Genomic DNA, 57671 nt, shown 5'->3' on the forward strand with positions numbered 1-57671 from the left:
AGAAGATCGATACGGGATATCAGTGGCTCGACAAAGACACGATCGATCTGGAGACAAATCAGAAGTATCTTTATAACTGAAAATTATTTTCGGGTCTTGCTATAAGATAAAAAATGAACCCGGCAGACAAGGGAATGTTCCTTTGCCTGCCGGGTTTTCTGCGCTGCAGTGCGGATTACGAGTTCTGATCGTCTTCGTAAATTTTCTGTACCTCTTCGGAAATCTGCTGCCGGATCGCGGAGAGATCGACATCCGGGATGCCGTCTTCGGTGATCTGCGGTTTGGAAGGAGAGGTATACGGCTTCGTATCGCCCATGGAAGCTTTTGGGGATGTTTCTTCTTCGTCAAACTCCTCCGGAGCGGCCGGTTTTGCGGATGGCCGGCGGCGGATGATTTTTGGAAGATCTTCCTCATCGTCGTCATCGTCAGGTTCTTCCGGAACAAAACGGAAATCGTACATGGTGTTCTGCGAAACACGGGTACGGTTCGACGGTTTCTGATAGCTGCGGTACGGGTCTCTTGCGCTGCCGGAAGAAGAGGAAGAGGAGCCGCGGCGTTTCTTTTTCTTCTTTCTGGATGGAAGAGGATCGAAACCGGATCTGCGCTTCCGTCTGGCGCGCGCCTTTGCACGGTGTTCGCGTTCTTCTTCGTCGTCATCCTCCCAGTAGTCGGCTTCTTTCCACGGTTTAAACTGGAAGAGCATGCCGGCTGAGGCGAGAATGGAAGAGACAATCCAGAACATCATGTTCAGGTCCAGGTCTTTGAAGAAATATGCCATGCGGATCGTCGTGAGGGCGCCGCAGATGGAGGTGACCAGGATGACAGAGATGCGCTCAAACGGAACGCAGATCAGGCCGATCACAAAAGCGACAAGGGCGACGAGCCCATAGCCGGTGATGTCGTTTGGATTGACGAGATGCCAGAGGCAAAAGCCGACGAGTCCGCAGATCAGAAGAAAGAGTCCGATCCGGTAGAGGACGAAGGCAATGATTGCGGTCAGAAGACCGGTGCCGACGGCAAGCGCCAGGGTGATCGTCGTGGTCTGATTCGTGTAGGTACCCGCTGCATAACCGGCGGCCGCGCCGAGAAAAAATCCGGGAATGACGCTCCAGAGCTTGCGGAGCGCATAGCCGAAGAAACAGTTCAGCAGGGCAAAAACAATCACAATCAGAAGAAGCTGCTGCTGGTAAACACCCATGACGTCCCGGACTTTATCGAGACCGCCAAGCAGCGTGTTGATGTTGAAAGCTTGCATATTCAGATTCATGATATTCACTCCTATATGATGTATCGGAAAAATAGATACAGGTTGTATTTTAGTACGGAACGGCGGTTTTGGCAAGTGAAATTGTGTTTGAGATCTGGGAAACGGCAGAATGGCGGCGGTGTGCATATGGTATAAGGAAGAGCAAAAAGGAAATAAAACAGGCATGAATCAGGATAGAGTATATGAAAATAGAAGAAATTCCTATCAGGGAAATCCGATGGAGCGGGCGGAGCCGTTTTTTGCGGCACAGCCCTTATGGGGAAGAAGTATGGAGGAGCAGCAGGAAGCGCGGGAACGGCAGCGGATGCAGTCGTGTTATTCCCGGACGGCATCTGATCTGCAGCGGCTGGTGGAGGCAGAGTGTGACCGCATGGATTACCGCGGCAGCATGATGTACGACGAGTTCCCGGACCGGCTCATGATGGAGCACACCTGCCGGAATATCGCACGTCAGTACGGCAGGGAAAACGGTGGGAAGGATGAGAAAACGGCAGAAGAGGAACTGCTCGATCTGATCGGCGTTCTTTTTTATAATGAAATGTTCCGGAGGCGGAGCAGGAGGAAACATTATTACAATCTGTGGCTTTAACCGCGCCATAAAGTAATAAGAGGGTAACACATTTTTAATAATTTTTCTGTTGTGGTTTTGCGGAAAACAGATTACAATATTAGCGGGGTTGTAAGGGGCTTTATTACACATGTTTACAAACGATTCAGAAAGTTTGGAGAGTATAAATGGAATTACAGAAATTATTACAGGATGAAATCCGGGAAGGGCTGTATCGTATCACGATCAGCGGCCCAAGAGGGGACAGTGAAGTGTCCAAAGTGAGAATACGCCCGGTTGAAATAAAAGGAAAACTGCTCTTTCAGTGCCAGGAGACCGTCGGTACGAAGGAGTTTCATAAAAATATGACAAAAGACGACGTGATCACCCGGATCAGAGACTGGATGAACGGAACCTTCAAGCAGATGCAGCTCGAATCCGACACCTGCACCGCCTCCGTTCTGGTCAGCAAAAAGGGAACGATGACGATCAAAAAGAAACCGCATATGAAAGGAACCGGCAAACCCGTCAATCTGGCGCATAACCGGAAGAAACGGTATATTCTGGAAGAAGGAATCCCGGTTCCTTTTTTACAGGATCTCGGTGTTATGACAAAAGAAGGCAAAATCGTGCGGACCCGCTACGACAAGTTCCGCCAGATCAACCGCTTTCTGGAGTTCATCGAAGATATCCTGCCGCAGCTCCCATCGGACCGCGAGATCACGATTCTCGATTTCGGCTGCGGAAAATCGTATCTGACGTTTGCGATGTATTATTACTTCCGCGAACTGAAAAAACTGGATGTCAACATCATCGGACTCGATCTGAAAGAGGATGTCATCGCGATCTGCAACGGACTGTCGGAGAAATACGGCTATGAAAAGCTGCATTTCTATCAGGGCGACATCGCTTCTTATACCGGCCGCGACGAGGTCGATATGGTGGTGACGCTGCACGCGTGCGATACGGCGACCGACTATGCACTGGAAAAGGCCGTCAAATGGAATGCAAAAGTTATTCTTTCCGTTCCGTGCTGCCAGCATGAGCTGAACCGCCAGATTGCAAACAAAGAACTGTATCCGATCATGGATTACGGTATCTTAAAAGAGCGCATGGCAGCGCTTCTGACCGACGGAATCCGGGCAAAGCTTCTGGAAAATGCAGGGTATGAGACACAGATTCTTGAGTTCATCGACATGGAACACACGCCGAAGAACCTTCTGATCCGCGCGGTAAAACGCCAGGAAGGCTCGAAAAAACTGCCGGAAGAACTGAAAGCGTGCATGGAAGCGTACCATGTGAAGCCGACACTGGCAGAACTCCTGACAGAAAAGGAGGAGCCGTGATGAACAAAAGAGCAGCAAGGATTCTGATCCTTTTTCTTGTTTTTGCCGCATCGGTCGGTGTGTTCACACACCTGATGAGCCACGAGACAACGGAGAATGCGACCGATCTGGACGCAGCGAGTCTTCCGGTGCTGTACATGAAAAACGCGGACACGACAGTGAACCGCATGTACGGATACCGCCAGGAGATGAACGGCGTAACGACAAGAGAAAACCTGACACCGCTGCCGATGGACCGTTCGCTTACGCTGGAAATTGATGCGAAGGGACAGAAAATTAAAAACGTGACCTATACGGTGGAAAGCACAGACGGCGGAGCGCTGATTGAAAACTCGGTGCTGAAATCGTTTGACGAGGATGGAAGCTATCTGAAAGCAGACTTCCAGTTAGAGACCGCGATTCTGATGAATCAGGAATATACGCTGAAGCTCGAGGTTGCCTACGGGGACGGACAGTCTGCCTGGTATTACACCCGCATTGTACAGCGCAACGGCGTGGAGGTCGGCGATTATCTGGCCTACACTCAGATGTTTGCGCAGACATGCCTGGATAAAACGCAGGCGGAAGCGCTCGTTCCGCAGCTTGAGCCGGATGAGACGGGGGATAATTCTTCGTTCCTCAATGTCAACATTCATTCCAGCCTCGACCAGATTTCCTGGGGAAGCCTTGCACCGACGATCGTACAGCAGCCGGTGCAGCAGATCAAGGAAGCGAATGAGACGACGACCAGCATCACACAGGAGTACATGATCAGTGCGCAGGATGAGAACGGACAGACGGAGTATTATACCGTAAGCGAGTTCTACCGGATGCGAGAGTCCGACGGAGAGATTATTCTGCTGGACTTCGAGCGGAGCGCACAGCAGATCTTTGATCCGGAGCTTGGTGTTCTGACGAAATCCGGCATCAACCTCGGTGTGACCGGCGAGGATACCGAGTATGTGACGAATACGGCAGGTGATATTGTCGCGTTTGTGGTAAACGGCGATCTCTGGTGCTACAACCGCAGTGCCAACAAGACGATCCGCGTGTTCAGCTTCCGCGAGAACGGCAGTCTGGATGACAGGGAGCAGCATGGAGAGCACGATGTTAACATTGTGCGTGTGGATGATGCGGGCGATGTGACGTTTGTTGTTTATGGCTATATGAACCGCGGAAACCATGAGGGTGAAGTGGGAGCGGCCGTTTACTATTACCGCGCCGAGCGGAATGTGGCGACCGAGGAGATTTTCGTTCCGGCGGATATTTCCTACGAGATGCTGAAAAAACAGCTCGACCGCCTCTCCTATGTCAATCAGCAGAAAGAGATGTATCTCTATCTGAACGAGGACCTGTGCAAGGTGGATATTGAAACCGGCACGACGACAGTGGTCCGGGAAAGTATCCCGGAGGACTGCTTTGTAGTATCGGAAAGCCAGGAGAGCATCGCATGGATGGATGCGGACAACGCAAGCAGCGCGACGAACATCACCGTGATGAATCTGGAGAGCGGGGAAACGCAGCGCTTTGCGGCGGATGACGGACAGAAGATCCGGGTACTTGGCTTTATCAATGAAGACTTTGTCTATGGTATGGCAAACGACAGCGATATTTTAAAAGATATTTCCGGCAATGAAGTTTTTGCCATGCATACGGTGCGGATTGTCAGCATCGACGGAACCGTGAAAAAAGAGTATCACCAGGACGGCTATTATGTGACAGGCGTGTCGATTTCGGACGGCCTTCTGGAGCTGGACCGCGTAATACGCCAGGAAAACGGCTATGCGGATGCGCCGGAGGATCACATCATGAACGGCGAGCAGCAGAGCCAGGAGCTGGTGACGGGCCGCCTGGCGACGGTGGATGACAGAAGAGAGCAGCAGTTCCTCCTGGAATTCTCGACGAGCGGCAAAACACAGTCGCTTCTGACACTGACACCGAAATATATTTATTCGACACTGCGGACCGATCTTGCGATGTCGTATGATACGGGCAGCGCAGATCTTTACTATGTATATGGAAAAGGAAAACTGATCGCCATTTTAAGCTCCCCGGCGGAGGCTGTACAGCTTGCCGATGAGAATGTCGGCGTTGTGCTGAACAGCAGCCAGTCCTACGTATGGGAGCGCGGAAACCGCCAGCAGGGCATGCGCCTCGATGAGACAACGATGCCGTCCGGATTCCAGAGTGCATCGCTTGACGAAAACGTGCTGAAGGAGTCGCTCGGCGATGATTACGAGCTGCTGAACCTGACGGGATGTACAAGAGAAGAAATTCTCTACATGATCAGCAGCGGCTGCGGCGTTGTTGTGAAGACCGGCGCGAATGAGAGTCTGCTTCTGACTGGATACGATATTTTCGGAAATTCCTGGCTGTACAACCCGGCAACGGGCGAGACAACCGCACTTTCTGACGATGACAGCGATGCATTGTTTGCACAGAACGGCAATGTCTTCATCAGTTATATTAAAAAAGTAAAGATCGAGTGATTTGCGGGGTTTTCTAATGACGCAAAAAGTGCTAGAATAAAGAAAGCACTATGAATATTAGGGAGAAAAAGACAATGAAACTTACAACCATCCGAGAGATTTATAAAAACCGGGAAGCATACCTGGACAAAGAAGTAACCGTAGGCGGCTGGGTGCGCAGCGTACGTGATTCCAAAACCTTTGGTTTCATCGTTCTGCACGACGGAAGCTATTTCGAAACCCTGCAGACCGTATACCACGATGAGATGGAAAACTTCACTGAGATTTCCAAAATGAACGTCGGCGCAGCCATCATCGTAAAAGGTACCCTCGTTGCTACCCCGCAGGCAAAACAGCCGTTTGAGATTCAGGCGACAGAAGTTACCGTAGAGGGCGCTTCCGCACCGGATTACCCGCTGCAGAAAAAACGCCACTCCATGGAGTACCTTCGTACCATTTCCCATCTGCGTCCGAGAACCAACACCTTCCAGGCAGTATTCCGTGTTCGTTCCCTCTGCGCCTATGCGATCCATCAGTTCTTCCAGGAGAGAGACTTCGTTTACGTCAACACTCCGCTGATCACAGGAAGCGACTGCGAGGGAGCCGGCGAGATGTTCCAGGTAACCACCATGGATCTTGACAATATTCCGAAAACCGAGGACGGCGCTGTTGATTTCACACAGGACTTCTTCGGCAAGAAGACAAGCCTTACCGTAAGCGGCCAGTTAAACGGCGAGACCTTTGCACAGGCCTTCCGCAATATCTACACCTTCGGACCGACCTTCCGTGCAGAGAATTCCAACACCACCCGCCATGCAGCAGAGTTCTGGATGATCGAGCCGGAAATCGCCTTCGCTGATCTGGAGGACGATATGGAGCTTGCTGAGGCAATGCTGAAATATGTCATCCGCTACGTTATGGAGCATGCACCGGAAGAAATGCAGTTCTTCAACAGTTTCGTGGATAAGGGACTGATCGAGCGTCTGAACCATGTCGTAAATTCTGAGTTCGGCCGTGTAACCTACACCGAGGCTATCGAGCTTCTGGAGAAAAACAACGACAAATTCGATTACAAAGTATACTGGGGATGCGATCTGCAGACCGAGCATGAGCGTTATCTGACCGAGCAGATCTTCAAGAGACCGGTTTTCGTTACCGATTATCCGAAGGAGATCAAGGCGTTCTACATGAAGCTGAACGATGACAACAAGACCGTTGCCGCTATGGACTGTCTGGTTCCTGGCATCGGAGAGATCATCGGCGGAAGCCAGCGTGAGGACGATTACGAGAAACTGCTTGGTCGTATGAAAGAGCTGGGACTTGCTGAGGAAGATTACGGATTCTATCTGGACCTCAGAAAATATGGTTCTACCCACCATGCAGGATTCGGACTGGGATTTGAAAGATGCGTCATGTATCTGACCGGAATGGGCAATATCCGCGACGTCATCCCGTTCCCGAGAACAGTAAACAACTGCGAGCTGTAATTACGAAAAGTGATATAGAAACTTAAAAAATACGGATGCCGGGTGCAGTGGAATCCAATGTGGATTTGGTGCACCTGACGTCCGTATTGTAGTAATAGAGAAAATGAATCCAGAAAGGGGTATGCGCCTATGCGGTTTATTCATATTGCGGATGTGCATCTCGGCATGCAGCCGGATGCGGGATTTCCCTGGAGCGAGGAGCGCGGGGAGGCCATCTGGGAGAGCTTCCGGCGGATCATCCGCCTGGCCGGTCGGGAAAAGACGGACTTTCTGCTGATCGCGGGAGATCTGTTCCAGCGTCAGCCGCTGCTTCGGGAACTGAAAGAGGTTAATGATCTCTTTGCTTCCATCCCGGAGACGATTGTCGTGCTGATTGCCGGAAACCACGATTATGTGAAGCGGGAGAGCTTTTACCGCGGTTTCGACTGGGCAGACAATGTGGTAATGCTCCTGTCGCCGGAGCCGGACTGTGTTGAAGTTCCGGAGAAGAAGACGGCGGTGTACGGATGCAGTTACGACAAAAAAGAGATCCTGGAAAACCGGCTGGACGGCGTGCGGCCGGAGGGCAAAATGAAATATCATCTGCTGCTCGCGCACGGCGGCGATGCCCGCCACATGCCGTGGAATCCGGGCCGCATGGCGCAGGCTGGGCTTGATTATATTGCGTGCGGACACATTCATAAGCCGGGGATTCTTATTCCCGACAAAATGGCATACGCAGGCGCACTCGAACCGACGGATGAGACGCAGTTGGGGCCGCACGGCTACATCCGCGGAACGGTGGACGAGCACGGAACGCGGATTCAGTTTGTGCCGTTTGCCAGATATGAGTACGAAGATCTGGTGCTGAACGTGACGGAGGATCTGACGCAGTATGCGCTGGAGACGAAGCTGAAACAGGAGTTGGCGCTGCGGGAGGATGGGAAGATCCGGAAAATTATCCGCCTGAAACTTGTGGGACACCGTGCCGCCGAGCTGGAATTTTCTCCGAAGCGGCTGATGGACTGCGGAAGAATTATCTCGGTGGAGGATGAAACACGCCCGGCGTATGATCTGGAACAGTTGAAGAAAACGTATGGCGCGGGTCTGATCAGTGCCTACATTGAAGCATTTGAAACGAAGACAGATGTGCAGTCGCAGAAAGCACTCGACTATGGACTTGAGGCGCTGCTGGCGGCGCGCAGGAACGGCTGAAAAAAAGATTGCGGGAGGCGTAGAAGATGAAAATAGAAAAACTGGAAATCCGCAATTTTGGAAAAATGCAGAACCGCACACTGGAATTTTCCGATGGGATTCAGCTCATCAGCGGGGAAAATGAGAGCGGAAAATCGACCGTCCATACCTTCATCCGCAGCATGCTGTTCGGCATGACACGCGGTCGGGGGCGGGCGGCAAAAAATGATGTCTACAGTCGTTATGAGCCATGGGAAAATCCGGCATACTATGAGGGAGAGATGGTGTTTGAAAGCGGCGGCAAACGGTTCCGCCTGACACGGAATTTCGGGCGGCAGAACGCCGATGCAAAGCTGGTGTGCCTGACGGACGGCGAGGTGCTCTCCGTGGAGGACGGCGATCTTTCCATGCTGCTCGGCGGTGTCAGCGAAATTGTGTATGATAATACGGCTTCCATCGGGCAGTTAAAAGGCAGAACCGAGGAAGGGCTTGCAGACGAGCTGCGGAACTATATGGCAAATTACCAGGGGAGCAGCGATGGTGAGCTTGATGTGGCGGCGGCGCTGGATCTGCTGAAGCAGAAGAGAAGACGATTAGAGCAGGAGCAGAAAAAGACGCTGGCAGGACTGGAAAAACGAAAGGAAGAACTCGAGACAAAAATTTCTGTCTTTGAGGAAGAGTGCCGCCAGAGCGGGGAGAATCTGCAGCAGGCGAAAGAGCAGATGAAGCGGGATATTTATCAGAAGGATGTGCCGATCGAACGGGTGCGGAAGATGAAAAAAGAATCTCGGAAGAGCCGCAAATGGGGTGCCGCGTGCGTGGCGCTGGCTGGATTTCTCTTGTTCTTATGCATTCTGCAGTTCTTCCATATTGATTCGCTGCTGACGAGAACGGGACTCGGGCTTGCGATTGCGGCGCTCTTGTATCTGGCGTACAGTCTGTTCCGCCACCGGAAAACGGAGGTCGAGCAGGTCGTGACGGAGCCGGAGGAGCAGGCGATCCGCCGCCAGCAGTGGAATGTGGACCGCCTGAAGCAGGAGCTGGGGCAGAAACAGACGGTGCTGTCGAACTTGCAGAGTGAATACGAGGAACTCTGCATTTCCATGACGGAAAAAGATCACCTGCAGGAGGAACTCGATGCGATTGCGCTTGCGGGAGAGACAATTCAACGCCTTTCCGTGCAGATGCAGAGCCGGATCGGCGATCGCTTAAAACAGCAGATGTCAAAAACGCTGTCGTCGCTGACGAACGGCCGCTATCTGCAGGTGAATATGGATGAGAATCTGCGGATCGGGCTTCATACGGAAGACGAGTATGTGCCGCTGGAGCAGGTCAGCCGCGGTACGATCGAGCAGGCGTACTTTGCACTCCGCATGGCGGCGATGGATGTGCTCTGCGGTGAGGAGGAGCTGCCGGTGATCCTCGATGAATCGTTTGCGTTTTACGATGAAAACCGGCTGAAAGAAACTTTGAAATGGCTGGCGGAAAACCGGACGCAGGTGCTGCTTTTTACGTGTCAGAAGCGGGAGGAGGAAGCACTCTCGGAGATGGGAATTCCGTACCGGAAAATTATGCTTTAAGTAATGCGGCTCGCAGAGAATCGGTGAGTTGTGGTTTGGAAATAAAGGAGAATAGAAGTTATGCTGACAATAGGATGTCATTTATCATCGTCCAAAGGATATCTTGCCATGGGAAAAGAGGCAGTGTCCATCGGGGCGAATACCTTTCAGTTTTTTACAAGAAACCCGAGAGGAAGCAAAGCGAAAGCCATCGACGAGGCGGATGTCGCAGCGTTTCTTTCCTACAGTAAGGAGCATGGAATCGAACGGATTCTGGCGCATGCGCCGTACACGCTGAATCCGTGCTCGAAGGATGCGCACACGAGAGAGTTCGCGTGGATGACGATGGCGGATGATCTGAAGCGGATGGAATACACGCCGGGAAACTGCTACAATTTCCACCCGGGCAGCCACACCGGACAGGGTGCGGAAGAGGGAATCTGTCTGATTTCGGAGATGCTGAACGAAATTTTAAAACCGGAGCAGACGACCACTGTGCTGCTCGAGACGATGGCAGGAAAAGGAACCGAGGTCGGAAGATCGTTTGAGGAGCTGGCGGCGATTCTGGATCGCGTGGAATTAAAAGACCACATGGGCGTCTGCCTGGATACGTGCCATGTGTACGATGCAGGATACGATATTGTGGATCATCTCGATGAGGTGCGTGAAGAGTTCGACCGCGTGGTGGGACTTTCGAAGCTGAAAGCAATTCATCTGAACGACAGCAAGAATCCGTTTGAGAGCCATAAGGACCGCCATGAGAAGATCGGCGAGGGATCGCTGGGGCTTGCGGCATTTGAGCGGATCGTGACACATCCGGCGCTTGTGGGACTGCCGTTCTATCTGGAAACACCGAATGAGCTGGAAGGATATGCGAAAGAGATCGCGCTGCTGCGCGGGTTTGCGAAATAGAGGAAGAAGGTAAGAGAAAGTGGAAAACCAAAGAGAGAAGAACAGAAAAGCATTTTCTGGCGACAGAAGTGAGAGAGTGACCGGAAAGAAAAAGGAAGATTTTCGGGAGAACAGAAAGAAAACCGGTGATGGGAAAGTTGAAAAATTCCATATAAACCAGGAGAAAAACAAAACCGGAAAACGGGGAACGTTTGGACAGGACAAAGGAAAGAAAAACGGGAACAATGCGGAGCCGGTGAAGAAATTCAGAAAAGAAGAGAAAGCAGCACCGGCAAAGGCAGAGCAGAAAAAGGGCGCATCCTCGTCGAAATCGAAATGTCCATACCAGAAAAAATGCGGCGGATGCACGTATCTGAAACTTTCCTATGAGGAGCAGCTTGCGAAAAAAGAGCAGTTCATTAAGAAAACACTGAAAGGCATTGTCCCGGTCAAAGGCATGGTCGGCATGGAAAATCCCTACCATTATCGGAATAAAGTCAACTCCGCCTTTGCACGCAAAAAAGACGGAACGATCGTATCCGGAATCTACGAAAAAGGAACGCACAAAGTAGTCCCGGTCGAAGAGTGTCTGCTTGAGGATCAGCGCGCCGATGCCATCATCCGCGATATCCGCAGTCTGCTGAAGAGCTTCAAAATCATGATCTACAACGAAGACAGCGGCTACGGCCTCCTGCGCCACGTCATGGTGCGCACCGGTTTTGCCTCCGGAGAAATCATGGTCGTCCTCGTCTGCGTATCGCCGGTCTTCCCGTCGAAGAACAATTTCGTGAAAGCCCTGCGCAAGCTCCACCCGGAGATCACGACCATCGTACTGAACGTCAACGACCGCACCGACAGCATGGTGCTTGGAAAACGCGACATCGTCCTCTTCGGACGCGGCTACATCGAAGATGAACTCTGCGGCTGCACCTTCCGCATCTCCCCGCAGTCCTTCTACCAGGTCAACCCGGTTCAGACAAAGAACCTGTACGAAAAAGCCATCTCCCTGGCCGGTCTGACCGGAAACGAGCGCGTCATGGATGCCTACTGCGGAATCGGAACCATCGGACTCATTGCATCCCGCGACGCGAAAGAAGTCATCAGCGTCGAACTGAACCCTGAAGCCGTCCGCGATGCCGTAACAAACGCCAAACGAAACCAAATCAAAAACGTCTCCTTCTACCAGAACGACGCCGGCGCCTTCATGGTCTCCATGGCCGAAAAAGGCGAAAAAGCCGACGTCGTATTCATGGACCCGCCGAGAGCCGGCAGCGATGAAGCTTTCCTATCCTCTGTCGTAACCCTTTCACCGAAAAAAGTGGTTTATGTCTCCTGTAATCCGGAGACACTGGCGAGAGACCTGCGGTATCTGACGAAACACGGATACAAGGCGGAAGAGGCATGGGGATATGATATGTTTGCGTGGTCGGAACATGTGGAAACTGTGTGCCTCTTGAGCAACCGAAAACCAGATACCACGGTAAAACTCAGCGTGGATATGGATGATTACTATCGTATTATAAATGGTAAAGATGGGGAATGATGATTTCGCTATAGTGACTCGTTCACGTTGATAATATATCTGATTTTGGAGGGAAATTAATTTATGGATAAAGAAAAAGCAGATATGATTATTTATACGACAGAGGATGGTCTGCGAAAGTTGAAACTACTTTTGATGGTGATACAGTCTGGTTGTCTATTGATCAGATGGCAGAATTGTTTCAGAGAGATAAATCAACCATTTCCAGACATATAAAAAATATATTTACAGAAGGTGAATTACAGCGGGATTCAGTTGTTGCAAAATTTGCAACAACTGCTTCTGATGGAAAAGTTTACAATGTAGATTATTACAATCTTGATGTTATTATTTCTGTTGGCTATCGTGTAAAATCAAAACGAGGAACACAGTTCAGACTCTGATTTTGCGTATGAAATGCAGATCCGCTTTGACTCCATGGGAAAAGACCACCTGGAAACGCCGGAGAGTGAGATTGAGGAATGGGTGGAAAAAGTAAAACAGGAATTACGTTGAACCAGGATTGCCCAAAAAGATCCTGTTTTTAGTAATGGAAAAGGAATATGGAACTACCTTGGAAGCTAGTTTAAGAGAGGAAGTGTATGATATGAGTAATTTGGGTGAGGAAATAATGGAAGAAGGAATTGCGATTGGAGTAGAAAAGGAAAAAACGAGAATTATTTTTCAAATGGATAAAAAAGGTTTTTCTGTAGAACAAATTGCAGAGGTGACAGGAAAAACAAAAGAAGAGGTAGAAACAGTTCTTAATGGAAAAGAGCTTACGCTTGTTTAGAAAACATAAATCTAAGAAGAAAAATGTGAGAAAAGAGAGCCTTTGAGTTTCAAAACTTAAAGACTCTCATTTGGACATAAGAAGAAAAGAGGAACACGATGGCATCAAGTATGATTCATCTGGCGGTTGTGCAGGAAATGATGAAGGAAGTTTCTTTCCGCGATATCGCCCGCCTGCGGCTTGGGGTGATTCTGCCGGATGGGGCGGTGGAAGGGAATAGTCATTTAAAAAAGAAGATCTGTGAGAATACCCGATATACGTATGATCTGGAAATTTTTCGGGAGCAGTACGGCGCATATATGAAGAAAGATGACCTGTATCTCGGATACTATTTTCACCTGATTCAGGACATGCTTTATCGGAGATTTCTGTACGGAGAGCATGGCTGGAATTCGAGTATTCCGGGGAATGTGGAGAAGCTGCATCGGGATTATGAGCTGCTCAATGGGTATGTGGCAGAAAAATATGGTCTTTCCCGGGAGATGGTTCAGGAGATAGATCTCGCCGATGAGCCGCTGGCACAGCTTGCGGAATTTGATGTAAAAGGTCTTGCGGAAGAAGTCCGCGGGGAGTTCGCCCCGATGGAGGAAGAAGAACTTTCGGTATTTACAAAAGAAATGGCCGATGAATACATCACCCGTGCAGTGAAATTCTGTGTGGAAGAAATGAAAACACTTTCCGCAGGAAAATCAGGTCTGGACAGTGCAGCGTGGAGCTGGGAAAAACCAGAAAATAAGTCATAAGAAAATTTTAAGGAGGTTTTTACATATGAACACAAGACGTTTAGGAAAAACAAATCTGCAGGTCAGTGAGATCGGCTTTGGCGGTGAGTGGCTGGAGCGCCATCCGGAGGAGGAAGGCGTGGAGCTGATCCACTACGCTTCCGAGCAGGGCATCAACATTCTCGACTGCTGGATGCCGGATGCGAAATCGCGTGATATCATTGGAAACGGCATCAAGGCGAACCGGGATAAATGGTTTATTCAGGGACATATCGGTTCCACATTAAAAGACGGTCAGTATTACCGTACCAGAGATATGAAATATGTCCGTCCGGCATTTGAGGATCTGCTGAAACGGCTGCAGACAGACTACATCGACCTCGGCATGATTCACTACATCGACTCCGAGGAGGAGTGGGAGCAGATTCAGCATTCCGATTACATGGATTATGTGATGGAACTGAAAAACAGCGGTGTGATCCGCCACATCGGCATGAGTTCCCATAACCCGAAAGTCGCTGTTAAGGCAGCGGAATCCGGCTATGTGGAGATGATTCTGTTCAGCATCAACCCGGCGTTTGATATGCTTCCGGCGAGCGACAACATTGACCAGATGTTTGCCGAAAAATTCGACGAGGGCCTGAAAGGCATCGACGCGGACCGTGCAAAATTATACAAAGTCTGTGAGCAGAACGACGTCGGAATTACCGTTATGAAAGGCTTTGCCGGCGGCCGCCTCTTTGATGAAAAACGCTCCCCGTTTGGCGTAAAGCTGACTCCGGTGCAGTGCATCCACTATGCGCTTACAAGACCGGCTGTCTGTTCCATCATGTGCGGTTACGATACGAAGGAGCAGGTGGACGACGCCGTTTCATACGAGACAGCATCCGAGGAGGCAAAAGATTATGCATCCGTCATCGCGAATGCGCCGTTCCATTCCTACCGCGGCGAGTGCACCTACTGCGGCCACTGCAAACCGTGTGTGGCGAACCTCGATATCGCAATGATCAACAAATTCTACGATCTTGCGACGATGCAGCCGGAAGTCCCGGCGACCGTAAAATCGCACTATGAATTACTGGAGCACACCGCATCCGAGTGTGTCGGATGTCATGCCTGCGAGAGCCGCTGCCCATTCGGCGTGCCGATTGCAGAACGCATGGAGAAAACAGCGAAATTATTTGGATGTTGAGAAGACAGAAATTTCGTGAAACAGACGAAGTGACTTGTCTGAAAAAAAGAAGGAATGAAAAACAGGAGAGGAAATAAGGAAACATGGCAGTAAATAAAAATGGAATCGTAGTATTAGGAGCAGTTTTCGTAGATATCAAGGGCTTCCCGGAGGACATCTACGTCCCGGACGGCAGAAATGCCGGTCATGTCGAGTACATCCACGGCGGTGTGAGCCGAAACGTGGTGGAGGACATCGCAAATCTGGAGTTGCGCCCGACTTTCCTTGGAATTGCGGACAATACCGCACTCGGCGAGGATGTTGTGCGCAAACTGCAGCGCCATAAAGTCAACACCGAATACATGAAAGAAATCCCGAACGGTATGGGAACATGGCTTGCTGTCTTCGATCACAACGGTGACCTGGCGGGCTCCATTTCCCAGCGCCCGAACCTGATGCCGATTCTCAATATTCTGGAAGAAAACGGAGATGAAATTATCGAAAACTGCGATTCTGTTGTGGCGGAGATCGATATGGACAAAGAGATCATCAAAAAGCTGGTACAGCTCTGTGAAAAGTATGATAAAAAATTGTACGGCGTTGTCAGCAACATGAACATTGCGGTCGGCAGACGCGATCTTCTGCAGAAATTTGACTGCCTGATCTGCAACCAGCTCGAGGCAGGTGTTTTCTTCTCCGACGATTACAGTGAGAAAACACCGGCCGAGATGGAAAAGATTCTCGCCGAGCGCCTGAAAGCGGCGAATGTTCCGGCCATGGTCGTAACAATGGGCGGCGACGGAGCGGTTTATGCGGAAGCAGACGGAGAGAGCGGCTTCTGCCCGGCGCAGAAAGTACAGGTAAAAGATACAACAGGAGCCGGTGATGCGTTCTGTGCAGGTGTTTCCGCCGGTCTGACCTATGGAAAAACGCTTGGCCAGGCAGTTGAAATCGGTACGCGTCTTGCTGCATCCGTCATCACATCGTCGGAAAATGTCTGCCCGCGCTTCCGCCCGGAAGAGTTCGGCATCGAGGCATAAAGGGGGCAGAAATGAAGTTACTGTACGGAACCGGCAACCCGGCAAAACTCGACGCGATGCGTCACCGCCTTGCCGGTCTTGGGATTGAACTGATCGGCCTCAAAGATCTGAACGGTGCAGAACTGCCGGAGATTGTTGAAGATGGGAAAACACCGCTGGAAAATGCCAGAAAAAAAGCGGAAGCTTATTTTGACGCACTGCGCATGCCGGTATTCTCTTGCGATTCCGGTCTGTATTTCGATGGCGTATCCGAGGAGGACCAGCCCGGTGTTCATGTGCGGACCGTGGACGGAAAGTATCTGTCCGATGAAGAAATGACCGCGCATTACGCCGCCCTTGCAGAAAAGTACGGCGGCCTGACGGGACGCTATAAAAACGCAGTTTCGCTGATTCTTGATGCGGACCACCGCTATGACGCGATGGAACCGTCGATGGAGAGCGCTCCTTTCCGCATGGTCAGCATACCCCATCCGATGAGCAAAAAAGGCTTTCCGCTCGACCGCCTGTCGATCGATCTGCGGACCGGAAAATATTATTACGATCTGAATGAGAAAGAAGCCGCGCTCGATCAGCTTGCCGTGGAAGACGGTTTTCTGCAGTTTTTTGAGCGGGCAATGGAGGAATACCATAAAATGGAACGATATGAACTTCGAACCATCCGCCAGGATGAAATGGAACAGGGCGTTGCCATTGAGCTGGCGTGCTTTCCGCCGAATGAGGCGTGCTCCGAGAAGAGTATGCGCGAGCGGGTGCAGTATGCGCCGGAGCTGTTTCTGGCGGCAGTAGACAAAGAAACCGGAAAAATCGCCGGAACGCTGAACGGACTTGCAACAAATGAGAAAAAATTCCGTGATGCCTTTTTCGATGAAATCAGTCTGTACGACCCGAAGGGCGAAAACGTTATGCTACTGGGCCTCAGTGTCCTGCCGGAATACCGCGGCCAGGGAATCGCCCGCGCGCTGATGGAAGAGTACAGCCGCCGGGAACAGAAAAACGGAAGAAAACAGCTCATTCTGACCTGCCTGCAGGATAAGGTGGAGATGTACAAAAAGATGAACTTCCACGACGAGGGAATCTCCGCATCCACCTGGGGCGGCGAGGAGTGGCATGATATGACGAGAAAATTAAACGATTAAGAATTTTACAGAGAAAATCTCTTGTGTTAAAGTTTGCTGTAAGCGTTATAATCGGTGAGATCGTGAACGTCTGCGCAGACGAGAGCGTTCTGAACGACGGAAAGATCGATCCGAAAAAACTGAAACCGATCGCCTTCGATCCGGTCAACAACACCTACCTCGCCATGGGTGATAATATGTAAAAATTTTATATATTCCCCTTGACAAACCACCTCCGCAGTCTTATGATATATATAAAATTTATATATATAAATATTTTACATATCAGAAACTGACGGAGGTGGTTTTTTATGTATTTTCCGGTATCAGCACTGCTGATCGAATTTATGATCCTGTCGATCGTGAACCGGGAAGATTCCTATGGATATGAGATCAGCCAGACCATCAAGCTGGTTGCCGACATCAAAGAGTCGACCCTGTACCCGATCCTGAAAAAACTGGAAAAAGCAGGCTACGTGATAACGTATTCCGCAGAGTACCAGGGCAGAAAACGGAAGTATTATTCGATTACAGAAGAGGGAAAAACACAGATGGCGTACCTGCAGGGCGAATGGAAGTCCTACCGTGACACCATTGACGACATCATCGAGGGGAGGAAAAAAGGATGACAAGTGGGGAATACCTGAATCAATTGCAGAAGTATCTGAAAAAACTTCCGCAGAGTGATTATGAAGATGCAATGGAGTACTTCACTGAGTACTTCGCGGACGCCGGCCCGGAAAAGGAGCAGGCGGTAATAGAGGAGCTTGGAACACCGAAACAGGCGGCTGCCGAGCTGATGATGAACCTTCTGGACAGAAAGATGGACGAACGAGAGGCCATGGAGCAGGAGGAAAAACGGAAAGAGAAGAAAAAAACGACAGGCGCGAACGTTGTCTGGATCGCGATTCTCGCTCTGTTTGCAGCTCCGATCGGAGCGCCGATCCTGATCAGCCTTCTCATCGTTCTGCTCTGTGCGGCCCTCTGCGTGGCACTGCTTGACATGAGCGTCTTTCTGATCGCAGTTGTCGGCGTGGTTGTTGGCGTCAAGATGCTGCTGCGCGGTATCCTGGCAGTTTCAGTTTCCTTCGGCGGTTTCTGTTTTATCACCGGAATGGGAATTTTACTGATTGGAATCAGCATTCTGTGCGCGGTGTTCGGCGTATACTTTGCAAAATGGATGGGACAGCTGTTTGTATGGTGCACACGTAAGGTAACAAAAAAAGGAGGCAGCAGATCATGAAAAATTGGACAAAAACAGCATTACTGACAGGATGCGCCTGCTGCATTGCCGGTGCGGCGCTGATGTTCTGCGGCTGGACGGGCGGCGGAAAAGCATATGCGGAAACGTATGACCTGAATGCCATGAGCGGTTCTGTGACAAAAGCAGACGGCATTTCTGTGCAGGGGAAGACAAAGATTGAAGATTTTGATGAACTGCAGACAGATCTTGCCATCGGTGACCTGCGTATCCTTCCGTCCGGCGACGATTCCTGCTATCTTTCCTGGCGGGTTCCGTCGAAAAAGGGAAAAACCGCCGTGGAGTACAGCGTGCGGGACGGTGTTCTGAAGATTGAAGAAACGAAAGCTGTATCAAACTACATTCACGTCGATATTGACTTTATGGGAGAAGTATTAAGCGGCGGAAAAGAGGACGAAACAGGTGTTGTCCTGTATCTGCCGGAAAAGAAAGTGCTGAAAAAAATGGACGTAACCATGGAATTCGGCGATGTGCAGATGAACGGAGTCCAGGCAGAAAGCGGAAGGATTCAAAGTGATGACGGCGATATCACACTTTCCGGATGCAGAATGCAGAATATTAAACTGGAAGCGGACTACGGTGATGTTGAACTGAAGAGCGGAACGTGGGAGAATGGATCGATCACGCTGGATGATGGTGATGTGAAAATCCAAAATACAAAGCTTTCTGGGGAAGTGCCGGTGGAAAACTCCTACGGTGATATTGACCTGGAACTGAGTAAAAAAGAGCTGGAGCAGCTGGAAATTACAGCAAAGACAGATTTTGGGGAGATCGATGTACCGGATACCATGGAGAATCTGCTGCAGAAAGAGGAGGACGAGCAGAGCTTTTCTTATGCACCGGATCAGGCGGTGGGCAGAATCAAACTGATGACAAAGGATGGTGATATCTCGCTGGAAAACGATTAAGCGTTTGTGACTGTTCAGGGCTATACGAAATTCCGAAAAAATCGCGAATCATGCTTGTTTGAATGAGTGCCTTTTTGAAATAAGACAAAAGTGATAAAAAAACAGGAGGCTGTTTGGCTGGTTTCACTAAGAAAAAGAGAAACGACCCAAACAGTCTCCTGTTTTTTTGTGCTTAAATTCGCAGTATTTCACTTGATTTGTGGGTTGCGGTGCTTTAAAATGAAAGTAATAAAGCATTGTGGAACGGGCTCCACAGACCGGCAGCGGGGGAAGAAGCCGGAACGAGTCAGAGAAAACAGCCCAGTGTAAGAATAGGAGTTAGGAGAAACTATGGCAAGTATTAGAGATGTCGCGATCAAAGCGGGAGTAGGAATTGGAACGGTATCCCGTGCGCTCAATGGAAGCGGATACATTTCCGAAGAAACAAAACAGAAAATCATGCAGGCAGTGGAGGAACTGAACTATAAACCAAATGAGCTTGCTCAGAACCTGTTCCACAACAAGTCTGGTTTTGTTGGAATTGTTGTTACGAACCTTTCACACCCGTTCATGGCATCTCTGGTCAAGCATGTTGAGAACAATCTGTACACCAACGGTTACAAATGCATGCTCTGCGAGGTGGGAGACAATCAGAACCGCATTGAGGAATTTGTGGAAATGTTGCAGCGAAACGTTATGGACGGCATTATCTGCTGTGCGGATATCCCGTCTTCTATCAGTCTGGCCGAAATCCACCGCCCGATTGTCATGGTTGACCGCTGTGGTGCAGAAGGGATTCCGTGTGTACATTCCGACCATAAGCGCGGCGGTGAGCTTGCGGCGCAGGCACTTTTGAGCGCCGGATGCAAGAACGTGATCTATTTTGCATCGAGTGCAACAGAACGTGGTTATTCGATGGATCGTTACCGACGGTTTGCGGAAGTCTGCAAACAGCATAGATGTAAGGTTACAGCAATTGATGGCGGAAGCAAGATTCCGAATTTTCAGACCGGCCCGACGATCTGGAAAAAATATATTTGTCATTTTGATGGAATTGATGGACTCTTTACGTCCGATGTCACAGCGGCAGTGTGCATGAAGATGCTGCAGAAAAAAGGAATCAAGATTCCGAAAAAACTGAAAGTGGTCGGCTATGACGGCCTGGATTTTACCCGCTTTTTGACACCGGAGCTGACAACAGTCCGTCAGAATGCGCCGGAAATCGCCAAGCGGAGCGTAGATACGGTCATCCGCATGATTGACGGAAAGAAGATTGAGAAAATGGAACAGATTGTGGATGTGACCTTCCGAAAAGGGGAAAGTACCTGAAAATAACGAAAAGGGGAAACACTGAATTTTGGATTATTTTCCGGGAATGCAATAAAACAGAAGAAGAACAGATATCAGAGACACTCGATCTGAAAAGAAAGGGTGTCTCTTTTTCATGCATAAAATTGTTACGGAAACAGTTGCAATTGTCGAAAAAATAGTGAAAAACGGAAAAGTGGAACATATGGAACAAAAACGCATGGAACAGAGAAAAATGTGAAACAGTGGAATGGGAGAAGAAAAGAAATAAGTGTGGAGTTTTTGAAAAAGTTAGGTGCATATTGCACAAAAACACGAAATAAGAATTGTGAAAATGTTGAAAACGACGAAAAAATATTGGAATTTCGTTGACATTGGGTGAACTGCGTACTATGATACAGATATGGAACAGGTTCCACAAGACAAAGTGCCGAAACGGAAACAATGCAAATGTGGAACAAAAAGCGGTTGGTAAAGCTTTTAGAGAAATAAGGAGGGAACTATGAAGAAAAAAACGTCATCGCCGAAAACGGCAGAAAGTGGAAAATTGAAAAAAGCGCTCTCGTGCTGGCAGCTGTACATCCTGCTGATTCCTGCACTGATCTGGCTGATCGTTTTTGCTTACTATCCAATGTACGGCCTGATCATCGCCTTTAAAGATTTTAAAGGCCGCATAGGAATCATGGGAAGTCCGTGGGCAGATCCGATCTTCAAGTATTTCGAGATGTTCTTCAGTACCAGTATTGCCATGACGGCAATCAAGAACACGATCATCATCAGTCTGGAGAGCTTGATCATCGGATTCCCGATTCCGGTTATCTTCGCACTCTTACTGAACCAGGTACAGAGAAGCGGACCGAGACGAATCATCCAGACCATCTCCTACGCACCGTACTTTATGTCAAACGTAGTTGTAGTCAGCCTGATTTCCGTACTGTTTTCCGCAAACGGTCTTGTAAACCACGCAGTTATGGGAGCCGGCGGAAAAGCAATCATGTTCACCAGCCTTCCGGAGTACTTCCGCAAACTCTTCATCGGAAGTAACATCTGGCAGACGATGGGATTCAACGCCATCATCTTCATCGCAGCACTGACCGCAATCAGCCCGGAGTATTACGAAGCAGCAACGATGGATGGTGCTTCCAGATTTCAGAAAATCCTTTACATTGATTTACCTCTGATTATGCCGACCATCATCCTGATGCTGATCCTTCAGGTAGGTAACATTATGAACGTGGGATATGAGAAAGCTTATCTGATGCAGAACGGTACCAATACAACCGTCAGTGAGATCATCTCGACATACGTATACAAAGTAGGTCTCCAGACCGCACAGTACAGTTTTGCGACAGCCGTTGGCTTATTTAACTCCGTTGTAAACTTCATTATTCTGGTTATCACAAACGCAGTTGCAAAGAAGACCAGCGATATCAGTATTTTCTAAGAGTCAGGGGGCTTGAAAAATGGCAAATAATAACACTGTGAAAAAGAAAAAAGTAAAAATGAGTACGGGAGACAAGGTCTTTACCGTGATCAATACCATCATCATGATCCTTGTCTGCATTGCAATTGTATATCCTCTGTATTACGTGCTTCTGGCATCTGTTACAGACCCGGTTGTTGTAAGTTCCGGTAAATTCCTTCTCTATCCGGAAGCGTGGTACACCAACGGATATGCAACCACACTGAAATATCAGCCGCTCTGGACCGGCTATGCAAATACCATCAAATATACCGTATTAGGAACGCTGATTTCCCTGGTCTGCACCATTCCGGCCGGCTATGCACTTTCCAGATACGATATGGTAGGAAGAAAACCAATTATGTTCCTGTTCACCTTCACGATGTTCTTCAGCGGCGGTATGATTCCGATGTACTTAACCGTACAGCAGCTGCACATCTACAACACAACATGGGCTATGGTTCTTCCGGTAGCAGTATCCGCTTACAACCTGATCGTATGCCGCTCCTTCTTTGAAAGCGGTATTCCGGTCGAGCTTCTCGAAGCAGCAAAGATCGACGGCTGCAGCGACTTTGGATTCTTCTTCAAAATTGCAATTCCGCTGTCGAAAACCATCATCGCAGTTATGTGTCTGTTCTATGCAACTGCAATGTGGAACCAGTTCTTCAACGCACTGATGTTCCTGCAGGATGACAGTAAGATGCCTCTCCAGGTCGTTCTTCGAAACCTGGTACTGATGAATCAGTCCAACCAGATGGGAAGTAGTGCTTCTGAGATGGTAACAAAACAGAAACTGGCTGAGCAGTTAAAATACTGTGTCGTAGTTGTTTCCGCATTCCCGCTTCTGTGCGTATATCCTTTCCTGCAGAAATACTTCGCAAAAGGTGTTACGATCGGTGCAGTTAAGGGCTGATGCAGAACAGAAAATTTATTGTTACAAAAGTTATCGTTACAGAGTTCATGGCTACAGCAGACATGATTTTATAGTAGAAACACAAAAATATTTACGTATTTCACTGCCGAAAAGGCAGCAAAATAAAGGAGGAACAACATGAAGAAAAAAATCGTATCCGTATTACTGGCAAGCCTTATGGTAAGCAGCATGCTCGCAGGCTGTGGAAACAGCTCGGGCAGCTCAAGCAGCTCCGGTGCAGGAAGCACAGGAGGAGATACCACATCTGCATCCGGTACAGAAGCAGGTGACACAGGTCTCACAGCAGAGGAGCAGGAAGCAGTTGATGAGGGAATCATCCAGCTCGATGGTACCCTTCCGATCATCAAAGATCCGGCAAAATTCGAAGAGAAATACGGAAAAATTTCCGCTCTGATCGTAAACTCTGCAGACAGAACCGTAGAAGTAGGCGACCTGGCTATGTGCCAGAAATGGTTCGAGGACACAGGAGTAGAGTTTGACTGGCAGCCGATCCCGCAGGAGAGCGCAACAGAGAAAATCAACCTGATGCTTTCTTCCGGCCAGGATCTTCCGGATGTATTCTGGAACTTCGGCGATGGTAAATCCGGAAACACCGTAGTTCAGTACGCAGACCAGGATGTATTCCTTCCGACCGAAGGCCTGATCGAAGAGTACATGCCAAACCTGAAAGCATTCCTCGATGACAATGAGCAGTATCAGCTTGAGATCACCGCTCCGAACGGCCATAAATATGGATTCCCGTACGTAGAGGAAATGAAAGGTCTTGTATTAACACCTGGACCATTCGTGATCAACAAAACATGGCTGGATAAAGTAGGCAAAGAAGTGCCGACAACCGTAGACGAGTGGGTAGACTGCCTGAAAGCATTCCGCGACGGCGGCGATCTGAACGGCAACGGCGAAGCTGATGAAATCCCAATGGCAACCTGGTTCGGTGCAACTGATACCTTTGGTTCCTACAACCTGTTCTATCGTTTCACAGGTGCATTCGGATGCGCTGACTCCTACTGCGGAGGAAATGCATATGCAGACCACTTAAGAATGGTTGATGGAAAAGTTACCTTTACCGCAATGGATGATGCATTCAAGAAAACAGCAGAATTCTTCAACATGCTGTATGAAGAAGGACTGATCTGGAACGGTTCCTTCGAAGCAGACTCCAGTATGGCATTCAACGCTTCCCTGATCAAAGAGAACGTTGCAAAGATCGGTTCCTTCGGTGTTTGGGGCGATCAGGAAATTACAAACCAGGAAGTACATGATCAGTACGTAGCAGTTCCGAGACTGCAGGGCGAAGACGGTATGACCGGTTTCGAGTGCAACTACTCCGAGCTGCAGGATTCTTCCGATACAGCAATCACAACGACCTGCAAATTCCCGCACGTTGTTGCAAGATTTGTAGATTACATGGTAGGCGATCCGGAAATCTCTGTTACATCTAACTGGGGTGCAATCGGATACAACTATGAGAAAGACGAGGACGGCATTCTTCGTACACCACTTGATGAAAACGGAAACTACAAACCTCTGAATCCGGAATATAAGAACTTTGGTGAGGCTCGTGTAAACTCCACAACCTGCCGTGGTTCTATGATCGTTCAGAACGAGTACTATGACACCGTTTGCGGATACACCTTCGATGCAGTAAAACTTCTCGAGATGCAGAAAGAAAACGGTAAGGATGACATCATGGAAGAGTATGACACCATTCCGCGTGTTCTGATGACCCAGGAAGAGATTCGGCGTCTGGCACAGATTCAGCCGACCATCTCCGATATTGTTGACCGTTACATCACCACATGGGTAACCGGCGGCGTTGATGATGCAAGCTGGGATTCCTATAAGACAGAGCTGGAAGGCGCTGGTGTGAACGAACTGGTTGAGATTTACCAGGGCGCAGTAGATCGAGCAGCTTCTGCAGCAAACTAAAAATCGGGCGAAAAGCGATTACAAAAAAGCAGTAACGTAAAGGATTTGCAATTAATGTTCTATAACTAAAGAAATTCCAAATGTGGCCATGTTGTATCCCATATAACATGGCCACATTTAAAAAGAAGATTATTTTGTTCTTATTTCTTTTTTGTTGAAGTTCCAAATGAAAAAAGATAAAATAGGAAAAGAGAGAACAGGAAAAGAGGGATCCTATGAGTAAACAGGGAAAAAGAGATTTTAGACCGAACATTCATTTTACACCGGAGAAAAACTGGAACAACGATCCAAACGGACTGATTTACATTGATGGTATCTGGCATCTGTATTATCAGCATAACCCAAATGACGTTGTATGGGGACCGATGCACTGGGGTCATGCAGTATCGAAAGACCTGATTCACTGGGAGCATCTGCCGGTCGCCCTGTACCCGGATGAGATTGGAACAATGTACTCCGGAAGTATGGCATACGATGAAAATAACAGCAGTGGATTTGCAAAATACGGTGAGAAACCGATGGTGGCTGTCTACACGGCGCACAATATGGAAACAGGCCTGGAGCAGCAGTGTATTGCATACAGCCTGGATCAGGGAAAACATTTTGAAAAATATTATGGCAATCCGGTCATCAAAAACCCGAGCACACCGGATTTCCGTGATCCGCGCGTCTTCTGGAATGATAAAAAGGACTGCTGGAGCCTTGTTCTGGCATCCGGCGACCACGCAGAGTTTTATGCATCCCAGGATCTGAAAAACTGGAAGAAAACAGGCGAGTTCGGTGTCGGTGTCAATAAAGTGCCGACCGTATGGGAATGCACCGATCTGATCCGTGCTAAAACAGGAAATGAATTTGATGGATTCAAATGGATTCTGATAGTCAGCATGATACATCCGGGAACCGAAGGCCGTGCCAATATCCAGTATTTCGTCGGTGATTTTGACGGAGATACCTTCCAGTGCACCGAGATCACAGACGAGCCGCTGTGGATTGATTTCGGATTCGACAACTATGCCGGCGTAACGTATGGAAACTACGACCGTCCGGTTTATCTTGGATGGGGCGTTAATCCGCTCTACGCAAACTTCGTTCCGACCGGTGAGTATTCCGGCCTGATGACACTGCCGAGAGAACTTTCTCTCTGCGAGACCGAGGAGGGCTACCGCCTGAAAACAAAACCGTTCGGTATCGACGAGTACCGTGCGGGCGCATTCCCGATCGGAAATCAGAAACCGTTGCTGACCGAGAGCTTTGGACTTCTCGTGCAAGGTAATTTCGGAAGAATTGCACTGAAAAACAGCAGAGGTGAGGAAGTAGTCATCGAAGTAACGGTGGACAGCATCACGGTGGACCGTTCTAAGAGCGGCGACCTTAGTTACTTTGATGATGTAGATCCGAAGCTCTTCAAAAAAGAGGATCTGCTGGTATCCACAACAAAACGTTACATGCGCGGAAATGTCAATATGGAGATTATTTTTGACGTTTCCTATCTGGAGATTTATGCAGATGGTGGTCTGGAGACCGCTTCCGTATGCGTTTACCCGGATGCGCCGTACCAGGTGGTTTCTACAGACGGCGATCTGGAAGTGAAGATGTATACCATCAAAAAATAAGGGATGCAAAAATTCGTAAACTAAAGTAAAATAAAGAAAACGGCTGGTGTCTGCAAAACCGGGATATAGGTGGTTTTGCAGACACTTGTACTATATTGGGATAATTTGGAGGGTTTGAACAAATGACAAAAACGAGAGACTACAGACCAAAAATTCACTTTTCACCGGAAACAGGCTGGATGAACGATCCAAACGGTATGGTTTATGTGGACGGCGTGTACCACTTCTTTTATCAGAAGTATCCATACGCAACCAACTGGGGCCCGATGCACTGGGGCCATGCGACATCCCGCGATCTGATTCACTGGGAGCATCAGCCGATTGCACTCTACCCGGATGAACTGGGATTTATCTTCTCAGGAAGTGCAGTATATGATATTCAGAATTCTTCCGAGTACGGCACCAATGAAAATCCGCCGATTATTGCCATTTACACGAGTCATCACAAGGACGGCCTGGAGCAGCAGAGCATTGCATACAGCAATGATAAAGGCCGGCATTTTGAGAAATCCTATCTGAATCCGGTCATCAAAAACCCGGGAATTTCCGATTTCCGTGATCCGAAAGCGTTCTGGAATCCGGTCAGAAGATGCTGGGGTCTTGTCCTTGCAGCACAGGACCGTGTTTTCTTCTATGCATCCCAGGATCTGAAAAACTGGGAGAAAACTGGTGAATTCGGACCGGAAGGAAACCATGTCAAAGGCGTATGGGAGTGCCCGGATCTGTTCCCGATCGAGTATGAAGGCAAAAACGTATGGGTTCTCATTGTCAGTATGACGAAAGCTTCTGAGAATGATCACTGCAAGATGCAGTATTTCCTGGGCGATTTCGACGGCGAGAAATTCCTCTGCACCTACCCGTCCGATGAGCCGAGATGGCTGGACGAAGGCTTTGATAACTATGCGGCCGTTACCTTCCAGAACGCAAAAGACGTTCTGATGATGGGCTGGGGCATGAACTGGCAGTATGCTGCACAGACACCGACAGAAGACTACTGCGGTCAGGCAACTCTGGCAAGAAAACTGTCACTGACGAAAGTGGACGGCGATCTGACCCTCGTGGCTGCCCCGGTCGGACTGGAAAAATTCCGCCACAGCAGCTATCCGATTGAGAACCACACTACGATTCGTACCGAGACCTTTGGATTAAAGATCTCCGGAAAGGGAGATGCAAAAATTTCCCTGAAAAACTCGGTGGGTCAGAAGCTGAAAATCTATGTAACCGATACCGAAATCACGGTTGACCGTACGATGGCAGGATACAAAGAATTCAGTGAGCATTTCATGACGGAGAAATATTCCATTAGTACGGCAGCGAGAAAGAAAGATGGCGCATGGAATCTGGAACTTGTGTTTGACGTTTCGATTCTGGAACTGTTCGCCGAGGACGGCGTAGATGCCATCTCGACCGTTGTTTATCCGGAGACACCGTACGACCGCGTAAGCTGGAAGGGTGATCTTTCCGTAGAATTTTACGAAATCGAGGCATAGGACCGACAGGAAAGGAGAAAACGCAGAATGGGATACTTTAAAGATGTGACACCAGAATCAGTTGGAATTGGTTCGAAAGGAATTTTGAATTTTCTCGACCGGATCGAGAAAAGCCAGATCGAGCTGCACAGTTTTATGGTGATCCGCCACGGAAAGTGCGCGGCAAAGGGCTGGTGGAAGCCGTATGATGAAAAATTCCGTCATCCGCTGTACTCGTTCAGCAAATCACTGACGGCAACGGCGATCGGATTTGCAGAGCAGGAGGGAATCTTGTCGCTCGATGAAAAAATCGTCGATATATTCCCGGATCTGCTGCCGGAAGATCCATCCGAAAATCTCAAAAAAATCACACTGCATCACCTGCTGATCATGGGATGCGGCCACGAGACAGAGATTACGGATAATTCCGAAAACTGGATTTCCACATTCCTTCATCACCCGGTGCTTCATGAGCCGGGAACGTTTTACAAATATAACACGGCCGGAACCAACATGCTGGCGGCCGTTCTGCGGAAAAAGACAGGACAGAACGTCACAGAGTTTCTGAAACCGCGCCTTTTGGAGCCGCTCGGCATCACCTCCCTGACCTGTGCACTGCTCGGTGACGGAACGGAGCTTGGCGGAGGCGGTATGAAGATGGTGACGGAGGATATGGCGAAATTCACCTATTTTCTGTCCAGACAGGGCGAGTGGGAAGGAAAACAGCTGCTTCGAAAAGACTGGTTTGAACGCGCCTGCCGCAAGCAGATTGAGACGGAGGGCGATTCGGAAGGCCACGTAAAAGACTGGGCGCAGGGCTACGGCTATCAGTGCTGGATGTGCCGTTATCCGGGTTCGTTCCGCGCAGACGGCGCCTACGGCCAGTTCGGTGTTGTATTCCCGGATCTCGGCCTGATCGTGATTCTGACAACCGCGACAGAGCAGACCCAGGAGGAACTGAGTGCCCTGCAGGAAGAGCTGATCCCGTATGTGAAGAAAGAGGCAGGAGAGCTGCCGCCGTCCGCGCTTGCCGATGTGGTAAAAGAGCGTACCGCAGATCTGGCTCTGCAGCCGCGCAGAGGAACGAGAAATCCTTTCATGGAAGAAAAAGTAAGCAGTCATGTTTACGTGTCTGTTCCGGTGATGAATGACCGGCTGCCGGATTCCGCAGAAATTCTGATCGGCGGAAGCGGACTGTTCAACCTGGAGACAAGCCCGATCCAGGAGATGCGCTTTTCCTTTGGCGGCGACCGGATGTACTGGAAAGTAACCGAGGGCGGCAAAGAAAAAGAATTTGTCCTCTCGATGCGTCAGGATTTCGCCTACAGCGAAGCGGACGGCCATATTTACGCTGGATCCGCTGCATGGCGCACCCTCAACACACTTGAGATGGAACTCCGCCGGATGGACGGTTTAAGCGGCGGCCGCATGATCATAAGATTCCAGAAGGAAAATCTTCTGTTAGAGGCGGAGGATACGCTGATCAGCGTCGGCGGACTCGGCATTTCACCGCGCCAGGCACTGACTGTGTTTGGAATCAAAGAAAATTAAACATAGCGAAACAGACCAAAGCCGGCGGAATTTTCCGCCGGCTTTTTCGCGGGACGAAAGAGTATTCTGTAAAATTTTTGGCAAAAAATAAAAAACAATATGCAAAGTCGGATGGAAGAATTGCCAAGCTTGTGTTCAGCGCGGATTACCAGAATGCGATTCTGTTCCGGGAGGAAGAGACGCTTCGGATGATGCGGGAAATGTTTGAACAGTATCTGCGGCAGTCTGATCCGTTGTTTGAACGGCTCGACACGGTGCAGACACAGCTTGGCTACACGGAAACACTGATTCAGCATTTTATCGAATCGAACTCACCGCGCTACTTTTTTCAGCGGATGCCATGCTTTTCCGGCCTTCTGACCGGACAGATGCTGGAGCGACACCTTGTGCCGGAGATGCCGATGCGGGAACAGATGGTGCAGGCGGTTGCCCGGTATGCAAAAGTGATGCAGAGCAGAGTGCTGGACAAAAAGACGACGATGTTTTTCTCGGAGGACGGCGTGCGGAACTTCCTCGAAACGGGACGCGTGGATGAGTACCCGAGAGAGTGCTATTCCCCGCTCGATATGGAGGAGCGAGTCGATCTGGTGCGGAAATTTCTGGCGCTGCGGGAGCAGACGAATCTTCGGATGATGAAAGATGCGGAGGTCAGAGCGAAACATACGCTGAATATTTCGGTCAATGCACATGAAGGCTATCTTTTATTCCAGACGAAAAACGAGCGCCTGATTTACCTGAGCATTCAGGAGCCGAGCGTTCTGACAGCGTTTTACGATTACCTGGAATCGATGAAACCCGAACACTTCTGCACGGAAGAAGAAATGCTCGCGCGGATGGACAGACTGCTTGACGAATTTGTATCTTGTCATTCGGACGCAGGTTCGATATAATAATTAACAGAAAGATATTCCAAGAACCGGTCAGTTGCGGAAATCGCAGGTGACCGGTTTTGTTGCGGCTTTGCAGAAAAAGCTGCGGGAAAATCAAATTTTACAAATGGGGGTTTTGTATCATGAGCGCAGAGAGCAAAACAAGAATGACAGAGGGCAGTATCTCCCGGAAGATCATCCTGTTTGCCATCCCGCTGTTTCTCGGAAATCTGTTTCAGCAGCTCTACAACACAGCCGACTCGCTGATCGTAGGAAACTTTCTGGGAAGCAACGCGCTGGCAGCCGTCAGCTCATCGGGAAATCTGATCTTTTTGATGGTCGGTTTCATCAACGGTATCGCGATGGGTGCCGGTGTTGTCATCGCGAGGTACTATGGAGCGAAAAACAGAGACAATCTGCAGAAGGCAATTCACACGACCGTGGCCTTCGGAATCGCGGCCGGTCTTGCATTGACTGTGATCGGCATGTATCTGGCACCGAAGATCCTGGTGCTGATGGGAACGCCGTCCGATGTGCTTCCGCAGTCGGTTGAGTATTTCCGCACGTATTTTGCGGGTTCCCTCGGATTTGTCATGTATAACATTTTCGTCGGCATCCTGCAGTCCGTCGGCGACAGCCGCCACCCGCTGATCTATCTGATCGTGTCGTCGTGCATCAACGTTGTGCTCGACCTGCTTTTCATCGGCGGCCTCGGTATGGGTGTCGGTGCGGCGGCGCTTGCAACGGTCATTTCCCAGTTCACAAGTGCGATTCTCTGTATGATCCATCTGCTGCGGACGAAAGAAGAGTACCGGCTTCATATCAGCAAAATCCGTTTCGACGGCCGCGTGCTCGGCGAAATTATCCGCAACGGTGTGCCGTCCGGCTTCCAGAACTCAGTTATCTCGATTGCAAACGTTTTCGTGCAGACAAACATCAATGCATTCGGAAAAATGGCGATGGCAGGCTGCGGTTCGTATGCGAAAATTGAGGGCTTTGCCTTCCTGCCGGTCACCTGCTTTACGATGGCGCTGACCACATTCGTCAGCCAGAACCTCGGCGCAAAACAGTATGACCGTGCGAAAAAGGGAGCGCGGTTCGGCATTCTCTGCTCGGTCATTATTGCCGAACTGATCGGATTTGTCATCTACGCTGCTGCACCGACCCTGATTGCGGCATTCAACAGCGATCCGCAGGTCGTCCACTACGGCGTGATGCAGGCGAGAACGATTGCGCTGTTCTACTTCCTGCTGGCATTTTCCCACTGCATCGCAGCTGTGCTCCGCGGTTCTGGACACGCCTCGATTCCGATGGTTGTCATGCTCTGTGTCTGGTGTCTGTTCCGGGTCAGCTACATTACCGTGACGGTTCGTCTGATCCCGAATATCCGCGTGATCTTCTGGGCTTACCCTTTGACCTGGAGTATCAGCTCCGTCATTTTCCTGTATCTGTTCCTGAAAGGGAAATGGGTGTATGGCTTTGAAAAAGGAGGAAGGCAGAGATGAACGCAGAATCGACAAGAGAAGCGCTCGATGTGGCATCGCTGGCAGGGGATATTCTGCTGGCGAGCGGAGCGGAAATTTTTCGTGTGGAGGAGACGATTGAGCGCATCGCGCGGGCGTACGGCGTCAGCTCCAGCGACGCGTTTGTTCTGAGCAGCGGCATTTTTCTGACGGCAGAAAGCGGAAAAAAACAGGAATTTGCCCGTGTGCGTCACATTCCGCTGTCTGCCGCGCGGCTCGACAAGGTAACGGCGGTTAATCAGCTCTCCCGTGAGATTGAGGAGGGCCTGCACACACCAAAAGAAGCGAAAGCATGGCTGCTCGATATCCAGAGGATGCCGGAAAAAGCGAGATGGCATCAGGTTCTTGCGTCCGGCATCGGAAGTGCCTGCTTCTGCTTTCTGTTCGGCGGTGATGTGGTCGACAGTATGGTAGCGTTTCTGTCCGGCTTTGTTCTGTATTTCTATCTTTTGTATCTGCTGCGCGGCAGAATGTCAAAGATTGCGACAAATATTTCCGGTGGTGCACTCGTCACACTGATTGCGGTGTTCCTGTATCAATCGGGAATCGGTCACCATCTGGATAAGGTTATCATCGGTTCGATTATTCCGCTGGTGCCGGGTGTGAACTTCACAAATGCCATCCGCGATGTTGCGGACCAGGATTACATCGCGGGTTCGGTACGGATGCTTGACGCTCTGCTTGTAACCTTCTGCATCGCACTTGGCGTCGGGCTTGTGATCACAGGGTACCATCAACTGGCAGGAGGACTGCAGCTATGAGTGAGACGATTCGTTTGATTGCGGAATTTTTCGCGGCCTGTGTCGGAACGATTGCATTTGCACTTTTGTTCCAGGTTCCGCGGAAATATTATCTGTACTGCGGACTGGCCGGGGCGTGCGGCTGGATCTGCTACAAGCTGATCCTTCCGTATACGACAGAGCCGGTATCGATCTTTTTTGCAACGGTGCTTGTTATCATTCTGTCGCGCAGCTTCGCGGTATACAAGCGCTGCCCGGTAACGGTATTTCTTATTGCCGGGATTTTTCCGTTGGTGCCGGGAGGCGGAATTTACTGGACGGCTTTTTATGTGGTAACAAATGATCTGGAACGGGCCGGTGCAAGAGGCTTTCTGACGCTGAAGGATGCGGTTGCGATTGTACTTGGGATTCTCTTCGTCTTTGAATTTCCGCAGAGCTGGTTCCGTAGGGTGTTGACAGACAAAAGCAAATAACCTATTATTGTGATAGAGTTTATAAACAAGGAGGAAGGAAAACAAATGGCATTGAATCAGTTTTCCAGAACACAGCTTTTGCTTGGAAGCGAGAGCATGGATCTTCTGGCGGATGCAACCGTTGCCGTATTCGGGATTGGCGGTGTAGGAGGCTATACCGTGGAGGCGCTGGCAAGGAGTGGTGTCGGTCATTTTGTGCTGGTGGACGATGACAAGGTCTGCCTGACCAATATCAACCGTCAGATTATTGCAACAAGAAGCAGCGTTGGAAAATATAAAGTAGATGTAATGAAAGAACGGATTCTCGACATCAATCCGAAAGCGGAGGTGGAGGTATATAAATGCTTCTATCTGCCGGAAAATGCGGATGATTTCGATTTTTCAAAGTATTCGTACGTTGTAGACGCGGTTGATACGGTAACAGCAAAGATTGAGATTATTATGCGTGCCAAGGCATGCAATGTGCCGGTTATCAGCTGCATGGGAGCCGGAAACAAGCTGGATCCGACCAAGTTCCGTGTGGCGGATATCTATAAAACCAATATGTGCCCGCTGGCAAAGGTTATGCGGCGCGAGATGAAAAAGCGCGGGGTAAAAAAACTGAAGGTTGTCTATTCAGAGGAAAAAGCGCTCCGTCCGCTCGAGGATATGAGTATCAGCTGCCGGACGAACTGCATCTGCCCTCCGGGCGCTGCAAGAAAGTGTACGGAGCGGCGTGATATCCCGGGCAGTGTAGCGTTTGTGCCGTCTGTAGCAGGACTGATTCTGGCGGGAGAGGTCATCAAGGATCTTTCCGGTGTCAGAGAGAGAAGACAGTTACAGTAAGAGAAGAAGAGAATAAGACGAGCCCCGGAAAACAGAAATGCTTTCCGGGGCTCGCTTCATATTCTTTTATGGAGATTTGTAAAATAAAACTTACATCACAGCAACAACATCATACTCGGTGCAGCCTTCGGTCGTTGGAATCAGATTTCCTTCTACGGCGGTTCCATTTACAGTCATGGAAGAAACGCCCTTCTCCTTGTGATCCGGGTTCTTGAAGGTGATGTGATACCATGCACCGCGGAAGTATCTGCGGATCTTGAACTCTTCCATATCGGACGGAATACACGGATTTAAGGTCAGTCCGTCGTAATCCGGCTGGATACCGAGGATGTACTGGGAAACATTGACAAAGGTCCATGCGGCCGTACCGGTCAGCCAGGAGTTCTTTGCCTCACCGAAGTGAGCGGCATCTTTTCCGGCAATCATCTGGGAATAGACATATGGTTCCGTGCGATGGATTTCACTGATATCCTCGATGTAAGCCGGGCAGATCTTACGGTACAGGTCAAAGGCGCGGTTGCCGTGACCTACCACCGTTTCGGCGATGGAAATCCATGGGTTGTTGTGACAGAAGATACCGGCATTTTCTTTGTATCCCGGCGGATAGGAGGAAACCTCACCAAGATTCAGGTAATATTTGGTGTAAGCCGGCTGCAGAAGAACGACACCGTACTTGGTTTCCAGGATATTTTTTACGGAAGTCAGAGCCTTTTCGGCCAGACCCTCTTTCACGCCGATTTCGGCAAGAACGCAGAAGCCCTGTGGCTCAATGAAAATCTTGCCTTCCTCACACTCGTTTGATCCGACTTTTTCGCCGGCAGCGTCATACGCACGCAGGAACCATTCGCCGTCCCAGCCGGCATCGAGCACGGCCTGGTAAACCTTTGCAACCTCTTCCTCTGCGTAAACAGCCTCCGCTTCATTGCCTCTGCGGCGGCAGATTGCTGCGTATTCTTTTCCGTATTTGACAAACATAGCGGCGATGAAAACAGACTCGGCAACCGGTCCCTCAGACGGTCCAGTTGTCTGGAACGGTTCGCCCGGCTCTGCAGAGAAGCAGTTCAGGTTCAGACAGTCATTCCAGTCAGCACGGCCGATCAGCGGCAGCTTGTGCGGGCCGAGATGGGTTACGGTAAAGTCGAAGGAACGTTTCAGATGCTCCATCAGAGGCTGTGCCTTGGTGGAATCGTTGTCGAAATCAACCTGCTCATCGAGAATAGAGAAATCTCCGGTCTCTTTGAGGTAGGCGGCACATCCGGCGATCAGCCAGAGCGGGTCATCGTTGAAGCCGCTTCCGATATCCATGTTTCCTTTTTTCGTCAGTGGCTGATACTGATGGTACGCGCTTCCGTCTTCAAACTGGGTAGCGGCGATATCGAGCAGACGATCTCTTGCGCGGTCCGGAATCAGATGAACGAAGCCGAGCAGATCCTGGCAGGAATCACGGAATCCCATACCACGGCCGGTGCCGGACTCGAAGTAGGAAGCCGAACGGGACATGTTGAAGGTAACCATACACTGATACTGGTTCCAGATGTTGACCATGCGTCCCAGTTTTTCATCTGCACAGGAGAGCGCATATTTTGCCAGCAGGCCATCCCAGTAGGAAGCAAGCGCTGCAAGTGCTGCGTCAACCTGCTCGTCGGTCTGATAGTGGGAGAGCATCTCTTTTGCCGGTTTTTTATTGATCACGCCAGGAGCTTCCCATTTGTCATCGGCTGCATTCTCGCAGTAGCCGAGAACGAAGATAAAGGAGCGGGATTCGCCCGGTTTTAAGGTAACGTCGATGTGGTGGGAACCGATGACACCCCATCCGCTGGCAACGGTATTGCCTGCAGTGCCGCGCAGAACGGTCTCCGGGCGGTCATTTCCACGGTAAGCGCCAAGGAAAGCGTCGCGGTCGGTATCGTATCCGTCGATCGGGCAGTTGACTGCATAAACAGCGTAATGTCTGCGGCGCTCGCGGTACTCGGTTTTGTGATAGATCTCAGAACCCTGGATCTCAACTTCGCCGATGCTGAAGTTTCTCTGGAAGTTGGTCATATCATCCACAGCGTTCCAGAAGCAGAACTCTACAAAAGAAGTCAGAGCCAGTGTTTTTTCTTCGGTGCCGTTGTTGGTCAGCACGAGACGGTTTACTTCGCAGGAATCTGCCAGCGGAACAAAAGCGGTCAGTTCAGCGTCAACTCCGTTTTTGGAAGAAACAAAGCGGCTGTAGCCAAGGCCATGATGGCACTCGTAGGAATCGAGAGGAGTCTGGGTCGGCTGCCAGCCCGGGTTCCAGACGGTATCGCCGTCCTTAATGTAGTAGTAGCGTCCGTTCTGATCGAGCGGCGTATCGTTATAACGGTAACGGGTCAGACGCAGAAGTTTTGCGTCCTTGTAGAAGCTGTATCCGCCGCAGGTGTTGGAAATCAGAGAAAAGAAGTTCTCAGATCCAAGATAGTTGATCCACGGAAGCGGAGTCTTCGGGCTTGTGATGACATACTCTTTTTTCGCATCATCAAAATGTCCAAATTGCATGTGTGATACCTCCTTCGTCGTACAATGTAATTTCATTATACCGCCGAAAAAAGAAAAAACTAGCAAGAATTTGCTAAAAATATAAACAAACGCCGAAACCGTTTTTGTGACAGTTTCGGCGTTTGTGAAAGATTCACAGGAAGATCAGATCTTCTCGTGATTCTTAAATTTTTTAATAACCTTCTGAATCCGATCCGCCGGATCCAGCAGTCCGCTGATGGAGGCGTCGTGATTCAGCTTGTCGATGATGAGAGCGATATATTTGCTCAGGTCGCAGCTGATGTAATACTCGCGGGAGAGAAGCTCCGGTGTCTGGTATACGACGTTGGTGGTCAGAACCTTTGTGAAGAGTCCTTCCTCATAAGCCTTGTCGAATTTCTCCAGTCCGCTGGTGAACAGTCCGAAGGTCGAGCACATGTAGATGTTGCGAGCCTCACGATCCTTTAAGAGTTTGGCAACTTCCAGCATACTCTCGCCGGAGGAGATCATATCGTCGATGATGATCATATCTTTTCCTTTGACATCGGCACCGAGGAACTCATGGGCAACGATCGGGTTGCGTCCGTCGATGATGGTGGAGTAGTCGCGGCGTTTATAGAACATACCCATGTCAACGCCAAGGTTGTTTGCCATATAGATGGCACGGCCCATACCGCCCTCATCCGGGCTGATGACCATCAGATGATCCTTGTCGAGCTTCATATCCGGTGCATTGCGCAGGATGTTTTTGATGAACTGGTAAGCCGGCTGGATGGTTTCAAATCCATGCAGCGGAATCGCGTTCTGGACACGCGGGTCGTGAGCGTCGAAGGTGATGATGTTTTCCACGCCCATAGCGGTCAGCTCCTGCAGACCAAGTGCGCAGTCGAGAGACTCTCTTCCAGATCTCTTGTGCTGGCGGCTCTCATACAGGAATGGCATAATGACATTGATTCTGCGGGCTTTTCCACCGATGGCTGCGATGACACGCTTCAGATCCTGGAAGTGGTCGTCCGGAGACATGTGGTTGGTGTAGCCGCACAGAGAATAGGTCAGGCTGTAGTTGCAGACATCGAGCAGAATGTAGATATCGTCACCGCGGACAGATTCGTTGATGATACCCTTTGCCTCGCCTGAACCGAAACGCGGAACCTGAGACTGGATAATGTAGCTGTCACGCTCGTATCCTTCATAGGCAGCGACATATTTTTCCGCAAATTCATTGCCGCGTCCTTTTCTCCAGCTGACCAGATAATCGTCGACCTTTTTTCCAAGTGCGGCGCTGCTGTTCAGCGGGATCAGTCCCAGTCTTCCGATTGGCAGTGTGTCAAAATGTCCTTCAGTTCCCTTACTCATGCTTTGGTTCCTCCCAAAAGTTTTTTCTGGATCCGAATATCGTTTCCAAAAAGTTTAATGATGGTGTAGTTACTTGAAATTCGTGAAAAGGTACGTTCTGAGTACGTCTCCATGAAGCGGTCAAGGGGCAGGTTCGTGGAGATGATCGTCGATTTCTTCCGCAGGATGCGTTCGTTGATGCAGAGAAAGAGCTGGGAAGAGACGAAGCTGTTGGTCAGTTCCGTACCTAAATCATCAATGATCAGAAGATCGCAGTCAAAGATATTGGCGTGAGCGTCTTTTTCTTCTTCTGAACTGGAAAAGGTGTAGCGTGCAAACAGGTCAAACAGATCAAATGCAGTAAAATAAATCACACAGAACGACTGCTCGATCAGCTCGCGGGCAATACAGTGCGAAAGAAACGTTTTTCCGACACCAGTGTCGCCGTAAAAGAAGAGATTTTCAAACGACGAACCGAAATTGCGGACGAACGCCTGACTTTTTTCGAGCGCGGCAGCAGCGGCCTCGCGGGAAGTGAGCGGTGTTCCGGTACTGGTCAGGCTGTCCGAGTAGTAATCCATGGAGAACTGGCTGAAATTTTCGGTTTTCAGAAGCTCCTCCACATTGGACTGCCGGTACAGAAGAGCGACGGCAGCTTTTTTGAAGCAGGCGCATTTCTGCGTGCCGTTGATGTAGCCGGTGTCGCGGCAGAGCGGGCAGTCATACGTCAGCTCGAGATAGTCTGCCGGGTAGCCGTGCATGGAAAGAAGCGCCGCGCGTTCCTGGGAACGGTCACGGATGGCAGCATTCAGGTCGAGATCCATGGAAGCGTCTCCGTTCAGCATCGCTTTTGCTTTCCGGACCGAGAGGGATGCAATCTCGGCGTCGATTTCCGCAAGGCGCGGAATCTTTTCATAAGCAATGCGGATGTGCTCCTGCTGTTCTCTCTGGTGGCGGAGCTGCCGTTCGTTGTACATGCGCATAATCGCATCGTATTGCGGGTTTGTCAGTGCCATAGTTGTTTCGTCCTCCGGGCGTTATTTCAGAAGCTGTTCTTCTAACTTCTGGTAGTCGTATTCTCTCTGATGGAAATTGTTGAAGCGGTTATTCGAAGCAGCAGGAGCGGTTTTTCGTGCCGCATTCTGATCCGATGCGGTTTTTTTCCTTTTCTGGTGCTCCGCATCGCGCTGCTCGACGTCTGCCATGGAGCGGACGCCCTGTTCCTTCCATTTGGAGAGAATGCCTTCCGCGTACTGGAAACTCGGCTGGCCGATCTTGGAAACGGTGCGCTGACAGGCTTCGGTGATAAGATCAATCGTAAAACCGTAGGTATTCAGCCAGCGGTCCATCATCTCGGCTTCTTTTTCCACCGGTGCGCGGTTGCGGATGCCGAATGCTTTCAAAATTGTGTAGTAATGTTTGTTGAATGTCGTGGTCTCCTGTTTGGCAGAGGCAACATCGTGGATTCCGCTTTCCTGCCAGGCGAGTCCTACCTTTTTCAGGTAGTGGATGCTGGTGCTTCCCTTCGAAACACAGTATTCCACCAGGTATTCCAGAAGATCCGCGGAAAAATGGAGATCATCATAGAAAAACATGATGCATTCGATTTCCGTCGGCGACAGAAGATGACCGAAATACGTCTGCGCAACGTAAAGAACATGCTGCAGTTCTTCGCGGCTGCCGGGAGCGTGTTTTTTTTCTGCTGACTGTCCGGAAATACCGGAACTGGAAAGATCATCTGCCGGAGAAGAGACAGATGGGGCAGAAACGGCCGGCTGTGGTGATGGAGCCGGGTTTTGTTCCGTCTGCGGGATTTCAACGGATACAGCAGAAACAGCCGGTGCAGCCGCAATCGGACCGGAAATCGAGGATTCCGGTGTTGGAAGGATTCCGCTTTCTTCCTTCCGGACAAGCGGCAGAAAGGCGATTCCGGTCGGAACGCTTTCCCCGGCGGTGTAGGAGAGCGAGAGGAGTCCCTGCTTCTCCCAGTATTTCAGCGCACGGACGATATCGTTTTCCGTGCAGGAAAAAAAATCTGCCATCGATGACAGAGCGGAATCCTGCTGATGGTCTTTGACCAGCTTCAGCAGATAAAGGTACACTTTTACAAATTCTCCGTTGGCTGCGGGCATATATTGTTCCAGAAAAAGATCCGGCACAGCAGTCACACTGGCCAGGCAGTCATTGTTTAATGTCAGCATACTCAAAATTACACCATCCTGTTCTTATCGTGCGGCAGATTTTTACTTTTAGCGATCTGTTTTTTTATTATACGTCTTGCCTTCTCATACACAATCAAGTATAACACAGTATTTTCGACAAGTGAATAGGTGTTTTGCGGAAAAAAACATTCCGGGAAAAAGGCACGGTGGATGAAAAAGGACTGTGGACAATGTGGATAATGTGGAGAAATCCGTTCTGCGGAATATTATCATCTACCAAAAATGTTGAAAAATGGCGGAAAACAGGGAAGTGTAGGAATTTCTGTTGATATCGTTATGTAAACAAAGTTATACACAGGGAATCCACATTGTGTGGATCGTAAAAATGTGTATAAAATTGTGGACAATGTGGATAACTCTGAAAACAGGCGGAAATACAGGAAAATAGCTGTGAATAAAATTGTGCGTAACTATTTGGCGAAAAGACAGATTGTGTGGATTCGGAGCAAAAAAAGACCCTGTGGAAAAAGGAAAACTCCATTTTCCACAGGGAGCAGGTAAAGCGAAAGAATGATTTTATTTTTCGAAAGCAAGAAGCTCCTCACCGATTTTTACAACGTCTCCGGCACCCATGGTGATCAGCATGTCGCCCTCGGCAAGATTTTCGTTCAGATAGTTTTCGATTTCCGCAAAGGATGGGAAATATTCGCAGGCAGTGCCGAGTTTTACAATGCGCTCCTGGATATCTTTGGAGGAGATGCCGAGCGTATCGGTTTCTCTGGCTGCGTAAATATCGGCGAGAACCACATGGTCTGCCAGGGAAAGAGCGGCGGCGAAATCATCGAGCAGCGCTTTCGTTCTGGTGTAGGTATGCGGCTGGAAAACGCACCACAGGGTTTTGTGTGCACAGTTTCCGGCAGCTTCCATCGTTGCACGGATTTCGGTTGGATGATGCGCGTAATCGTCGATCACCTTTGCTCCGTGGCAGGTGCCCTTGTACTGGAAACGGCGGTCGGTTCCGCGGAAGGTCGCAAAGCCTTCGTGGATGGCGTCTTCCGGCAGCTGCAGTTCATCGGCCAGTGCGATGGCAGCCAGTGCATTGGAAACATTGTGGAGTCCCGGAACCATCAGCGTGTAGTGGCCGCGCAGTTCGCCGCGGCAGATGCAGTCGAAGGACGGGTGATCCAGCTCATCGTAGGTAATGTTGGCAGCAGTATAGTCAGCGGCAGCCTGGTTTTCCAGTGCGTAGGTGACAACCTTACAGCCAAGACCTTCGGTCACGTAATCGTATTTCGGTGTATCGGCATTGATGATCAGCATGCCGTCGGCCGGGAGCAGACGGGCAAACTCGCGGAAAGAGTGGCGGATGTCGTCGATATCCTTGAAGAAGTCGAGATGGTCCGCATCCATGTTGAGGATGATGCCGATTTTCGGGAAGAAGCTTAAGAAACTGTTGGTGTACTCACATGCCTCGGTCAGGAAAGTTTCGGAGTGGCCGACACGGATATTTCCGCCGATGGACGGAAGAATACCGCCGACAGAAATGGTCGGATCACAGTCGGCTGCCATCAGAATGTGGGAGAGCATGGAGGTTGTCGTTGTCTTTCCGTGGGTACCGGAAACGGCGATCGGTGTATCGTAGTTGCGCATGATCTGTCCGAGCAGCTCGGCACGGGTCAGCATCGGAATGCCGGCAGCTTTGGCAGCGGCAAACTCCGGGTTGTCCGGGTGGATCGCTGCAGTATAAACGACAAGGTCGATGCCAGGAATGATATTTTCCGCCTTCTGGCCGTAGAAAACCTGTGCGCCAAGAGAAGTCAGGTGGCGGGTCAGGTCACTTTCCTTTGCATCGGAACCGGAAATCGTAAAATTTTCTTTTAAAAGAATCTCAGCAAGGCCGCTCATGCTGATGCCGCCGATGCCGATAAAATGTATATGGATTGGTTTACTGAAATCTACTTCGTACATAGTATCTCCTTCAATGTGTCTTTTCACTGAATTGGGGAATTTTTCTCAACTAATCATAGGAAGGAACAGAGTAAAATCCAAAGCCGTTTCCCCGGAATCCGGCCGGAACTGTTCTGGCTAATAGTATACACGTATTTGCCGGAAAAGTAAAAGAAAAAAAGCACAGGAAAACGAAAATGAAATAAAAAATAATAGATAAGTAGTGTAAACGAAACTATATGCAAAATAATATATTGCAAATCAAAACCGGCGTAGTGTGACAAAAACTGATAAAAATTCATGAATGAGATGTCGAAAATTGTAGAAAATCATGATTTGGCTTTTGGCGCAAAAAAAAATGCATAGTCAAAAGTGATAAAATATAAGAAAAAAATAAAGAAAGATTATAAAAATCGTTCACAATGGGAAAGAAGTGTGATATAATTTTAGATGTAGTTATCAAAGAAGTGCGTGGATATGAAAAGCCAGGACCGACAGGGATTATTTCTGAAGGCAGACAGAAAGTATACCGTACATTCTTACAGTTACTGCAAATCTTTAGATACGACAAGAGGTGATTGCATGATTAAGAAAGAGATGATAGCAATGCTGCTGGCAGGCGGCCAGGGAAGCCGTCTCGGTGTGCTCACAGAGAAAGTGGCAAAACCGGCAGTAGCATTTGGCGGAAAGTATCGAATCATCGACTTCCCGCTCAGTAATTGTATCAATTCAGGAATTGATACGGTAGGCGTACTGACCCAGTATCAGCCGCTGCGGCTGAATACCCATATCGGAATCGGTATTCCGTGGGATCTCGATAAAAACGAAGGCGGCGTAACCGTTCTGCCGCCATACGAAAAAAGTACAAACAGCGAATGGTATACAGGAACGGCAAATGCAATTTACCAGAACATGGCTTATATGGAAACATACAACCCAGAATATGTTCTGATTCTTTCCGGTGACCACATTTACAAGATGGATTACGAAGTAATGCTGGATTACCACAAAGCAAACCACGCGGACGTAACCATCGCATGTATGCCGGTACCGATCGAAGAAGCAAGCCGTTTCGGTGTCATGATCACAGACGGAAACGGAAGAATTACCGAATTTGAAGAAAAACCGGAGCACCCGAGAAGCAACCTCGCTTCCATGGGTATCTATATTTTCAGTTGGAAAGCGTTAAAGGAGTCTCTGACGGCCCTGAAGGATCAGCCGAGCTGTGACTTCGGAAAACACATTCTGCCGTACTGCCGCGACAACGGAAAACGCCTGTTTGCGTACGAGTTCAACGGCTACTGGAAGGATGTCGGAACGCTTGGCTCCTACTGGGAAGCAAATATGGAGCTGATCGATATTATTCCGGAGTTTAACTTATATGAGGAATTCTGGAAAATCTATACTAAAGGTGATATCATCCGTCCGCAGTATGTTTCCGGGGACGCTGTCATCGACCGCTGTATCATCGGCGAGGGTGCTGAGATTTACGGCGAGGTACATAATTCTGTCATCGGCGCGGATGTGCGTATTGAAAAGGGTGTTGTCGTAAGAGATTCTATTATTATGCGCCACAGCACAATCGGTGAGGGAACCCAGGTCAATAAGGCCATTATTGCGGAGAACGTACAGGTTGGCAAGCATGTTGTAATGGGCGTTGGCGAGGAAGCGCCGAATGTCTTAAAACCGAATATTTACGGATTCGGACTTGTGACCGTTGGAGAAAAGGCAGTCATTCCGGATGGCGTAACCATTGGAAAGAATGTCTGCATTTCCGGCGAAACTTCCCCTGAGGATTACCCGGATGGCACACTTCCGTCCGGCGGAGCAATTGTAGAAAAGGACGGTGAGTAATATGAGAGCATTGGGAATTATTCTTGCAGGCGGTAACAACAACAAAATGAGAGAGCTGTCCAACAAAAGAGCCGTTGCAGCTATGCCGGTCGCAGGCAGTTTCCGGAGCATCGACTTCGCTCTGTCCAGCATGGCAAACTCTCATATTCAGAAAGTGGCTGTCCTGACACAGTACAACGCCAGATCCTTAAATGAGCACTTAAGCTCCTCCAAATGGTGGGATTTCGGAAGAAAACACGGCGGTCTGTTCGTATTTTCACCAACCGTTACAACAGATAACAGCTGGTGGTACCGCGGAACCGCAGACGCGATCAGCCAGAACCTGACCTGGCTGAAAAACAGCCATGAGCCATATGTAGTCATCGCTTCCGGTGACGGCGTATACAAACTGGATTTCAACAAGGTGCTGGAGTACCATATCGCAAAACGCGCCGACGTTACCGTGGTATGCACCGAGTCCAGAGAAGCAGATACCAGCCGGTTCGGTGTCCTGAAGATGAATGAGGACTGCCGCATCGAGGAGTTTGAGGAAAAACCGATGGTTTCCAGCTCCAATGTGATTTCTACCGGTATCTATGTCATCCGCCGCCGCCAGCTGATCGAAATGATTGAGCGCAGTGCACAGGAAGACCGCTACGACTTTGTAAAAGATATCTTAATCCGTTACAAGAACCTGAAACGGATTTACGGCTACAAGATCAATACCTACTGGAGCAACATTGCTACCGTAGATTCCTATTACAGAACCAACATGGATTTCCTGAAACCGGAGGTAAGAGATTACTTCTTCGGTCAGTATCCCGGCATCTACTCCAAAATTGACGACTTTCCGCCGGCAAAATACAACCCGGGCTGCGTAGTGAAAAATTCCCTCGTATCCAGCGGCTGTATCATCAACGGACAGGTTGAGAACTCTGTTCTGTTCAAGAAAGTATATGTAGGAAACAACTGTGTGATTAAAAACTCCATCATCTTAAACGATGTCTATCTTGGAGACAACACTCACATTGAGAACTGTATTGTGGAAAGCAGGGACACCATCCGTGCAAACTCCTATCATTGTGGTGAGGACGGCATCAAGATTGTTGTCGAGAAAAACGAAAGATACGCCATCTGATTATGAGGTGAAAGGGGCATAAAAATTTATGAACATTACAGACGTTAGAGTACGCAAGGTTACAAAAGAAGGAAAAATGAAGGCGGTTGTGTCCATCACAATCGATGACGAGTTTGTCGTACACGATATTAAAGTAATCGAAGGAGAGAAAGGACTGTTCATCGCAATGCCGAGCCGTAAGGCTACGGACGGGGAGTACCGCGATATCGCACATCCGATCAACTCCGGAACCAGGGAAAAAATTCAGACTATTATCCTGAAACAGTACGAACAGGCGATGGCAGAAGCGGAAGCAGAGGAAGCTGCTGCAGAAGCCTGAGTAAAAAAATGCCCCCGGGCGGAAAACGGAAGTGGTTACGTTTTCCGCCCGGGGGCGTTTTTACGTCAGCAAAAAAGAAAGATGACGATATACAAAAGTATATCGCCATCTTTTTATGAGGGGGGAGATAGTGAGTGGTTTATCAACTATCCGAGATTTATTATAAAAGGAATATGTGAGCAAAGTGTGTCCAAATTCTAAAAGAAATGGAAAAAATATAAAGAAAAGAAGAAAAATTGCGGGAAGAGGTATGGACAGAAGCAAGAAGAGAGCGTAAAGTGAGAGAAAAATGTACCTTCGGAGTCTTTTTGTGCCTGTCTTTGTGTGAACTGAAAAATTCCGGGAGTACATCATAAAAAGAGGAGGAAACAGGATGAGACAGAAGAGAATCAGCGATTACGGATATCGGATTGGCCATCGTGAAAGCGGTCCGCGAAACAAAATTACGGATGTACCGGGGGTGCGGGTAGGCCATGCGACGGTGGAAGACGGAAATCAGCATACCGGTGTGACGGTGATTGTACCGGGAGAGGGGAATCCGTTTCTGAAGAAATACCTGGCGTCTGCTTACGTGCATAACGGTTTCGGAAAAACATGCGGTCTTGTACAGATACAGGAACTCGGAACTCTCGAAACGCCCATTGCCCTGACCAATACACTGAATGTCGGAAAAGTGGCGGATGCCATGATTTCCTGGATGATACAGCAGACCAAAAAAGAAGGAGAAGATGTTTTCTCTATCAATCCGGTTGTCGGAGAATGCAACGACTCGAGGATCAATGAGATTGGGAACCGGGCAGTGGGGGAAAAAGAGCTGTATCAGGCACTGGAGCAGGCGGATACAGACTTTGCGGAAGGAGCTGTCGGTGCCGGAACAGGAACGATCTGTTATGGACTGAAAGGGGGAATCGGATCGTCATCCCGCACGCTGGTACTTGATGGAAAAACATATACCATCGGTGTACTGGTACAGTCGAATTTCGGGGCAACCAGAGATTTGAAAATCAGTGGAAAACCGGCAGGGGAGAGGATCCTGGAACAGATCCGGAAAGAAGAATGCGGAAGCAGCGCCGAAGACCGGGGATCCATCATGACGGTTCTGGCGACGGATCTTCCGGTATCGGAGCGGCAGCTGTACCGGATCATCCGCCGCTGCGGAGTCGGAATCGCCAGAACGGGAGCCTATACCGGCCACGGAAGCGGTGAAATCATGATCGGATTTACAACGGCAAACCGCGTGGATACAAAGAGTACATGTGAAGTGGAAGCGTGCGCCCGGATAAAAGAAGAAAAAATTAACGAGGCATTTGAAGCTGCGGCAGAGGCTGCGGAAGAAGCAATCCTGAACTCTATGGTAACCGCAAAGGAAAAAAGAGGCCTGGACGGAGCCAGATACCGCAGCCTTGCCGAGTTTCTGGAAAAACCGGGATTTCTGGAATAAATCATTTTTCCAGAACCATACGCCCCAGCTCAGAGATTTCGCATCCGCCCTTTGTGCGGTGCACGATGAGATAACCGGCGGAAGAAAGCTCTCCGAGCACGGTGCGCAGAGCCGCTTCGGATACAAAGGTTTCTCCGTCGGCCAGTCCGTTTTTGATGGCCAGGCGGCCTGCTTTCGGATGCGTCGATACGAAAGAAAGAACCTGATATTGAAGATCGGTGAGGGAAACATCAGCCATCTGGCGGGAGCGGAGGTACGTCGGCAGGTCGGAAAGCTGCAGTTTATGACTGTTGTACCGGGTAAACAGGCTGCAGGACAGATTGTACAGCTCATGAATATTTCCGGGGTACGCATACTCCTTCAAAAAGCGCAGAAGCCCTTCCGAAAAGATCCGGTCGCAGGTCATATCGGAATTGTGGAAAAACTGAAGCAGAAAGTAATTGAGAAGATCGGGAATATCCTCCCTGCGTCTGCGGATCGGGACGGTCTGAAGCTCCGAAGCACTTAAAAGATGAAAAAGCTCCCGCAGGAAGGTTCCTTTTTCTACTTTTTTGTAAAGGTTATCATCCGCAATGGCAATGATCCGCACATCGAAACGGTGGGTTTCCGGTGCGGAAAAGAAATTTCCATGAACATTGGTAAGAACATTGACCAGCAGATCCTGAATGGCAAGCGGGAAACGGTCCACCTGGGAAAGAACGAGTGTGCCATGGTTGGTTTCGGCAAGAAGCCGGAGCAGGGAGGCTTCGGTCAGATCATTTCCCGGAGAGTGAAGAACGGAAAACGGATAATGGTGGCGGCGCGAAAAATTGTGGATTGCACGTGCGAGTGTCCGGCGCTGTGTACCGCTTTCCCCCTGGATCAGAATCGGAAAATCAAAAAGTGCAAGATGTCTGGCCTGGGTCATTAGATTCTGGACGGAATCTGCGTGGGAAAGGGAAAGAGAAAATGTACGGGAGGAAGCAAAAAAAGTGCTTTCTTCCGTTTTTTCTTCTTCGGCTGCCGGTGCCTCTGTGGATCTGCCCCCGGGAAGAAATGCAAGGAAAACAGGCTCTGTATCCGGAAACACCATAGAAAGAACGCTTAACGTAATCTGTGTCTTCTGATCCGAAAGGAGAATGGTCCAGTCGCCGTTGCGGTCGAAAGCAGTATCTGCGTAGGCAGGCGGAAGACATTCCGAAAAAGGCTGCCCTTCAAAATTGGAGGAGGGAAGAGAGAAGGCATGTGCAAATTTAGCGTTCATAAACTGAATGCGGCCATCCGCGCCAAACAGACAGACGCCAACGGGAAGAGAGAACAGGATCACCTGCATGAGCTGTTCGGTCTGCACATAATTGGTATAGTAGGTTTCTGAGGTCTTGACGGTGTGAAGAATCTGATTGACGTAATTGCGCGATACACGGTTTACGGTCTGCAGAGGAATGTTGAAATATTCGCAGAGCTGTAAAATAGTAGAAATATCGATGATACGGTTGCCGATATCCAGCACATTCGGAATGCGGGAAGGAACGAGCTGCGGCTCGCCGGCGGTAATGGCAAACTGAATGTCAGACTCGGTATCCTTGCATCCGGGATAAAACGGAACAAAGTCATATTGGGTGATGCCGCATTCCTCGAGCTGGGAAATGATAGCGAGCGTGGAGGATTTATCGTCGTTTACCAGATAGACACGTTCATGCGGCGGAATCTGAATGATTTTATCCAGAAACATATGGTTGAAGACACGGTCGCAGGCGAGCTGCAAAATGGAGGAGTCGATGGTAAGCGGAAAGGTTTCCAATGCACGGGCGCTTGGAAAAAGGACGCACTGGTATCCCCGGAAGAGAGAGGGGTCTGTGGCCTGTTCCCTTAAAAGGGTATTGAAGGTGAGATATTCACCGAGCACGGAGTGAAGATAAGACTGAAATTCGGAAAGCATTCGCTTCCGGGAAGAAATGATCAATACGTTGCCAAGTTTTTGCGTTCTGTTCATAAAGGATCCTCTTTTCCTGCTAAAAAGTGGTAATGGGTTAAAAATTAGGATAATTATACCATTTTTGACGAAAATAAACAACCTAAATGCAAAAATACAAAAAAGAAAAGAAAAAAACAGGAAGAATGCTTTGACATAGTGACGCATTACATCTATAATACCGATTAAGCAAAGGGGCTGTAAAATAAAGGTAAGGCATCTTTGCTCTTTTTTATATCTCATAGTTCTGTTATCTGTGAAAAGAAAGAACAAAGAAAACAGCAACACTTGCAGAAAAGGAGGAGACAACAATGAAAAAAAGACATGTAATGCGTGCTCTGGTTGCAGCAGCAACGGCACTGGCACTGACAGCATGTGGATCGACTGGTTCTTCTGACACAAGTAAGAGCACATCGACAGCAGCTACATCAACAGCATCCGCTGCATCGACCTCATCCGGTTCGGAAGCAGATACGGAGAATACCATCACGATTCCGGCAGGCGAGTCGGTATCCCAGGATTCTGATGTTACGGCAATGGTAGCTGTGGATTTTACCACCATGGATCCGATGGATACTTCCGATACACTTTCCGGCGGTGTACAGCGAATGATGATGGATGGCCTGTTTGGATTTGATGAGAATATGCAGATCATTCCGATGCTGGCAACCAGTTACGAAGCAAACGATGAAGCAACCGAGTATACGATTCATCTTCGTGAGGGCGTAAGTTTTACCGATGGAACTCCGTGGAATGCAGATGCCCTGATTGCAAACGTAAACAAATGGGCAGACAAGAGCCTTGGACTGAAACGTACTACATTCCTCTGTAATGTTCTGGATCATGCAGAGAAGGTAGATGACTATACCGTTACAATTTATTTATCACAGTCATTCGGTGCTTTCATCAGCAACCTGGCACATCCGGCTACACTGATCATGAGTCCGAAACAGATTGAAGCAGGAGAAGATGCCTGTGCACAGGCACCGGTAGGAACCGGCCAGTACAAATTTGTTGAGTGGGTTGCCGGTGACCATATGAAAGTAGAACTGAACAAAGACTGGTGGGGATATGACGCAGACGTCTGTGGCGGAACTGCTCTGGCAGATGCAGATGCAGGATTTAAGAGCATTACATTCAAACCGGTTGCAGAAAGTGCTACCCGTGTATCTGCAATTCAGGCAGGTGACGCACAGATTATGTGGTCTGTACCGACCGAAAGCGTTGACACCTTAAAAGGTGACAGCAACGTATCCGTTGGAATGGGCGACAGCATCACCGTATGGTACTTCTTCATGAATACACAGAAAGCACCGTTCAACGATGTTAAGGTTCGTGAGGCAATGGCTTATGCAATCAACAAAGAGGCATATATCCAGGTAGTTATGAACGGTTACGGTTCTGTGGCAACTTCTATGGTAGGAGAAGCTGTTCAGCACTACAAAGGAAATGATCCGTATTCCTACGATCCGGAAAAAGCAAAAGAGCTGTTAAAGGAAGCAGGATATCCGGATGGATTTACCACAACACTGATGTACACCAACACGACAGCAAACCAGAAAAAAGCAGAGTTCTACAAACAGCAGCTTGCAGAGGTTGGTATTGATCTGGAACTGAACGGAATGGAAAGTGCCGTTCTGAATGAAAAGGTTCAGGGAGCTGACTGTGCAGGAGCAGACGCTGAGGTTGACTGCTACTTAAGCGGATGGTCTACCTCCACCGGTGATGCCGACTGGGGACTTCGTCCGATGCTGGCAACCGAGTCTGAGCCGCCGATGAGCTACAACATCAGCTACTATGAGAACGAAAAAGTAGATCAGCTTCTCAAAGATGGTCTTGCAACTGCAGATGAAGACAAACGTGGTGAGATTTATGCAGAAGTACAGGATATTGTATGGCAGGATCTTCCGCTGCTCTGCATCGCAAACGATAAAAATATCTGGGCAACCAGCAACAACATTACCGGAGTATATCTGTTAGGTGATGGAAGCATCGGCATGAGAAATGCCAGAATGGCAGCCGAATAACGGCAGACTGAAACAAGGATATGAAAAAGACCCCGGCGTCCTTCTGTCAAAAGAGGGCGCCGGTTTCTTACAAACAGGAAAGCAGGCAGTGATCCGTGGGATTGTACCTGTAGGATAAGCATGAAAGTAGGAGATACAATATGCCAAAATATATACTGAAGCGTATTGTGGGTACGATCCCCACACTGATTATTGTTATTACATTTGTATTTTTCTTTGTCCGCCTGATTCCGGGAGATCCGGCGAGACTCGTTGCAGGAGAGCAGGCAACACAGGATGATGTAGAGGCAGTAAGAGAAGAGCTTGGCCTCAATAAATCCATTCCGACACAGTATGTTACCTACGTGACGGGACTTTTGAAAGGAAATCTCGGAACCTCTCTTCGTACAAAGCAGCCGGTTACAAAGGAAGTTGCGGGAAGATTCGGAAATACCGTTCGTCTGGCATTTGTCACATTGCTGTGGAGCTCGGTTGTGGGTGTACTCTTTGGCGTATGGTCCGGAACACACCGGGGAAAATGGCAGGATTATACCGGAATGACGATTGCGGTCTCGGGTATTTCCCTCCCCTCGTTCTGGATCGGCTTCCTGCTGATTATGCTGTTTGCGGTAAAGCTCCGAATTCTGCCGACAACAAGCGGAACGAGCCTGAAAAGTCTGATTATGCCGTCCATCACACTCGGCGTCGGAATTGCAGCCGTGATTGCACGATTTACGAGATCCTCCATTATTGAGGTGTTAAAAGAAGATTACGTCAGAACAGCAAGAGCAAAAGGAATCAAAGAAAAGGTTGTGATCTGGAAGCATGCGTTCCGCAACTCCATGATTTCCGTCGTGACGGTTGTGGGTCTGCAGTTCGGCTTTCTGCTGGGTGGCTCTGTTGTCACAGAAACGGTATTTGCCTATCCTGGTCTTGGATCCCTTCTGATTGAATCGGTCAATTACAGAGATTATCCGGCAATCCAGTCCCTGATTCTGATCTTTTCGCTGCAGTTTATCGTCATCAACCTGATTGTCGATATCCTCTATGCGGTTCTGAATCCGGAAATTAAACTTCAGTAGGAGATGAGTGGAATGAAAGAAAAGAAAAAAGTACAGACCGAGAGCCAGGAGAAAATTAAAACTCCGTTTTCTGAGATGGTTCGAAAATTTAAAAAACAGAAAAATGCAGTAGTTGCGCTTTGTTTTATCATTTTCCTCATTTTCCTTGCGTTTTTCGGAAGCAAAATTGTGCCGTACGGAATCAATGAGTATGATTACAATGCGATTCTTCAGGGACCAAGTATGAAGCACCTGTTTGGAACGGACGAGTTTGGACGGGATCTGTTTTCCCGTATCGTCTGTGGAACCCGGATTTCACTTGCGGTCGGATTCGGCGCTGTTACGGTCGGTGCGGTCTGTGGTACCATCCTCGGACTTCTGGCCGGATATTACGGCGGATGGATTGATTCTATTATTATGAGAATCTGCGATGTCCTGTTCGCTTTTCCGGGACTGATCCTTGCAATTGCCATTGTGGCAATTCTCGGAAGCGGCATGGCCAACGTCGTGATTGCGGTCGCTGTCTTTTCTACACCGACCTTTGCACGGCTTGTCCGAAGCAAAACGCTGAGCCTGAAAAATTCCGTCTTTGTCCTGGCGGCACGGAACATCGGTGTTTCCGATGCAAGAATTCTGTTTCACCATATTCTGCCGGGAGCCATTCCGGACATCATTGTACAGTATTCCATGTCATTTGGATCTTCCATTCTGACAGCATCGAGCCTTTCCTTCCTGGGAATGGGCGCACAGCCGCCGACACCGGAATGGGGACTGCTTCTTTCCAACGGAAGAAACTATATGGCAAGTGCAATGTATGTGACGATTTTCCCGGGTCTTGCGATTTTCCTTACCGTACTGAGCTTTAACCTGTTAGGCGACGGACTTCGCGATGCACTCGATCCGAAACTTTCCGATTGATAAGGAGGAGCAGAAGTGGCTACTGATAACGTACTTGAGATAAAAAATTTACATACGTATTTCTATACCGATGGCGGCGTGATCAAAGCAGTAGACGGTGTCGATGTGGAGCTTCGACGCGGCGCAACGCTTGGTATCGTAGGCGAGTCGGGAAGTGGAAAGAGTGTGACATCCCTCTCTGTGATGGGATTACTGACCGGAACGAAAGGAAAAATTGCTGACGGCGAAATCCTGCTGGATGGCGATGATATTGTAAAGCTGACGAAGGAACAGCAGAGAAAGCTGCGCGGAAGCAAAATTTCCATGATTTTCCAGGAACCGATGACCAGTCTGAATCCGGTCATGAAGATCGGGGATCAGGTGGCAGAATGCGTTCTGCAGCATGAAAAAATATCAAAAAAAGAGGCACTGAAAAAGGCAGAGGATATGCTCCGGAAAACGGGCGTTCCGCGCGTGGAGCATATGATGAAGGAGTATCCGTTCCAGCTTTCCGGCGGCCAGAGACAGAGGGTCATGATTGCCATGGCGCTTGTATGTAAGCCGGAAATCCTGATTGCGGATGAGCCGACGACTGCACTGGATGTAACGATTCAGGCACAGATTCTGGATCTGATGAACCAGCTGAAAAAAGAGACGGGTACATCCATCCTGTTTATTACACATGATCTTGGCGTTGTCGCAGAGGTCTGCGATGATGTTGCCGTTATGTACTGTGGCCGCGTGGTAGAGCGGGGAGATGTAAAAACAATTTTCGCCAATCCGTCCCACCCGTATACGAAAGGACTGCTGGGATCGATTCCGAGACTGGGAGATGCCGGAAAAGAACTGAATTCGATTCCGGGAAACGTTCCGAACCCGAAATATATGCCGAAAGGCTGCAAATTTGCGCCGCGATGTCCATACGCTTCGGAAAAATGCCGCGAGGCAGAACCGGGATTTTTCCAGATCGGGGAAGGCCATATCAGCAGATGCTGGCTCTGCGAAAGCGGACAGCTCAAAACAGACCACGTAGAGAAGGCAGGTGACTAGGATGTCGGATACATTACTTAGAGTAGAGGATTTGAAAATTTATTATCCGGTTGCCGGAAGCGGATTTGGGAAAAAGGAATTCGTCAAAGCGGTAGACGGAGTTACCTTTGAGGTAAAAAAAGGCGAGGTGTTCGGAATTGTAGGCGAGTCCGGCTGCGGAAAATCCACACTGGGAAGAGGCGTCTGCAAACTGGAAAATCTGACATCGGGTCATGTGTATCTGGATGGCGAAGATATTACAGAATACAATGACCGGAGAATGCGTTCCGTCCGGAAAAAGGTACAGATGGTTTTTCAGGATCCGTATGCGTCCCTGAATCCACGGATGTCTGTTTTTGACATCATTGCAGAGCCGCTGCTGGTGCATCATCTGTATCAGGATAAAGCGGATCTGGAAAAGAAAGTGCTGGATCTTTTGCACAGGGTAGGACTGGATGACTACCATGCAAACCGTTACCCACATGAATTTTCCGGCGGTCAGCGTCAGAGAATCGGAATTGCCCGCGCACTTGCGGTAGAACCGTCTCTGATCATCGCAGACGAACCGGTTTCGGCACTGGATGTGTCCATTCAGGCGCAGGTCCTGAATCTTTTAAATGAACTGAAGCATGATCTGGATCTGACCTACATTTTTGTGGCACATGACCTGAGCGTTGTGGAATACATCAGTGACCGTGTCGGCGTTATGTATCTCGGTAATTTCGTGGAAGTCGGAGAAAAAGAGAAAATTTACAGCAATCCGATGCATCCGTATACGCAGGCACTGCTTTCTGCAGTTCCGGTTCCAGATCCGACGGCAAAAAGAGAAAGAATTCTGCTGGAGGGAAGTATTCCGTCCGCGCACAAGCCGCCGACAGGCTGCAAATTCCATACCAGATGTCCAAAATGCATGGAATGCTGCAAAACACAGGCGCCGGAGCGGTATGAAGTGGATGACGGACATTACGTATATTGTCATCTTTATGATAAAGAAAGAAGGGAACAGCAGAAATGAAGCTTTTTATCAGTGCAGACATCGAGGGATGTGCCGGAGTGGCACTGACCGATGAAACACATAAGAAGGAAAGCGTGTACCAGAGATTTGCAGAGGAGATGACCGAAGAGGTCGTTGCGGCATGCGAAGCAGCGCATGAAGCGGGCGCGGATGAGATCGTTGTAAAGGACGGTCACGGAGATGCATCTAACATTGACCCGCTGAAAATGCCGGAATATGTCACCCTGATCCGGGGAAAGAGCGGTCATCCGTATAATATGATGTATGGCATCGATGACAGCTATGACGGTGTGTTGTATCTTGGATACCATGCACCGGCAGGAGATCCGAATTTTTCGATCAGTCACACATCGACAGGAAACAGCCTGTATATCCATCTGAATGGAAAAGTGATGAGTGAGTGCATGCTGAACAGCTATACGGCAGCATCACATCACGTACCGGTGCTGTTCCTTTCCGGAGATGAAGAGATCTGCCGGCAGGCCAAGGAACTGGTTCCAGGCATTACGACGGTGGAAACGAAGCATGGTGTCGGTGCGGCAACATGGTGCAAAGCGAAAGGAAAGGTGATTTCCGAAATCCGGAAAGGGGTAAAAAAGGCAGTTGCCGGACAGAAAAAAGAGTGCCAGGTGGCCCTTCCTGAGCACTTTACGTATGAGGTAACCTACAAAGACTGGAAAAAAGCGTACACGATGTCGTTTTATCCGGGAATGCAGAAGGTAGATACCTTCACAAATAAGCTGGAGACAGACCGCTGGATGGATATTGTCACAGCACATTGCTTTGTTGTATATTAAAAATATAAATCTGACAGAAACCCAAAGAAAAGAGGATAAAACAATGGATATAGAAATGTTTGGTAAGCTTTCCGATGCATTTGGACCAAGTGGATTCGAGGAGGATGTCATCCGTACCATCGCAGATTACTGCAAAGAGTTTGATGTGGAAAATGACGCAATGAATAACCTGTATGTGCGGATGCCGGGAACAGAGAAGGATTCCCGTCCGGTCATCCAGCTGGATGCCCATCTGGACGCATGCGGTTTCATGGTACAGAATATCCAGGACAACGGATGCCTTGGCATTATCATGCTTGGCGGCTTTCATCTGACCAGCCTTCCGGCACATGCGGTATGGATCCGCACCAGATCCGGAAAGATGGTACATGGTATTATCTGCGCAAAACCGGTTCATTTCATGACAACAGCGGAACGCAGCAGTCAGACTCTTGAAATTGAAAAAATGTATGTGGATGTCGGAGCAACCAGCCGCGAGGAGGTTGAAAATGTTTTCGGAATCCATATCGGTGATCCGATGATGCCGGATGTAACCTTTGAATACGATGCAGAGCATGAGATCTGCTTCGGAAAAGCATTTGACAACCGGGCCGGCTGCGCATGCATCGTAGATACGATGAAACAGCTGGAAAAGGAGCAGGCTTCTCTTGCGGTTAATGTTGTCGGCGCCTTTGCAGCACAGGAGGAGGTCGGAACCCGCGGTGCTGTGGTAACAAGTCAGATTGTAAAACCGGACCTTGCCATTGTATTTGAGGGATCTCCTTCCGATGACTTTTTCATCAGCGCAGGACAGGCACAGGGCTGCATGAAGAAGGGTGTTCAGATTCGTATCCTGGACAACAGCTATATTTCCAATACGCAGTTTATTTCACTGGCCGAGGAAGTAGCAGAAAAATGCGGAATTAAATACCAGGAGAGCGTAAGAAGAGGCGGAAGCACAAACGCAGCAAAAATCAGCGTGACAGGAAAAGCAGTTCCGTGTCTGGTGCTTGGTGTTCCATCCCGCTATGCGCACAGCCATTATAATTTCTGTGCAAGAGAAGATCTTGAAGCGGCAAGTGCGATGGCAGCAAATGTGATCCGGGCATTGGATGAAGAAAAAATCCGTCATATCTGCCATCAGGATGTACTGTAAAAAAATCGGATAACGAAAGAAAAAAGAATGCCGGAAGCGGGTTCACAGGAAAGGTGAAGCCGTTTTCGGCATATCTGGTAAAAAAGGAGAGTTTACAAGTGAGAAAACCGATCATTGGAATCTTGGGAAATACGTATAAAACACAGCCGGGACTTTTTTCAAGTGCGGAGAGAATGTATGTCAACAGCGATTATATCGAATCAGTTCTGAACAACGGCGGAATTCCGATGGCAATTCCGGCAGTTGCCATGAAAGCGGATCCGGAAGGCATACTTGCTGTGTGCGACGGAATTCTGGTTCCCGGCGGAGAGGACTTAAATCCGTGGTATTATGGAGAAGAGCCAAAACCGCAGATCCAGACGATCCGTCCGGAGATCGACGAGGCCTGGTTTGCACTTGGACGGGCAGCAAAAGAGATGGGAATGCCTATGCTTGGCATCTGCAAAGGAATTCAGTTTTTAAATGTCCTGTGCGGCGGTGATCTGTACCAGGATATCTATACACAGAAGGAAACCACAATTTTGCATCTGCAGTCCCTGGAGCGGTCTTATCTGCATCACCATGTGGAAATTAAAGAGGGAACCCATCTGGCAGAAATCCTCGGGGCGGGAACCCATGCGGTAAACTCCATGCATCATCAGGCAGTGCGTACGCCGGGAGAGGACATCGTGGTTTCAGCAACGGCGCCGGATGGAACTATCGAGGCGATAGAAAGCCGCAACGGACAGATTGTGGCTGTACAGTGGCATCCGGAAGGGCTGATCCACTCAGCGCCGGAGATGAACCGCCTTTTTGCGGATCTGGTAGAAAGAAGCAGCAGATACAGAGAGAAAAGGTAACGATTTGGAGCTATGTAAAAGGAAAGAAAAACCGGGATGGGACTTTTGAACCGTTACGAAAAAATAAGAATGGATAAAGATGCGATTCCAAAAGCAGAGAGCAGGAATCGTTCGGGAGGCAAAAAAAGAATGAACAGAACAATAAGAGTATCGGCGGCAGGTGATATTCTGATTATGAAACGGCTTCTGCCGGGATATCAGGATGTTTTGCCGATTCGCGAATTTCTGATGCAGGGAGAGGTTCGGATGGCGAATCTGGAAACGACGATATCGGACGGCAGCTGTTACGCATCGGCGTATTCCGGCGGAACATGGCTGACTGCAGATGCGAAGTGTCTGG

At 49.2% G+C, this 57671-nt stretch carries 49 protein-coding genes and 1 pseudogene (1 of these 50 running past the window's edge); 43 read left to right on the forward strand and 7 right to left on the reverse strand.

The genetic code is table 11. The features are described from left to right. Positions 1-175 precede the first annotated feature (175 nt). Positions 176-1267, reverse strand: a complete 1092-nt coding sequence (locus ACY2VT_RS06330; RefSeq protein WP_461879301.1) for a TM7S3/TM198-like domain-containing protein — start codon at positions 1265-1267, stop codon at positions 176-178. A 163-nt stretch (positions 1268-1430) separates the two neighbouring features. On the opposite strand from ACY2VT_RS06330, the gene ACY2VT_RS06335 reads away from it, so the two are divergent. The 30 genes and pseudogenes from ACY2VT_RS06335 to ACY2VT_RS06480 all read left to right on the forward strand — a co-directional run bounded on the left by ACY2VT_RS06335 (position 1431) and on the right by ACY2VT_RS06480 (position 33924). Further along, positions 1431-1856 (forward strand): hypothetical protein, encoded by a 426-nt coding sequence (locus ACY2VT_RS06335; RefSeq protein ID WP_461879302.1) that lies wholly within the window; start codon positions 1431-1433, stop codon positions 1854-1856. Positions 1857-2002: 146 nt separating this feature from the next. Further along, positions 2003-3160 carry a class I SAM-dependent methyltransferase gene (locus ACY2VT_RS06340; protein WP_461879303.1) on the forward strand — a complete coding sequence of 386 codons (1158 nt, stop codon included), beginning with the start codon at positions 2003-2005 and terminating at the stop codon, positions 3158-3160. Further along, positions 3160-5628 carry a hypothetical protein gene (locus ACY2VT_RS06345; RefSeq protein WP_461879304.1) on the forward strand — a complete coding sequence of 823 codons (2469 nt, stop codon included), beginning with the start codon at positions 3160-3162 and terminating at the stop codon, positions 5626-5628. Before ACY2VT_RS06340 ends, ACY2VT_RS06345 begins: the two co-directional genes overlap by 1 nt. Positions 5629-5702: 74 nt before the next feature. Beyond that, the gene (asnS, locus tag ACY2VT_RS06350; protein WP_461879305.1) at positions 5703-7094 is read left to right on the forward strand and encodes an asparagine--tRNA ligase; all 1392 of its coding nucleotides are present in this window, start codon (positions 5703-5705) and stop codon (positions 7092-7094) included. A 129-nt stretch (positions 7095-7223) separates the two neighbouring features. Continuing rightward, positions 7224-8288, forward strand: coding sequence for a metallophosphoesterase family protein (locus tag ACY2VT_RS06355; RefSeq protein ID WP_461879306.1), 1065 nt, complete (start codon positions 7224-7226; stop codon positions 8286-8288). Between the two features lie 26 nt (positions 8289-8314). After that, a complete protein-coding gene (locus tag ACY2VT_RS06360) occupies positions 8315-9847 on the forward strand; it encodes an ATP-binding protein (protein WP_461879307.1) in 1533 nt (510 codons plus the stop codon). Positions 9848-9907: 60 nt separating this feature from the next. Next, the gene (locus tag ACY2VT_RS06365; RefSeq protein WP_461879308.1) at positions 9908-10738 is read left to right on the forward strand and encodes a deoxyribonuclease IV; all 831 of its coding nucleotides are present in this window, start codon (positions 9908-9910) and stop codon (positions 10736-10738) included. Positions 10739-10757: 19 nt separating this feature from the next. Continuing rightward, a complete protein-coding gene (rlmD, locus tag ACY2VT_RS06370) occupies positions 10758-12260 on the forward strand; it encodes a 23S rRNA (uracil(1939)-C(5))-methyltransferase RlmD (RefSeq protein WP_461879309.1) in 1503 nt (500 codons plus the stop codon). A gap of 63 nt (positions 12261-12323) precedes the next feature. Then, positions 12324-12640: pseudogene (locus ACY2VT_RS06375) on the forward strand (virulence RhuM family protein); the annotation flags it as partial. Positions 12641-12789: 149 nt separating this feature from the next. Further along, positions 12790-13032 (forward strand): hypothetical protein, encoded by a 243-nt coding sequence (locus ACY2VT_RS06380; RefSeq protein WP_461879310.1) that lies wholly within the window; start codon positions 12790-12792, stop codon positions 13030-13032. Positions 13033-13130: 98 nt separating this feature from the next. Next, a complete protein-coding gene (locus tag ACY2VT_RS06385; protein ID WP_461879311.1) occupies positions 13131-13775 on the forward strand; it encodes a hypothetical protein in 645 nt (214 codons plus the stop codon). 25 nt (positions 13776-13800) lie between these two features. Further along, positions 13801-14946 carry an aldo/keto reductase gene (locus tag ACY2VT_RS06390; RefSeq protein WP_461879312.1) on the forward strand — a complete coding sequence of 382 codons (1146 nt, stop codon included), beginning with the start codon at positions 13801-13803 and terminating at the stop codon, positions 14944-14946. Between the two features lie 83 nt (positions 14947-15029). Beyond that, positions 15030-15965, forward strand: a complete 936-nt coding sequence (locus tag ACY2VT_RS06395; protein WP_461879313.1) for a carbohydrate kinase family protein — start codon at positions 15030-15032, stop codon at positions 15963-15965. A gap of 11 nt (positions 15966-15976) precedes the next feature. Further along, complete coding sequence (locus tag ACY2VT_RS06400) at positions 15977-17101, forward strand: non-canonical purine NTP pyrophosphatase (RefSeq protein WP_461879314.1); 1125 nt, start codon at positions 15977-15979, stop codon at positions 17099-17101. A 23-nt stretch (positions 17102-17124) separates the two neighbouring features. Continuing rightward, the gene (locus ACY2VT_RS06405; protein ID WP_461879315.1) at positions 17125-17283 is read left to right on the forward strand and encodes a hypothetical protein; all 159 of its coding nucleotides are present in this window, start codon (positions 17125-17127) and stop codon (positions 17281-17283) included. Positions 17284-17391: 108 nt separating this feature from the next. Beyond that, on the forward strand, positions 17392-17709 hold the full coding sequence (locus ACY2VT_RS06410; RefSeq protein ID WP_461877005.1) for a PadR family transcriptional regulator: 318 nt from the start codon (positions 17392-17394) through the stop codon (positions 17707-17709). After that, positions 17706-18323 carry a DUF1700 domain-containing protein gene (locus ACY2VT_RS06415; protein WP_461879316.1) on the forward strand — a complete coding sequence of 206 codons (618 nt, stop codon included), beginning with the start codon at positions 17706-17708 and terminating at the stop codon, positions 18321-18323. Before ACY2VT_RS06410 ends, ACY2VT_RS06415 begins: the two co-directional genes overlap by 4 nt. After that, positions 18320-19249 carry a DUF4097 family beta strand repeat-containing protein gene (locus ACY2VT_RS06420; RefSeq protein ID WP_461879317.1) on the forward strand — a complete coding sequence of 310 codons (930 nt, stop codon included), beginning with the start codon at positions 18320-18322 and terminating at the stop codon, positions 19247-19249. Before ACY2VT_RS06415 ends, ACY2VT_RS06420 begins: the two co-directional genes overlap by 4 nt. 330 nt (positions 19250-19579) lie before the next feature. After that, entirely contained in the window at positions 19580-20557 is a 978-nt protein-coding gene (locus ACY2VT_RS06425; RefSeq protein WP_461879318.1) for a LacI family DNA-binding transcriptional regulator, read from the forward strand. A 481-nt stretch (positions 20558-21038) separates the two neighbouring features. Further along, entirely contained in the window at positions 21039-21980 is a 942-nt protein-coding gene (locus tag ACY2VT_RS06430) for an ABC transporter permease (RefSeq protein WP_055226695.1), read from the forward strand. 19 nt (positions 21981-21999) lie between these two features. Further along, positions 22000-22911, forward strand: coding sequence for an ABC transporter permease subunit (locus tag ACY2VT_RS06435; RefSeq protein ID WP_177268064.1), 912 nt, complete (start codon positions 22000-22002; stop codon positions 22909-22911). Positions 22912-23049: 138 nt separating this feature from the next. After that, positions 23050-24861 carry an extracellular solute-binding protein gene (locus ACY2VT_RS06440; RefSeq protein WP_461879319.1) on the forward strand — a complete coding sequence of 604 codons (1812 nt, stop codon included), beginning with the start codon at positions 23050-23052 and terminating at the stop codon, positions 24859-24861. Positions 24862-25076: 215 nt separating this feature from the next. After that, on the forward strand, positions 25077-26474 hold the full coding sequence (locus tag ACY2VT_RS06445) for a GH32 C-terminal domain-containing protein (RefSeq protein WP_461879320.1): 1398 nt from the start codon (positions 25077-25079) through the stop codon (positions 26472-26474). Positions 26475-26596: 122 nt separating this feature from the next. After that, the gene (locus ACY2VT_RS06450) at positions 26597-27964 is read left to right on the forward strand and encodes a glycoside hydrolase family 32 protein (RefSeq protein ID WP_461874860.1); all 1368 of its coding nucleotides are present in this window, start codon (positions 26597-26599) and stop codon (positions 27962-27964) included. Positions 27965-27991: 27 nt separating this feature from the next. Beyond that, positions 27992-29494, forward strand: coding sequence for a serine hydrolase domain-containing protein (locus ACY2VT_RS06455; protein WP_461879321.1), 1503 nt, complete (start codon positions 27992-27994; stop codon positions 29492-29494). 77 nt (positions 29495-29571) lie between these two features. Then, positions 29572-30384 (forward strand): hypothetical protein, encoded by an 813-nt coding sequence (locus ACY2VT_RS06460; RefSeq protein ID WP_461879322.1) that lies wholly within the window; start codon positions 29572-29574, stop codon positions 30382-30384. A 92-nt stretch (positions 30385-30476) separates the two neighbouring features. Next, positions 30477-31868, forward strand: coding sequence for an MATE family efflux transporter (locus tag ACY2VT_RS06465; protein ID WP_461879335.1), 1392 nt, complete (start codon positions 30477-30479; stop codon positions 31866-31868). Further along, complete coding sequence (locus tag ACY2VT_RS06470; RefSeq protein WP_177268056.1) at positions 31865-32647, forward strand: threonine/serine exporter family protein; 783 nt, start codon at positions 31865-31867, stop codon at positions 32645-32647. Before ACY2VT_RS06465 ends, ACY2VT_RS06470 begins: the two co-directional genes overlap by 4 nt. After that, positions 32644-33099: a threonine/serine exporter family protein gene (locus tag ACY2VT_RS06475; RefSeq protein WP_461876993.1), complete on the forward strand. Its 456-nt coding sequence runs from the start codon at positions 32644-32646 to the stop codon at positions 33097-33099. Before ACY2VT_RS06470 ends, ACY2VT_RS06475 begins: the two co-directional genes overlap by 4 nt. 45 nt (positions 33100-33144) lie before the next feature. Continuing rightward, entirely contained in the window at positions 33145-33924 is a 780-nt protein-coding gene (locus ACY2VT_RS06480; RefSeq protein ID WP_461879323.1) for a tRNA threonylcarbamoyladenosine dehydratase, read from the forward strand. Between the two features lie 90 nt (positions 33925-34014). Here ACY2VT_RS06480 and ACY2VT_RS06485 read toward each other — a convergent pair whose 3' ends face one another. The 5 genes from ACY2VT_RS06485 to murC all read right to left on the reverse strand — a co-directional run bounded on the left by ACY2VT_RS06485 (position 34015) and on the right by murC (position 41891). After that, positions 34015-36447 carry a GH36-type glycosyl hydrolase domain-containing protein gene (locus ACY2VT_RS06485; protein ID WP_461879324.1) on the reverse strand — a complete coding sequence of 811 codons (2433 nt, stop codon included), beginning with the start codon at positions 36445-36447 and terminating at the stop codon, positions 34015-34017. Positions 36448-36591: 144 nt separating this feature from the next. Beyond that, entirely contained in the window at positions 36592-37782 is a 1191-nt protein-coding gene (locus tag ACY2VT_RS06490) for a ribose-phosphate pyrophosphokinase (RefSeq protein ID WP_022463223.1), read from the reverse strand. Further along, positions 37779-38777, reverse strand: a complete 999-nt coding sequence (locus ACY2VT_RS06495; protein ID WP_461879325.1) for an ATP-binding protein — start codon at positions 38775-38777, stop codon at positions 37779-37781. The genes ACY2VT_RS06490 and ACY2VT_RS06495 overlap by 4 nt, the downstream gene beginning before the upstream one ends. A 21-nt stretch (positions 38778-38798) precedes the next feature. Further along, complete coding sequence (locus tag ACY2VT_RS06500) at positions 38799-39962, reverse strand: DnaD domain protein (protein ID WP_461879326.1); 1164 nt, start codon at positions 39960-39962, stop codon at positions 38799-38801. A 537-nt stretch (positions 39963-40499) separates the two neighbouring features. Then, a complete protein-coding gene (gene murC / locus ACY2VT_RS06505) occupies positions 40500-41891 on the reverse strand; it encodes a UDP-N-acetylmuramate--L-alanine ligase (RefSeq protein WP_461874847.1) in 1392 nt (463 codons plus the stop codon). A gap of 561 nt (positions 41892-42452) precedes the next feature. Here murC and ACY2VT_RS06510 point away from each other — a divergent pair. From ACY2VT_RS06510 to ACY2VT_RS06525, 4 genes are all read left to right on the forward strand, one after another. Continuing rightward, complete coding sequence (locus tag ACY2VT_RS06510) at positions 42453-43724, forward strand: glucose-1-phosphate adenylyltransferase (protein WP_461879327.1); 1272 nt, start codon at positions 42453-42455, stop codon at positions 43722-43724. 1 nt (position 43725) lies between these two features. Then, positions 43726-44841 (forward strand): glucose-1-phosphate adenylyltransferase subunit GlgD, encoded by a 1116-nt coding sequence (gene glgD, locus ACY2VT_RS06515; RefSeq protein ID WP_177268039.1) that lies wholly within the window; start codon positions 43726-43728, stop codon positions 44839-44841. Between the two features lie 28 nt (positions 44842-44869). Next, a complete protein-coding gene (gene spoVG, locus ACY2VT_RS06520) occupies positions 44870-45160 on the forward strand; it encodes a septation regulator SpoVG (RefSeq protein WP_022463229.1) in 291 nt (96 codons plus the stop codon). 373 nt (positions 45161-45533) lie between these two features. Further along, positions 45534-46601: a P1 family peptidase gene (locus tag ACY2VT_RS06525; protein WP_461879328.1), complete on the forward strand. Its 1068-nt coding sequence runs from the start codon at positions 45534-45536 to the stop codon at positions 46599-46601. 1 nt (position 46602) lies between these two features. Here ACY2VT_RS06525 and ACY2VT_RS06530 read toward each other — a convergent pair whose 3' ends face one another. Next, positions 46603-48573 carry a sigma 54-interacting transcriptional regulator gene (locus ACY2VT_RS06530; protein ID WP_461879329.1) on the reverse strand — a complete coding sequence of 657 codons (1971 nt, stop codon included), beginning with the start codon at positions 48571-48573 and terminating at the stop codon, positions 46603-46605. A 290-nt stretch (positions 48574-48863) separates the two neighbouring features. On the opposite strand from ACY2VT_RS06530, the gene ACY2VT_RS06535 reads away from it, so the two are divergent. The 9 genes from ACY2VT_RS06535 to ACY2VT_RS06575 form a co-directional block, all read left to right on the forward strand. Next, positions 48864-50579 (forward strand): ABC transporter substrate-binding protein, encoded by a 1716-nt coding sequence (locus tag ACY2VT_RS06535; protein ID WP_461879330.1) that lies wholly within the window; start codon positions 48864-48866, stop codon positions 50577-50579. A gap of 140 nt (positions 50580-50719) precedes the next feature. Next, the gene (locus ACY2VT_RS06540) at positions 50720-51640 is read left to right on the forward strand and encodes an ABC transporter permease (RefSeq protein WP_461874839.1); all 921 of its coding nucleotides are present in this window, start codon (positions 50720-50722) and stop codon (positions 51638-51640) included. Positions 51641-51652: 12 nt separating this feature from the next. Next, a complete protein-coding gene (locus tag ACY2VT_RS06545) occupies positions 51653-52537 on the forward strand; it encodes an ABC transporter permease subunit (RefSeq protein WP_177270328.1) in 885 nt (294 codons plus the stop codon). A 15-nt stretch (positions 52538-52552) separates the two neighbouring features. Continuing rightward, positions 52553-53566 (forward strand): ABC transporter ATP-binding protein, encoded by a 1014-nt coding sequence (locus ACY2VT_RS06550; protein ID WP_461879331.1) that lies wholly within the window; start codon positions 52553-52555, stop codon positions 53564-53566. A gap of 1 nt (position 53567) precedes the next feature. Next, positions 53568-54560, forward strand: coding sequence for an ABC transporter ATP-binding protein (locus ACY2VT_RS06555; RefSeq protein ID WP_117805054.1), 993 nt, complete (start codon positions 53568-53570; stop codon positions 54558-54560). Continuing rightward, positions 54557-55357: a M55 family metallopeptidase gene (locus ACY2VT_RS06560; protein ID WP_461879332.1), complete on the forward strand. Its 801-nt coding sequence runs from the start codon at positions 54557-54559 to the stop codon at positions 55355-55357. Before ACY2VT_RS06555 ends, ACY2VT_RS06560 begins: the two co-directional genes overlap by 4 nt. 43 nt (positions 55358-55400) lie before the next feature. Further along, a complete protein-coding gene (locus tag ACY2VT_RS06565) occupies positions 55401-56492 on the forward strand; it encodes a M42 family metallopeptidase (RefSeq protein ID WP_173812724.1) in 1092 nt (363 codons plus the stop codon). A 98-nt stretch (positions 56493-56590) separates the two neighbouring features. Beyond that, on the forward strand, positions 56591-57331 hold the full coding sequence (locus tag ACY2VT_RS06570) for a gamma-glutamyl-gamma-aminobutyrate hydrolase family protein (protein ID WP_055226730.1): 741 nt from the start codon (positions 56591-56593) through the stop codon (positions 57329-57331). Positions 57332-57460: 129 nt separating this feature from the next. Next, positions 57461-57671, forward strand: the 5' end (the start) of a protein-coding gene (locus ACY2VT_RS06575; protein WP_461879333.1) for a CapA family protein. It continues 1100 nt past the right edge of the window; only the first 211 of its 1311 coding nucleotides appear in the window; it begins with the start codon at positions 57461-57463; the stop codon falls past the right edge of the window.

The organism is Fusicatenibacter sp. (assembly GCF_050872605.1).
In the GTDB taxonomy this organism is placed as follows: domain Bacteria; phylum Bacillota; class Clostridia; order Lachnospirales; family Lachnospiraceae; genus Fusicatenibacter.

Coding starts and splice junctions, on each gene's coding strand:
- ACY2VT_RS06500 (WP_461879326.1), bottom strand. CDS start 39,962: ATGCTGACATTAAACAATGACTGCCTGGCCAGTGTGACTGCTGTGCCG.
- murC (WP_461874847.1), bottom strand. CDS start 41,891: ATGTACGAAGTAGATTTCAGTAAACCAATCCATATACATTTTATCGGC.
- ACY2VT_RS06365 (WP_461879308.1), top strand. CDS start 9,908: ATGCTGACAATAGGATGTCATTTATCATCGTCCAAAGGATATCTTGCC.
- ACY2VT_RS06555 (WP_117805054.1), top strand. CDS start 53,568: ATGTCGGATACATTACTTAGAGTAGAGGATTTGAAAATTTATTATCCG.
- asnS (WP_461879305.1), top strand. CDS start 5,703: ATGAAACTTACAACCATCCGAGAGATTTATAAAAACCGGGAAGCATAC.
- ACY2VT_RS06490 (WP_022463223.1), bottom strand. CDS start 37,782: ATGAGTAAGGGAACTGAAGGACATTTTGACACACTGCCAATCGGAAGA.
- ACY2VT_RS06390 (WP_461879312.1), top strand. CDS start 13,801: ATGAACACAAGACGTTTAGGAAAAACAAATCTGCAGGTCAGTGAGATC.
- ACY2VT_RS06480 (WP_461879323.1), top strand. CDS start 33,145: ATGGCATTGAATCAGTTTTCCAGAACACAGCTTTTGCTTGGAAGCGAG.
- spoVG (WP_022463229.1), top strand. CDS start 44,870: ATGAACATTACAGACGTTAGAGTACGCAAGGTTACAAAAGAAGGAAAA.
- ACY2VT_RS06545 (WP_177270328.1), top strand. CDS start 51,653: ATGAAAGAAAAGAAAAAAGTACAGACCGAGAGCCAGGAGAAAATTAAA.
- ACY2VT_RS06420 (WP_461879317.1), top strand. CDS start 18,320: ATGAAAAATTGGACAAAAACAGCATTACTGACAGGATGCGCCTGCTGC.
- ACY2VT_RS06410 (WP_461877005.1), top strand. CDS start 17,392: ATGTATTTTCCGGTATCAGCACTGCTGATCGAATTTATGATCCTGTCG.
- ACY2VT_RS06530 (WP_461879329.1), bottom strand. CDS start 48,573: ATGAACAGAACGCAAAAACTTGGCAACGTATTGATCATTTCTTCCCGG.
- ACY2VT_RS06525 (WP_461879328.1), top strand. CDS start 45,534: ATGAGACAGAAGAGAATCAGCGATTACGGATATCGGATTGGCCATCGT.
- ACY2VT_RS06510 (WP_461879327.1), top strand. CDS start 42,453: ATGATTAAGAAAGAGATGATAGCAATGCTGCTGGCAGGCGGCCAGGGA.
- ACY2VT_RS06540 (WP_461874839.1), top strand. CDS start 50,720: ATGCCAAAATATATACTGAAGCGTATTGTGGGTACGATCCCCACACTG.
- ACY2VT_RS06430 (WP_055226695.1), top strand. CDS start 21,039: ATGAAGAAAAAAACGTCATCGCCGAAAACGGCAGAAAGTGGAAAATTG.
- ACY2VT_RS06565 (WP_173812724.1), top strand. CDS start 55,401: ATGGATATAGAAATGTTTGGTAAGCTTTCCGATGCATTTGGACCAAGT.
- ACY2VT_RS06385 (WP_461879311.1), top strand. CDS start 13,131: ATGGCATCAAGTATGATTCATCTGGCGGTTGTGCAGGAAATGATGAAG.
- ACY2VT_RS06360 (WP_461879307.1), top strand. CDS start 8,315: ATGAAAATAGAAAAACTGGAAATCCGCAATTTTGGAAAAATGCAGAAC.
- ACY2VT_RS06450 (WP_461874860.1), top strand. CDS start 26,597: ATGACAAAAACGAGAGACTACAGACCAAAAATTCACTTTTCACCGGAA.
- ACY2VT_RS06560 (WP_461879332.1), top strand. CDS start 54,557: ATGAAGCTTTTTATCAGTGCAGACATCGAGGGATGTGCCGGAGTGGCA.
- ACY2VT_RS06440 (WP_461879319.1), top strand. CDS start 23,050: ATGAAGAAAAAAATCGTATCCGTATTACTGGCAAGCCTTATGGTAAGC.
- ACY2VT_RS06445 (WP_461879320.1), top strand. CDS start 25,077: ATGAGTAAACAGGGAAAAAGAGATTTTAGACCGAACATTCATTTTACA.
- ACY2VT_RS06535 (WP_461879330.1), top strand. CDS start 48,864: ATGAAAAAAAGACATGTAATGCGTGCTCTGGTTGCAGCAGCAACGGCA.
- ACY2VT_RS06475 (WP_461876993.1), top strand. CDS start 32,644: ATGAGTGAGACGATTCGTTTGATTGCGGAATTTTTCGCGGCCTGTGTC.
- ACY2VT_RS06380 (WP_461879310.1), top strand. CDS start 12,790: ATGGAAAAGGAATATGGAACTACCTTGGAAGCTAGTTTAAGAGAGGAA.
- ACY2VT_RS06330 (WP_461879301.1), bottom strand. CDS start 1,267: ATGAATCTGAATATGCAAGCTTTCAACATCAACACGCTGCTTGGCGGT.
- ACY2VT_RS06470 (WP_177268056.1), top strand. CDS start 31,865: ATGAACGCAGAATCGACAAGAGAAGCGCTCGATGTGGCATCGCTGGCA.
- ACY2VT_RS06340 (WP_461879303.1), top strand. CDS start 2,003: ATGGAATTACAGAAATTATTACAGGATGAAATCCGGGAAGGGCTGTAT.
- ACY2VT_RS06485 (WP_461879324.1), bottom strand. CDS start 36,447: ATGCAATTTGGACATTTTGATGATGCGAAAAAAGAGTATGTCATCACA.
- ACY2VT_RS06495 (WP_461879325.1), bottom strand. CDS start 38,777: ATGGCACTGACAAACCCGCAATACGATGCGATTATGCGCATGTACAAC.
- ACY2VT_RS06415 (WP_461879316.1), top strand. CDS start 17,706: ATGACAAGTGGGGAATACCTGAATCAATTGCAGAAGTATCTGAAAAAA.
- ACY2VT_RS06400 (WP_461879314.1), top strand. CDS start 15,977: ATGAAGTTACTGTACGGAACCGGCAACCCGGCAAAACTCGACGCGATG.
- ACY2VT_RS06435 (WP_177268064.1), top strand. CDS start 22,000: ATGGCAAATAATAACACTGTGAAAAAGAAAAAAGTAAAAATGAGTACG.
- ACY2VT_RS06355 (WP_461879306.1), top strand. CDS start 7,224: ATGCGGTTTATTCATATTGCGGATGTGCATCTCGGCATGCAGCCGGAT.
- glgD (WP_177268039.1), top strand. CDS start 43,726: ATGAGAGCATTGGGAATTATTCTTGCAGGCGGTAACAACAACAAAATG.
- ACY2VT_RS06335 (WP_461879302.1), top strand. CDS start 1,431: ATGAATCAGGATAGAGTATATGAAAATAGAAGAAATTCCTATCAGGGA.
- ACY2VT_RS06345 (WP_461879304.1), top strand. CDS start 3,160: ATGAACAAAAGAGCAGCAAGGATTCTGATCCTTTTTCTTGTTTTTGCC.
- ACY2VT_RS06395 (WP_461879313.1), top strand. CDS start 15,030: ATGGCAGTAAATAAAAATGGAATCGTAGTATTAGGAGCAGTTTTCGTA.
- ACY2VT_RS06425 (WP_461879318.1), top strand. CDS start 19,580: ATGGCAAGTATTAGAGATGTCGCGATCAAAGCGGGAGTAGGAATTGGA.
- ACY2VT_RS06455 (WP_461879321.1), top strand. CDS start 27,992: ATGGGATACTTTAAAGATGTGACACCAGAATCAGTTGGAATTGGTTCG.